Genomic DNA, 56,091 nt, shown 5'->3' on the forward strand with positions numbered 1-56,091 from the left:
GCCGAGCAAACCGAACGCTCCCCACGCGGCGCCGACATGCCGACTTCGTTCCGCTCCTTTGCAATGGAACGTAGATTGGCTTTTCGGGCCGCCGGTCGATCGCGGTTGATTAGCCAGTAGCCGGGTGTAGGCATCACGGCTTGAAACAAAGACCTATTGTCCTCAGAGAGAATTGTCTGGCGTGAAGGCGTTCGCAGCGCACGTCCTCGTCAACACGAGGGTAAGTTCGGATAGACTCCATCACAACCTCCATCAGCACGTAAATCGTTGCACGCCGGTCTCATGGCAGCTTTCATGACCCTCAATCTGCGGGACCCGTAATTCCAGGGCTGCTCTCCGCGTCAACGCCGGCACAACACACGAACGGTCTTGTACACCGCGGCCATCGCCTGCGGCTTCGTGCTCAAAGTACTCTGAAAATTTCGCGCCGAGACGGAACGTCAGCAAAAAATGGCATCTGTAAGGAGCCCGGGTTGCCTCGGCCGGGAGAAGGTCTTCGACCCAATCTGCAATGTTATTGCTGGTCGGCGGCGCCTGACCGTGGGATAATTGGGCTTTCAGATGGTGTTGGCGTGGCGCCTTCGGGCGCTGGGCGATATGGATTTATCGATGACCGGGCTGTCCCAAGACGCCGATCTTGCGTGCAGGATCGCCATGCTCGAGCAGAAGCTGCAATCGAGCGCCATTGAGGCCGAACGGCTGCAACGCGAGCTGGCACAATCGCGAGATTGCCAGACGGCCAGCGCGGACATCCTCGCCACCATTGCAGGCGCCTCCGGCGACGCCGACCGAGCGCTGGAACAGATCGCCGAGACCACCGCCCGGCTGATCGGCGCCTCCAGCGTCTCGATCCAGCTCGCCGAGAACGGCGAATGGGGAAAGGCCTACCGGTACGGAGCGAGCGCCCAGCTTATCCGTGCGGCAGTGCCGCTGACCGCCATCAAAGTCGGCGGCCACAACATGCCCGGCGCGGTGGTCGGACGAAACCAGCAGATTCACGTGCCGAATCTCGATAATCTCGATCCCGATCTAGCTGAGTTTCCCGGCCTGCCGCACGCCAGGGCCGCTGGCACGCGAACCATGTGTGGCACGCCGCTTCGCAACCGGGGTAAGGCGATCGGCTCCCTAATCGTCCATCGCGACCGGCTCGAACCGTTTTCGGATGATGAGCTCTTGCTATTGCAGAGCTTTGCCGACCAGGCGGCGATCGCGCTCGAGAATGCGCGCCTGTTCAACGAGACCAGGGAAACGCTGGAGCGGCAGACCGCCACTGCCGACATTCTGAAGGTCATTGCGTCGTCACCGTCCGACGTACAGCCGGTGTTCGATGCCATCGCGAGCAGCGCCAAGCGGCTTATCGGCGGCTTTTCGACGGCGGTATTCCGCTTCGTTGACGACATTGCGCACCTCGCGGCCTTCACGCCGACAAGCTCGGCCGCTGACGAGGTGCTGAAGGCCGGATTTCCGACCTCCGTCGCTCGCTTCGAGCCGTTCGGGCTCGCACAGGCTGGCAAACCGGTCCAGATCGGCGATATCGAGGCACTTCCAGACTCGCAGATCAAGCAGATCGCTCGGGCGCGTGGCTTCCACAGCATGCTGCTCGCGCCATTGATGAGCAACAGTGTGCCGATCGGTCTGATCAGCGTGACGCGAGTCGAAGCGGGATCGTTCGTGGATCACCACGTGCAGTTATTGCAAACCTTCGCCGACCAGGCAGTGATCGCTATCGAGAACGCACGCCTGTTCGAGCAGGTTCGGGCGAGAACGCATGAGCTGAGCGAGGCATTGCAGCGGCAGACCGCCACCGCCGATGTACTTAAGGTGATCAGTCGCTCGGCGTTCGATCTGCGGACCGTGCTGGATGCCTTGCTCTCCTCAGCCTGTCGGCTGTGCGACGCCGACATTGGAACAATCCGTTACGAGGACGAGGGCAACTACCGGCTTGCCGCCACCTATGGCTGCAAACCCGAATGGGTCGATCACTTCCAGACCTACACGACAAAAGCAGACCGCAGCTCGATTTTCGGCCGGACTATTCTCGATGGGCGTCCCGTTCGCGTCCCGGACGTGCTCGCTGATCCACACTTCAATCGCCCTCGAGCACAAGAACTCATAGGGTTTCGGGCCGCGCTCGGCGTCCCGCTCGTTCGGGAGGGACACGCCTTTGGTGTCATCAACCTGTTTCGCTTCGCCGTCGGGTCTTTTGAGGACAAGCAGATCGAGCTGGTAGCGACGTTCGCCGACCAAGCGGTGATCGCGATCGAGAACGTCAAACTGTTTGAACAAGTGCAGGCGAAGACGCGCAGCCTTACCGAAGCCTTGAATCAGCAAACCGCGACCGCCGACGTGCTTAAGGTCATCAGCCGCTCGGCATTCGATCTGCAAACCGTACTCGACACCCTGACCGAATCGGCCGCGCAGCTCTGCAACGCCGACATGGCGGCGATGACCCGGCAAGATGAAACGGGCGGCTACCACCACGTAACCAACTACAAGTTCTCGATCGATTGGGTGAAGATCGCAGACGCCGTTCGTCTCCATCCGGGACGCGGTAGTCTCGTCGGAAGGGTGCTTCTGGCGCGCAAGGCGGTCCAGATCGCCGACGTCCTCGCCGATGCCGATTACTCCTATCCGGAGATGCAGCAAGCGGCCGGATATCGCACTCTACTCGGCGTTCCACTTCTTCGCTCGGGAGAGCCCATCGGTGTCCTGTTTTTGGCGCGCAAGGTGGTTGAGCCCTTTACCGACAAGCAGGTCGAACTCGTCTCGACCTTCGCCGACCAGGCCGTTATTGCCATCGAAAACGTCCGCTTGTTCGAAGAAGTGCAATCAAAGACGCGCGACCTCTCCGAGGCTCTGACCTATCAAACCGGAAGTGCCAATATTCTCAAGGTGATCGCCTCCTCGCCGACCGACGTTGAGCCGGTCCTGCGCACCATCGTCGAGAGCGCCTGTGAGCTCTGCGAGGCCTATGATTCGGTGCTGGTCCTGAAGGAGGGGCAGGATCTCGTCGTTCGCGCCCATTACGGATCGATCGGAATGGGCACTCAGACGTGGATCGACGACCGCACCTCCGTGTCGGGGCTCGCAATTGCCGAGCGGATGCCGATCCACTTGCACGACGTCCTCTCCGATGAAGGCCGCGACGTTCCTATTGCGCAAGCGATGTCGCGACAGGATGGTTGCCGTACCATTCTAGCCGTGCCGATGCTAAGCGAAGGTGGGAGCATTGGCGCGATCGTACTTCGCCGCGCCGAGGTGCAGCCCTTCAGTAACAAGCAGGTCACGCTCCTTCAGACCTTCGCCGATCAGGCGGTGATCGCGCTCGGCAACGTCCGCCTGTTCGAGGAGGTTCAAGCTCGCACCCGCGAACTGGCCAAATCTTTCGATGAATTGCGCGCCGCCCAAGACCGCCTGGTGCAGACCGAGAAGCTTGCATCCCTCGGCCAGCTCACTGCCGGCATCGCGCACGAGATCAAGAACCCACTCAATTTTGTCAACAATTTCTCTGCGCTGTCCGCCGAATTGATCGGCGAGCTCAACGAGCTGCTTGGAAATGCGGAACTCGATGACAAGATCCGCACCGACGTGGACGAGCTTGCGCAGATGCTGAAGGGCAATCTCGACAAGGTCGTGCAGCACGGCAAACGTGCCGATTCCATCGTCAAGAACATGTTGCTGCATTCGCGTGAGGGGACGGGCGAACGTCGTCCGACCGACATTAATACAATTGTCGAGGAAAGCCTTAACCTTGCTTATCACGGCGCACGCGCGGAGAAATCCGGCTTTAACGTCATGCTCAAACGCGACCTCGATCCGAATGCCGGGACGGCGGAGCTTTACCCGCAGGAGATCACGCGGGTGTTGCTCAACCTGATCTCCAATGGCTTCTATGCGGCTCACAAGCGCAAGGAAGCTGCCGGCGATGCCTTTGAGCCGACATTGAGCGCAACCACGCGGGCTCTGGCAAATGAAGTGGAGATTAGAATCCGCGACAATGGCGTCGGGATTGCGGAGGAGATCAAAGCGAAGATCTTCAATCCTTTCTTTACGACCAAGCCCGCCGGCGAAGGCACCGGGCTCGGCCTTTCGATGAGCCACGACATCATCGTGAAACAGCACGGCGGCAGGATCGCCGTCGAGACTGAGCCGGGAGAATTTACGGAGTTCGTCATTACCCTGCCGCGGATGGTGGCAGTACAAGGCAATAGCGGAGGCACGAGTTGAGCGTTTACATTCTCGTCGTCGACGACGAGCCCGACGTCGAGGTATTGTATCGACAGCATTTTCGGCGCGAGCTGCGTGCCGGCCGGTTTTTCATGGAGTTCGCCGCTTCCGCGCCGGCGGCACTTCAGCGGGCCGCTGACGTTCGCGATCCCTCGCTGATCCTGATTCTATCGGACATCAACATGCCCGGAATGAGCGGGCTGGAAATGCTGCCAGAGGTACGAGCCAGACGGCCCGACGTTCCCGTGATCATGATTACGGCCTATGGTGACGCGGAAACCCGCAGGACAGCATTGGAGCGTGGCGCCGACGCTCTATTGACCAAGCCGATCGACTTCGGGCAGCTTCGCCAGGAGATCGACGCAAGGCTCGGACAGGTCGCATGACCGCCACCATCCTGGTAGTCGACGACGAGCCGGATCTGGAGGCTCTCGTCCTGCAAAAATTCCGCCGTCAGATTCGCGACGGGCAGGTCAGTTTCGTCTTCGCCCATGACGGCCTTGAAGCCCTGCAGTCGATCGAGGCGCATCCCGACGTTGACTTGGTCGTCTCCGACATCAACATGCCGCGCATGGACGGCTTATCGCTGCTGGCGAAACTACAGGAGGCCGAGGAAAAGAAGTCGACCATTATTGTTTCCGCCTACGGCGACATGAGCAACATCCGCACGGCGATGAACCGGGGCGCGTTTGATTTCCTTACCAAGCCGATCGATTTTGCCGACCTGGAAACGACTATTCAGAAAACGATACGTCACATCGACATGCTGCGCGAGGCGCGCCGCCGCCAGGTCGAAGCCGAGCGCGCCCACGCCTCGCTGTCCCGCTATTTCTCGCCTGAGCTTGCCAAGCGTCTTGCTACAGGCGGCGACGGTAACGACATGCAGGTGCACTGGCGTGATGTCGCCGTCATTTTCACCGACATTACGGGCTTCACCTCGCTGGTCGAAACCGCCGCGCCCGAAGTGCTGGCGGAGCTGCTTAATGAATATGTCGGCGGCCTGACCGACGTCGTCTTCGCTCATGAGGGCACGGTGGCGAAGGTGATCGGCGATGCGATCCAGGTGCTGTTCAACGCGCCCGGCGAGCAGGCCGACTACGCTAACCGCGCTATAGCCTGCGCGCAGGCGATCGATCGATGGGCGGAGGTGTTCCGCGGACGCTGGAAGGAAAAGGGTGTCGATTTCGGGGCCACACGGATCGGCGTGCACGCTGGCCCCGCCCTGGTTGGCAATTTCGGCGGCAGTCGCTTCTTCGATTACACAGCCTATGGCGATACCATCAATACCGCTGCACGGCTCGAGACAGCGAACAAGACGTTGGGAACACGGGTCTGCGTTAGTGCTGCGGTTGCGGGTGCAGCGGCAGACTTCAAGGGACGGCCGGTCGGCGACCTCCTGCTGCGCGGGCGCAGCGAACCGTTGCGCGCCTATGAACCGCTCGCCCCGGCGGAATTCGAGGCGCCAGCGACCGCACGATACGCCCAAGCCTTCGCCAAGCTCGAGGCCGAGGACGCTTCGGCCATGCCGGCCTTTGCCGCGCTGGTGGGAGTGCATGCCGACGACCCACTCGCTGGCTTTCATCTCAAGCGGCTACTCAACGGAGCGAAAGGCTCCCGTATGCAACTCGGCTAGGGCCATGGGCTCTTGGCCGGCTGCAGGGCAATGCAGAGCTCGCCCTGCTTGCTGGTGGGCCTGCACCGGGAAGCTACGGGAGATCATCCCGTTGCAGGAATAGGCCCATACTCTCTCGGCCCAGCAATCGTCCGGAATTCAATCCTAGATGAGCCCAAGCGTCGGTCTATGGACGGAATTCGTTCCGCAGCCCTACGGTTCCACAATGATCCGGAACGCGTTTCTTTGTTCGGCGGTCGCGCGGGCGCGCGCCAGCGCCGTCGGGTAGATCATCTGCTGACGGAGCTTGATCTCGTAGAGCAGTGCTCCGGTCTCGGAAACCAGGGTGAATTGCCATAAGCGGCGTCCGGACGGCGTGTGGCCATGTTCGCGTTCGTAGCGGCCTGTATAGACTTCGATCTCAGACATCGGCTTGATCCGCCTTGGGATATAGCTCGAGAGATAATAGAAGATGACGGTTTGCCGCTCTAATCGGCGTCGGCTTTTCTATGTTCAGTGGAAAGCAAGCGCGGAAGCGGCGCCATCTGCTGCCGCGAGGTTCTTCCCGGATCCGCTTCGTCCAGCTGCGCCTGCAATTGCTTTCGGCGCGATCTAGCTATCAGGCTGGCCACCACCAACACCAAACCTGTGGCGATCATCGTGTAGGGGACCAGGTCCTTCAACCAGGCCGAAACCAATTCGTTCACTCTAAACTCCGCGACATCGCCGGATGCGTCCGGTTCTTGACCTTGATCCAGTTCTTCGAGCGGCCGGCGTATGTTTCGAAACCAGGCCCTCGAGGTCCACTAGCCCGCTTTGCGGCGCGGCTTGGAGGGCGCCTTCTTTGCCTTGGTGGATTTCGCGGGCGCAGCCTTGCCTTCGCTCTGGATGCTCTGCTTCAGGGCGTCCATCAGGTTGAACAGGTTGCTCGGCGCGGGCTTACGTGTCGCTGCGATCGCTACAGGAGCTGCTCGACCAGAAGCCCAAGGGCCAACCCGCCTGCTCATAATGGTCTTCGAACTTGTCCGGCTCGAAGTGGCCCGACTTCTGCTCGACGATATGCTTGGCAGATCCAGCAGGCGCGCGACAACGGCCTGATGGGCATGCTGCTGCGCTATCCCCATGAGGTGCGCGATTCAGCCGGTATTTCGAGGACATCCAGGACGTGAAGATCATGAAGGATAAGCGCAAGGGCAATCTTTAGCGACCGCGCCGGCTGAACATGCTCCGAAAGCCTCGCGGCAGCCGCGGAAGTTCATCATCCGGTTTCGGCCTGTTGCACTTCGGGCAGGGCGCGCGAGCGACCTGCAGGCGTGATTGCCAGTCCACGGCTGGTCCGGGTGGTTCTCGCAGACCCAGCCGGTGTCGTCGCAGAGAATGCATGCCGGCTCAGTCATCGCATCAGCTCGAATAGGTCGAGAACGTCCGCAAGCCGTAGCTTCGATCCCTTCGGCATGTGCTCTAGCAGTAGGTGTCGGGTATTGGCCGCGATCTCGTCGCGCTTCATGGGATCGTACTCAGCGTGGAACGCCCGCATATCGGCGGCAAACTGCCTCGCGACTTCGGCTGGAATCTCGACGAACTTTCGGGCAACGTGCATACTCAGCGAGATAAGTAGCCCGCGTCGATTTGGCGAATCCGGCGAAGACATTTTGATTGGGCGATAGCCGTGGTTCTACGGGGGGCGGATGTGAACTAGTTCACAAATGTGCGGCGCAATGGGTGCTAGGAGCGTACGCGCTGGGGGATTTCAGGGGCCCAGTGATTATGGCGCTGCCGGGACACGATATTTCTAGCCCGGTGGCGTAGCTTTTTCAGCCATTGGCGGATGCGCAGTTAGTTCACAAGAGTATCGCAATCAAGGTGCTACACTCCCCACGATTTTTCTTGATTATTTTAGATATGAGTTCATGGCGAAACCTTTGGCAGTTGCCGCAATTGTGCTTGCCATTCTGGCGACGGTCAGAAACCAACCCAACACGCTTGTTCCGTTGCCGACGAAGCCCGTGCCTGCGGTTCTCATTCCGTGATGCAGAGCGCCGTAAGATGCCTCGATTGGGCATGTATGTCTTCCTAGAATGGGAGAGACTTACATGGAAGAACAGAAGATTGCACAATTGCGGTCGCATGAGCGAAATATCGAGCGCTACCAGGGACTGCTGCGTACCAAGCTGAGCGACATCGAGATCCGCTTCGTCGAACGGCGTCTGTCGGAGGAGCGCTCGGCCGTCGAGGCGCTCAAGTTGATGGGCCGCGAGGCGCGGTTGGAGAGGCTGATGACTTCTACCTCGCACTAGCCTGCATCGGTTGGCAATCAGGATTTCCAGTCAGTGCCCGACCAGGGCATCAACGCCGCCCGCTTAAATGCCCACGCCATCCGCAGCAGAGGCCCCGATTTAGCGCGTCTCCGGGCCTCTTCTTGTGCGGGAGAGACCGAGCCCTGGAGACAAACCCTCTTCAACAATATCGTTAAGAGGAGGAAAAAGCGGCAATTTGTCTCGCCAGGATTCACACGGGTTATTTCCGGAACCAGCCTCGGTTTGAATAGTCTGAGCAACAGGGCAGGTAATTTTCATTTCGTATTTTTTCAGCCCTCGAACGACGAGCGCTGCTTCCTGGCGGACAGCGGCTCGGCGATCCTTTGGCCCCAGCATGATCCGGATGCTGGGGTCTCTTTTATGGGCAGGAACGAAGCGCAAGTATTGGCATTGGCCACCCTGTTCGGTGCCACCGCATCAGGCACTGAGACGCCCAGCTACACACTGGCCCCAGCTTCGCCGCAGGGGCCCTTTCTCATTTGCCGCCACAAACGACAAACTGGGACACCCAACCGCATCGGGAAGGAGTAGCAATTTCTGACACCGCTGTTAGTTTTAAAGCCTCGGGTCACGTCCCGATTCATCATAGGACGACTGGCCCCGGCACCAGCCTCTAGGCCCCCAAAGGTGCTGGGGCCGTTTTCTGTTATGAGGCCGCCACCTGCGGAGGCCTACACAGGTCTAATTTTCGTCTTCAGCTTGCGATCAATCAGCATCTCGGCCCGGCGCTTTGCTAGCTCTGCCAATCGCGTGCGCACCGTATGGCGGGTCGTTTCTCCGTCGATCTCAATGATGATCTCGAATTGATCGTCATATAGGCGCTTCACGTCGAAAGTGACGCCCCTGTGGGTGAAGGTGCTTGGCATGCACAGGAGATAGCAATTGGTCTGTGGCCCTTGCACCGGAATGCCACGGGAAATTGTCCCCACTGCAGGAATGGAGCCATGCAAGGCACTCACTGAAACGGCTTTACTCTCCCGCGTCGCCTTGGGATCGGTCGGGTTCGGGCTTCTTCAATAGTTGGTACGATTCAGCAGCGCGTAAGACTTAGCCAGTTGTCGATCGATGAGATCGTCGCCGGCTTCAATTCGTCGCTTCATGGCCTCGAACTTGGCGAGCCGAAACCAGTAGTCGTCCAACATGCTTTCTTCTCCGCCAAAAAGCACTGACGGCAACTTAACCCAGGTTAGGATTTTGGGTTCCCGTACTGGCTCTCTCCTCTTGCGGGAAAGGCTCCTGCGTCTTGCGGCCGAGGAAGGTGTCAGGCCGCGGCAGTTTTAGTAGTTCGGCCGCCACTTCGATGAGTTTGCGGACGAATGCTATCTGCTTGACGATTTGGGCGGCTTCATCGTGAACCCGATGAACAGGCTGGACCAATGGCCGTGCTCCCTGGCTTGCAGGCGGGAGCGCGCTCGGTCTCTCAGCCACCAACGCCTACGGACAAAGCCTCGGTCGGTGATGATTGATTAACGCATTGCTAGCGGGTTTGTTCCCGAATGCGGAACTCCATTCAGCCACGGACAACGTCGGAAATTTCGAACTGGGACGTCTCCCTCGGCCGCGATTAGCAAGCGGGGCCAATAGCTGGTTTGAATTCAGCGATGAAGCGGGAACCTTCCCATAGCTCGATCGCCGCTTCATCGACAAGCGCCTTTGCCTGCTCCTTCGCCGTTTCGTCGTCGAGGCAGGTCAGGTCTATACGTCGGGTGACGTGGCCGGTTCTATCGAGGACATAGGCCGAATAGGAGCGCATGGGCTCACCCGTTCCATTCGACGGAACAAGCTTACATACATCCTGTAGGCGTGCGGGGGAACCTATCTTGTGGCGCGGTGCCGGAAATTCCCGGCCAGAGCCTGACAGACTCACCGGGCGCTCAAAACTTACTACCAAGAAGAGGTAATCCTTTCGACGGCTCAGGACATGTCGGCGCACTTCGACCTGGGATGGGACACTACCGCTGACTGATATACGGCAAAGCACCCGGCCGATCCGAGGTGTATTCTGTATTCTGCAGGACCGATTTAGATGTGAGTTCAGCTTTATAGCGTAGCGGGGATATCGCTTGTCGCGCTCATCGCCAGCTAGGCTGGCTTCTGATCGGCTGAACTTCGCATCTCAGGGACGACGCAGCCTTGGCTCCAGTGTAGATCCACGCGCTGGAGCCGTTTCTTTGGGCTAATGAGGGGCGGCATGGAACTGGTGGAAGGGATCGTCGCAATCGTCGGGGTGCTCAGCGCGGCTGCCGCGGTGGGGACCGGATATTGGTACGTCATGTCAGAACGGCAGAGGCGATAGGCCCAGTGGCTCTCGGTCAGGCGATCAAGTCTTTGCCCGGCTGCAGCATCCTCACAAACGTCCCGCTCTCGTGGTACTCGAGCCAGCCTTGGCCGATCGCGTGCTGCAGGCCGGCCGAGTATTCGGCGGGCTCGCTTTGTCCTGGTAGTCATCGGATAGTTGATCTTCTCGATGTAGATCCGGCCGTCCTGGATCGGTTCGAACGCGCGGGCATGCTCCATGGGCCTGCGGGCGGCTTTCTCGGGGGCGGAGTAGGGGCGCGATCGTATTTCATCGCTCAATCTACGAATTGGCGAGAGCCCCGGCAACTTTTGGGGGCCAAGGAGGCAGTCGCCGGGGCCCTCTATGCGGCCAGTCCAACGCCAGCCGACTCGCAATGAAAAGCTGCCAGCTTTAGAGGAACATCGCAATCGCGGCGATCGCGACAGGACAGATACCTAAAAGGACGATGCCTACGCGGACCAATATTTCGGCCATGGCACACCTCGTCGTGCGGCATTTATTGCAGACTAAGCTAGGTCGCCTCTCGCTGAAAGCGCAATTTGTGCGGGATGCACGTAGCCCGATAGGCTATCAAACCGGGCCTCCAAAGCGCCCTGCGCCCTAGCATTACCCTCCAAGAGTGCTGGGGCCGTTTCTCTGCGTCGATTAGGACACCACTCCTGACCCGCCTAAGTGAATGCGGAAACGATTATTCGGCCGCACCCTCGCGCAATGTGAGGTTCAGTCACCACGACGGCGTCGAGTACACCTTCATGGCGTTGACGGCGATATCGTTCGTAGCGCTCATCGCAGGCGTCGGCGCTCTGTTGATCTGAGCCTGTCATCTCATGGATCGGTCAAACCGCCTTGGCCTCAGCGTGCACCCCCTCGCTGGGGTCATTCTTTTGGTCAGATTCCGGTTTTTTGAGCCGCCAAGCGCTCCGCTATAATCACGGCTTGTTCTTTTGTCAGCTTCTCGGCAAACGCGCCGTTCTTTTCTATCTGGGCTGGTCCTTTGAGTTGGCTATCGTAGACCATTCAACCGTTGCCACCCTGCCGAACGAGGAAGCGTCCCCTCATCGGGTGTCCAATAAACTCCATCTGCAACCACCATCTGCGAATTACAATCGAGCAGTAGGCTCGTAGGTTAGCATTGCCGGATGTTGAGCTGTGTGATCGGCTCTATCGACTTTAGGCGAACCGGCCTTTCTCAGCTGTTTCTATTCGGTGCCGCGCTTTGAATCCCGCTGATCCAAGAGCCGCTTCAGGTCGCTATCGAATAATGCCAGCGCCCGCTCAAATTTATCGAGCAACTCCCGGGCCTCCGCCTCATTGTAAGTCTTGCCGCTCGCAATGCGCTCGCGCTGGTTCGCCACAATGCGGCGCCCATCCTCAACGTGCTGTCTGGTGACTGCTATCTGTTCATCCAAGGTAGGCATGAGCTCTGGCCTGCAAAGCTGCTGCTCGCCTACATTATCACGCGAAAAGGTGGCTTCCAGCCGGTAGCATCCTCACGAACGTCCCGCTTTCGTGGTACTCGAGCCTGCCCTGATCGTTGGCGGACTGCAAGCCGGCCCAGTACTTGGCTAATCTGGAAAAATTACAACCTTTGATCTGCGCAGCGGCCTCAGCAATCCTTGGAGGCCTAGGCGTCGGGCAGTACCGCACGTCCGGCATCCGCGGAGTATCTCATTCGCATAGCGACGCTCGCTCCCAGGTGGCGAAAACGGTGCAGTCCTTACCTTTCACCAGCCTTCTATATTGGAACCAGCCAGCGCAACAAAAGGTTCATCAAAATGCAATGACGAAAGAACTTGATGCCAGGCTCAAGACCGCCCTCGATGAATCCCGCCTCCTCATCCTGGGTGCGCAGGTTCTATTCGGCTTTGCCTTTCAAGGGGGCATTTCCGCGATGTGTCGCCGGCGGGGCATTCACTTCAATGCGTGGCGTTGGTGCTGCTCTGCAGCAGTGTTGGTCTCGTCATTGCTCCCTCCATGTATCACTGCATTGCCTGCCATGGCCAAAGCCGACACCGGGCTCTCCATGTCACGACAAACCTGACTGGCTGGAGCCTTCTGCCGCTGACGCTTGGCCTTGGCGCATCCGCTTTCGTCATCTTCGATTTCCTTGTTGGGCAGGAAGTCGGCGTAGCCGTCGGGGTAGGGTTGGCCGTGATCGGACTTGGCCTGCTCTTTGGGCTGGGAATGGCTTTGCGCCGGAAAGCTAAGCCGCTACCCCCGGAGAGTGAGACGGCGCTCAAAACAAAGATCGAGCAGCTTCTGACCGAAGCACGCGTCATCATACCCGGCGGGCAGGCGCTGCTCGGCTTTCAATTGGTGGCGGCGCTGACAAGATCCTTCCAGGCCTTACCCGGCTGGATGCAGGCCGTCCATGCGGCAGGGCTACTCGCCGTGGCATTTTCGATCATTCTCCTGATGACGCCCGCATCGTTGCATCGCCTGGCCTATCATGGCGAGGACGACCCGCAATTCTTTCGCATCGGGTCCGCGCTTGTGATTGCAGCCGTGCTTCCTCTCGCGCTCGGGATCGCGGCCGTGTTTTACATCGTAAGCGAAGACCCACCTACCGCCATTGCGATCAGCGCTTCCGCGTTCGTTTGCCTCCTGGCGGCATGGTACGGTTTTCCGCTTTGGCATCGGAGAGCCCGCCATGGGGCAGCTTAAAGCCTCACCCGGCGATCGCACAGTGCATCTCTGCATCGACATGCAGCGTCTCTTAGCCGCGGGCGGCCCGTGGCCCACGCCGTGGATGCCCGTCGTCGTATACCGCCCATGAGGCCTCTCTCCACCTCTACGCTCAGCGCTTCGATGTCCAGATCGAGCGTACGCACACGACGAGGGCCGCCCGATCGAAGCATGCGCGCGGGTCTCGAGAGCGCTATGATGGCGTTGGGTGAAGATCAGGCGGCCCGCTGATCGGAGGGCTCTGCAGCCTGGCGCACAAGCTTCCATTCCCAGGGCAGCAGTTCGTGCAGACGCGAAGTGGGAAGATCGGCGATACGGGTGAGGACGTCGGCAAGCCAGGCCTTTGGATCGACGTCATTGAGCCGACACGTCGTGATCATCGTCAGCATGATGGCGGCACGGTTGGCCCCACGCTGGCTGCCGGCGAAGGTCCAGTTGCGCCGTCCCAAGGCGATGCCTCTCAATGCGCGTTCAGCGCAATTGTTGGTCAAGCAGATCCTGCCGTCGTCGAGGAAGCGGGCGAAGCCCTCCCAGCGCCTGAGCATGTAGTTGATCGGCTTCAGGACCTCGGACGAGCGCGAGAGGGTTTCGCGCTCGCGCAGCAGCCAGGCGTGCATGTCGTCGAGAAGCGGCTTGCTCTGTTCCTGGCGGACGGCGCGCCGGTCGTCAGCGTCACAGCCGTTGATGGCGCGCTCGATCTCGAACAACGCGTCCAGCCGCTTGACCGCCTCCAGTGCGATCGGGGAGACCGGTTTACCCTTCTTGCCCTCCCGAGCATTTTTCTCGATGTCAGCCAGCTCGAAGAAGCCTCGCCGGGCATGGGCAAAGCAATACGCCGGCGTAATTGGTAGTGTCTTCTTCTGCGGATCGAACAGCGGCTCGAAGCCGTTGTAGCAATCGGCTTGCAGGATGCCGGCGAAGGCGACCAGATGCTTCTGGGGATGCTCGCCTCGTCGGTCACCCGAGGCGTAATAGACCGCCGCAGGCGGCGCAGGCCCGGCAAAGGGCCGATCATCCCGTACATACGTCCAGATCCGTCCGGTCGTGCACTTGCCCTTCGCCAGGATCCGGATGGTAGTGTCATCGCCATGAAGGCGCTCGGCAGCGAGCACATGGCGTTCGATCAGGTGGAAGAGCGGCATGACGGCGAAGGTCCCGTGGCCGACCTGGTCCGCCAGCGTCGACAACGACAGGTCGATCCTCTCGCTCTTGAAGCGCGCGCTTTGGCGGTTGAGCGGGATATGCATGCCGAACTTGTCGAACAGGATGGTCGCCAGCAATTGTGGACCGATGAAGCCGCGCGGCGTGGCATGGAACGGCGCAGGCGCCTGACTGATCGTCTCGCAATCGCGGCAGGTGAACTTCTCGCGTACCGTCTCTATGACCTTGAAGCGGCGCGGGATCTCCTCCAGCGTCTTGGTCACATCCTCGCCGACCTTCGCCAGCCGTGATCCACCGCAGCAGGCGCAGGTCGTTGGAGCTTCAACGACGACGCGCTCGTGTTCGATATCGTCCGGCCAAGGCTTGCGCACCGGCCGCTTACGCGTGAAGGGACGGACGTTCTGCGTCTTCGCCGCCGCCGCCTGAGCGGCAAGCTCATCCTCGCTCGCCGTGGTTACGAGTTCCTCGAGCTCCAACTCCAACTGCTCGAGCAGCCGTGCCGAGCGCTCGGATCGCTGCCCGTGCAGTTCGCGCTTGAGCTTCTCGATCCGCAGCTCAAGATGTGCGATCAGCGCTTCGTTGTCCGACAGCTCCGCCCGCGCACTGGCGGCATCCGCGACGGCGACATCGCGCTCAGCCTGCAACGTCTCTCGCTCGGCCAGCAGCGCAAGGTAGGCGCTCGCGAGGTCAGAAGGAAGATCGTCCGGCTTCGATGTCATGAAGCCATTGAATCAGATCGAGCAGCAGATTCAAATCGTAAAAGCGGCTATCCGACCCGCGTCGGCCGATGGGTTTCTTGAGGGTTACGCCAATCGATTCCGGACAACAGGTAGCTCATCTGAGCCGGCGAGATCGTCACAGCTTCACCCGCAACCGATGGCCAGACGAACTTTCCTCTCTCGAGTCTCTTGGTGAACAGGCATGCTCCCTGGCCATCGTGCCAGATCACCTTCACAAGATCGCTTCGGCGACCGCGGAAGACGAACAGATGACCGCTGAGCGGGTCCTTGCGCAGCACCTCCTGCACCTGGAGTGCCAACGACGGAAAGCCTCGGCGCATGTCCGTGTAGCCTGTCGCGAGCCACACTCGCGCGCCCGTGGGAACTGGGATCATCGGCGGACCAAAGCATCGAGAACACGACGTAGCGCGTCTCCATCAACGTCGCCATCGACCCGGATGCGGTGCCCGGTACCAAGATCAATCTCGATGATGCCGTGGCTCTTGCGTCGACGCGTCGTCGTCGTCAACGGCGCTTCGGCCACCTCCCGCGGTGGCGCGGACGACCCAATATCGACCGGAACAAACGGCGCTATGCTCGCTTCGCCGTGCCTGCAAAGCTCCTTGCGCCACCTGAACAGCTGGCTCACATGAAGCCCGGCCACGCGAGCCACCTCGGAAACATTGGCGCCGGGCTCCAGCGACGCTGCAACAAGCCGTTCCTTCTCATCTTGCGACCAGCGGCGCCGCCGCTCGACCGACGTGATCACCTCCGCCCTCGAAATCGTCATAGCGCTTCTCCTAGGATTACCCCTAGGACCTGCAGCGATCGCGTTCGTCAAACAAGGCGGCCCTCAACGGAGGGATACAGCTGGACAAAGCGCCGCGCTACAGCAACGACAATGACTGGAGCTGGACTCGCGACGACGACCGGCGCGTCTACGACTACTACCAGGGCCTCGCTACCGGTGAGCCAGACCATCTGCGCTCACGAAACCCCGGCGCCGTAGCGCCCCGGGCTTTTGCGTAGGAACCACTCCGGGTTGAGCGGCTTGTCGTGTCGATTTCATCTGGAGGCACGCCATGAGCAAAACCAAGACCCTGCAGGACCTTTTCCACGACACCCTCAAGGACATCTATTTCGCCGAGAAGAAGATTCTGAGCGCGCTCCCCAAAATGGCCAAGGCCGCAAAAAGCGACGAACTGCGCGCCGCGTTCGAGAAGCACCAGGAGGAGACCGAAGCCCAGATTGAACGTCTCGAATCAGTTTTCACGACGATCAAGGCTCGGCCCCAGGGCAAGACCTGCGATGCCATCATGGGCATTCTCGATGAGGGCAAGGAAATCATGTCCGAGTATAAGGGCGCGGCTGCTCTTGATGCCGGTCTTCTCGCCGCGGCCCAGGCGGTCGAGCATTACGAGATCTCCCGTTACGGCACACTGATCACATGGGCGGACGAGCTCGGCCTCTCCGATGCCGTCAAGCTTTTGAAGGAAACACTGTCGGAGGAGAAGAAAACGGATCAGACGCTGACCAACCTCGCCAAGAGCGTCGTCAATGCCGAGGCCGAAGCGGCCTGATGCGGACTGGGGATTATGAGGCCGAGGCTTTAATGATCCCTACGACTTCGTTACGGTGCTAGAGAGTCCGAAGGCCCGCAGTGCCTTGCAGGAGGAAGCGCCAATGGCGAAGAGTGCCAAGAAAACGAAGAAGTCGAAAAAGCGCCGCTACTCGAAAAGCTCGGAGCAGCGACGTCGAAAATGAAATGCGCCGCTACTAGAAGGGCACCGCCAAGAGTGGACGCGGCGGCAAGGGCGGGAAAGTGAAGAGCCGAAAACAGGCCATCGCCATCGGCCTCTCTAAAGCCCGCAAAAAGGCCAAGAAGGTACCCAAGAAAAAGTCACGCTCGTGACCTTCATCCGCCGGACGCGGACAACTTGATGGAGCGGCAGTGCAGTCCGGCGTCACTGGGATACCGCGCCGGATGAGCGTGCTTTTTCTGTCCAATGCGCCTCAAGCCATCTCGCGCGCTTGCGTCTTCTTCAGCCGCGTACGCAGCGCCTCCATCGCCTCATTCAAAACCACATCCTGTACAACCGACGGCGCTTTGGCGAATTTCTTGAAGGCAAGGCGGGTCTCCTCAAGTTTCTTCATGGCGTGCTCAAGCACAGCCGCGTCGTCCTGGTGAACACTTCGGATGGGTAGCGTCATCGCTTTCTCGAGGCTTTTTGCTTTTTCTCAGAAAACAATCGACCGGAAGCCCCGGCGTTCCTACCAGATCCTGCAGACTCGATCGGCATTCATTGCATCCAGATCATTGCGGCAGCGAGATGGATGAAGCCGGTAAAGTTGTCAGGTCCCCTGTCATAACAGGTTGCTAAGCGTCGGAAGTGTTTGAGCTGGCAAAGCAGCGCTCGATGCGGTTGCGCTGTTTGTGGGCGTCGGCGTCGTGCGGAATGATGATACTGCGGGTGCGGTGGGACGGGATCACCGCCGTTGCGCCGATTTCCGCGATGATCGCATTCAAGGCGTTGCTTGCAATTGGTGAGGCCGCGATGGCCCGTCCCTCGTTACGAGAGTGCCTGAAAGACCGCGATCTTGCGCGCCCCGTCCCATAGCTCAACTGCCTGTCCGATAGCGAGCTTCCGCGCCTTGTCCTTCGCGGTCTCGTCGTCGCCGCATACCAAGTCCACGCGGTCGATGATGTGGCCATCATCGCCGAGGATATACGCCTTGTAATTCCGGATTGCCCAGAGCGCTCCCGAAACGCCCCGACCTCACGCTCGGAACGTAGATGGTTCTAGGTACTTGGTCTACGGAAATTAGGGACGCCGACTGAGGCGGCTATTCTCCTCGCTTCGAATCCAGATAGGGAAACTGTCATTAGGAGGGGAGTTAGTTTTTTAGGCCGTTTGAGTATTTCATTTACAATGAAAGCAATTATTTACGAGATTAAAGTGCGATATGGAAACCCGTTACCGCCCGGCGTATTTAATCGTCATCCCGAGCGAACGTATTTCAATCAATATCTCCGCCATGACGTCTGGCAAACGCCTTTGCCTTCTCTAGCGCCTAGTGGCTGTCGTCAACGCTGCGGACGGCACCGGCGGCGGCCGTTGTCGTCCCAGTAGAAATAGTAGCTCTTGTCAGGAAGCCTCACCTCGAAGCTGCCGCTATCGGGAATGTGCTCTGGCCCGACATCATCGCCAGGCATTGACTGTGAGAGCCGCTACCTACGTGCATCCACGTCTTTGATCGAGGGCGTCATACCAACAAGCAGCGGCGCGCAGCAACATCCATCGCCTACCGGCATCGTTAGTTCCCAGTAAGGACTTTCGCATCTTATCGACAGGCTGGATGGGTGGGGCAAATAGCCTACGAAATTTCAATTCGTGCGTTTGTTTCAAGTTTTGATGACGGAACCTTATCTGAAGATCACGCCATACCGGCGACTGAGCCCCAATTCCGTTGTCTTCCGCGCTGCCAAGATTTCTCCTTTGGGAGAGCGGCTGATCGAAGTCAAAGTGCCCGTGGATCTGCCCGTGGGGCGGTATGCATGGCCGCCACCGGACGGGTCAAAAGAGCCCGCGATTCCTGAAGCTGTGCTGCTCTCTGTTGTCGCCGCCGCAAAACGTGCAGCACAGCAATTCTCGGCAAGTGTTGAGCTGCCCTCCACACCTGATTCACATGGGTTATTTTTATGAACTCGTAGTTTGGGACCGTTGTCAGCGAGGAACGTACGTTTCGGCAAGCCATTTACGGACATGCGTTATCGAAGGTGGACCCCCGAAGAAATCGAACGACTTAAAGCCATGATCGCTGCTCGGGCTAGTGCGAACCGCATCGCAGTCGCGCTGAGACGACCAGTTAACTCCGTTCTTGAACGCGCGCGCATCCTTGGCATGCCTCTTCCAACAATCACAGAAGAGCGGCGGCGGGTGAGGAATTTGCTCAAGCAAGACAATCCTCGCGATCGCTGAGGAGCTATGGATTCGTTCAATTCCCTCATCGCCGGGTCGGACCGGTCGCGGTTCATCTTCATCTTCATCGTCGAATTCTATCGCGCCTTTGCGCAGCGTAGATATGAGGGATGTGGACCTGGCTTTCGGCCGGTCGGTGGCCGCAGGGGCAGCGCATCAGCGACGACGGCTGTTGAGAAGCCGGCTTTTCGCCGCGGTCCCACATGGCCTGTTTGCGCGCGATCCAGTCGCGGTGATCGCGCCAGGCCTGGAAGTTCGCCTCGGTCAAGGTCGGGGGATCAGCGCCTCGCCGGCGGCGCGCTTCTCGGCCGATCGAGTGGCGAGGATCGTCGTCACTGCCCGTGCGCGCCGCAGCTCTTTCGTCAGCGCCTTGCGGTCGCCGCCGGAAAGCGGGGTAGGGTGGTGTTTGGGGGCCATCGCATATGATCGCGCTGAATCGGGCGCGCGGGAAGCCGCTAGACGTTGGGTGTGGCGGACCGTCCGAAACCAAGACGTTGGTCAATTGGTCCTGTGGCGGGTGGATGGCCCTCTGGCCCATCAATTTCGGTGATGCGCCATTTGTTCGCGCGTGATCTAGATTGCGTGGGAGAGCGGAGCGCTTTGAGTAGATTGACACCTGTGTCGGGCGCGTTGCGCCTTGATCACCGCTGCAGCAAAAGCCAGGCATGGCCGCTACGCCGCTTGGCCGGCCGGGCACGGCCACTAGTTCCACCGGCGCCACGAATTCTCCGAGCGCGGAGAATTCAGGAACCGGCATTAGTGGTGCCTCCGGAAACAAGAACGGCCCCGCGCCGGGCCAAGGCACAGTCGGTTCAAACCCTCAGAATCAGCACGTGCAACAGCAGGATCCCTCCAACATCAAAGGCCTGCCAGCGAATAAGAGCGGCCCGCCCGCGAAGCGCTAAGGATCGATGTATCGGTGCACCGACGGGCTTATTCGGATGTCAGGCCCGCGGCCGTGCGGAAGGCGCGGCGATCGCATTGAGATCGTGACGTGAGAGATGTTTGTGCGCATTTGAGTTGCATCGCAATTCAGGTGTGAATGGCGGTTTCGCAAAACGAATCATCGCGCGTCGCCGCGTCGAGGTGGTCACGTTCCAGCGCGGCGACTAAATTCAGCAAGCAAATTCTGTATTCATGCTGCCTTCATCGAGTTTCGTAACTGGAACGCCGCTTCCGGCTATCGGTTAACCGCCGTTCGCCGGGTTCTCCTGTGTCCGGCGCCGCCCCAAGCAACGACGAGGCTGACCATGGCAAGTTCGGGAGACCGCGAAGCCCGGCACCATACGCAGAAGATGCAGAAGGCGCTCCAAGACCTCCGGAAACACCTGCGCGACGACATCCAGAAGGTCGACGATCCGCAGTTGAAGGCGATGTTCGAGACGTCCGCCGAGGTCCTAGGCGAGCTTGAGAAGGGCTTCAATGATTACGAGAAGAAGAACGAGAAGGCTTGGCGCTGAGCACCTCCGCGGCGAGTTGACTTTCAGTGAAGCAAGAGCCCGCGTCGAAGGCGAGGCCGGTGGTCTAGGGCCGTGTACCCATAAAACCGTCGGCGTGGCTTTACGTCCGCTTTGTCCCGATAGCGACCAAGTTCGTGCGGCAACGCAAGATGTCGCGATGGGCCATAGGTGGACGTTCGGTCGGAAGGCATCAACCTGTACGGCCTAGTTTGAAAGCTTCAGCCAGGCTCCATGCCGTGTGCCTTAATGACAGCTGCGGCGTTCGGAGCCGTCAGTGCCTTGACCAGAGCCTTCGCAGCCTCCGGTTCCCTTGTGCCAGTGTGGACGCCGGCTGAAAACACCGTAATCTTCTGAAGCTCTGAGGGCAGCGGACCAAGATAATCGATGCCTTTTTCATGGATCAGTTCACTGATCTGCTGAAAACCGACTTCCGCTTCACCACTCTCGATCATTGTGCTGATCCGGCTGCCAGAGGGGACTTGTTTCATTTTTGACTTAACCTGATCGGCGATGCCCATACGCTCAACCAAGTTGACCACATGATCCCCGCTTGGTCCGCTTGAATAGCCGATGGACTTGGCCGCGAGCAGCGTCTTTTTCAGCGCTTCGCTGGATCCGACATCTAGTTTCGATGCGCCGGCCCGCACTGCGACACCAACACCTGATTTCATCAAATCCGTCCGGTTGCCGGACGCTATTTTTCCTTGCTGTACGAACGCATCAATCAATGGTGCCCCGACGATAACCAGATCGTACGTTTCTCCAGCCGCTATGCGCTTTTTAATATTGGCGGTGCCTGTAAATGTGATTGCAACTTTGTGATCAGAAGCTTTCTCGAAAGCGGGAAGTATTTCATTGATGATTTCCTTCGTCGCGCCGGAGGCGAGCACTTTGATTTCCGCGGCGCTCGCAGCGCCGGATACAAGTAGGCCCACTGCCGTAGCGACTATAAATCCACACTTCATGTGAGCCTCCTGTTGGATTTCGACGCGTTTAGTTTTGGCAAGGTTTACCAACAGTCCAGCAGCGGGTCAGCTTGCGTCGGAAAGCCGAGATGCGCGGACAGGAGCCTGCGCCGCATTCTGTTTGTTTGATGCGCCCGCTTGTGGGGCCAATCGGCGCCTCACAATGTCGATGTGACCTCGAAGATCATAGACCTGGTTTGCAAAGCCAAGTGGGAAACGGGTGTGGCTAACCGCTTCTTCGATCTTGTCCACCGCAATTCGTGTCGCATCCAGTTCCTTGCCAATTCGGTCATCTTCGATGGAGGCTTCTAGCGTCTTGAGCTGGCTGTACCAGTACAGCAGGCGTCTCCGGATGTGCCAGTCGTATGCCGCGGGCAGATAGCGGAACAGAGGTAGCCCGATCGCGATCGCGGTTACAAGCACCGCGATCGCTCTTTGCGCGTGGACCGTCAGCCAGAGCGGCAGATGTCTCTGAAGAAAGGAGGGCCCATTCTTGTAGAAATCCACGGCGGCCGCGGCCACTGGAAAGTCAGGGTCAGTCGGCATCGGAAACTGGTCGCCGCGTTGGAATATGCCGGGCGCTCTGTGGATCTCCTGCATGGTATTGAGAAGAAGAGCGACTATTTCCGGGTGCAGATCGTTCCGGACCAACACGCTAGTAGTTGTCGCTACAAGCTTAACGTCATGAGTCGGAATATTGCCTGCAAGGTCGATGACACCTTGCGGGAGGTCCAGCCGCACGAGGCTTGGAATGACGCGGGTGAACGCTTCCACCATCGGAAAGTTCATGAGACCGACGTTTGGATCGCGCAGCATCGACTGGACAGCCGTCGCATTCGGAGAGCCGAGGATCCACACGACGTCAACTTTGCCGTCCCGCAGCGCCTGGGCGGCTTTATCCCCAGCCACCGGAACGAATGTCGCGTCGTCGGGAGTGATACCGCCCTTGCCGAGTATCTTTTCGGCGCTGAACCGAGTGCCGCTTCCGACAGGCCCTACTGCAATGCGCTTTCCCCTGAGCTGTGATAGAGTCTCAAGGGGCTCGGCGGAGATATAGAACAACCAGATCGGCAGGTAATCGATAGTGCCGAGGGAGAGGATGCCAGAAAGCGTGTCGGACTCCGCAACGCCGCCCGTGACAAAAGCGATCTGAACTCCAGAGGCGGGATCCTCCAGGAGCCGCAGGTTCTCGAGGGCACCTTCTGTCGCGCGCAATTTCAGGTCCACGTTGGCGAACGCAAACCTCTCCCGGTATCGTCGGCCGTAATAGTCGAAGCTGGCACCTTTGAAAGCGGTGGCGATCGTCACAGTCGATGGCGGTGCTGGAAGAAAATATGTAAGCGCCCACGAGATGGCGGCGAACGCCATTAACGCAACAAGCAAAAGATACTTGAGCTTCAAACTCAGCATGCTTCGCAAGCGTCCCGGTGCGGTCGACCGATCCTAACCGATTAGTGGTGGGGGGACCAGCATCTTCCCTGACGGCGCCGCGTGTGGTTTCGACACTTGTTTTTGTGAACCTGCATGAGCAGTTCGACGCCTTGTCGATCGGCGAGGCCAGGGTCGGATGAAGCCGGGGAAAGTACCGTCCGCCCTCGGTCGTACCCTCTTGCGCTGAAACGCGACAACGCAATCCAATACGCGATCCAACGGGCGCATTGTTGTATGTGCGCTCAACCGAAAGGGTTACCCCCACGGACAGGAGCGGACATCGACCAGCCCGCAATCCTTGCCAAAACCGTCGAAAATGATCAATAGCGGACACTGTGCCTGCACGCGGAAACGGAGTCGCAGAAATCCGGCTATTTGGTCGCGTAGTCGCTTGCTTCCTTTCTAACAAAATCAATAAATTGCTTCGCGACCGCAGACCTTTCGTCACGACGTGATGCAAGTTTGAGCGACACCACCGGTCGGTTGGATCCCTTGATCCCACGGTAGGTTACGCCGTCCATGTTCATACGTTGCAGCGAGGAGGGGACAAACGTGATCCCAAGACCAGCACCGACGAGGCTCAGCGTCGAGGTGATGCGAGGAGCCAACTGGGTGGACGCCCCTAAATTGCCAATTCGCGGGCTGAAACCGGCGGCCTGACATGCGGCGATGATGGTGTCGTACATTCCCGTTCCGGGCGGGCCGTAAAGAATGAAAGTCTCGCGTGAAAGCCGATCGAGCGAAACCGGCGCCTCGGATTTGGTTTGTGCCATAGGGTGGCTGGTCGGCAGCGCTACGACCATCGACTCATAAAGGAGAGAATTGACGACAAGGCCGCTCCCATCCCCCGGCATGACCCGAATGAAAGCCACGTCCATTTGTCCGTTCCGCACGCGATCAACGGATTCATTGCTTAGACATTCCTCCAACGTTAGGGCCACCATGGGACAGGCCTCGCGAAATGAGCGAATGGCGCGCGGTACCACCGGATGAAATGGCGTTGTGGAGGTGACCCCGACACACAAGCGCCCCTGTTCGCCTCGCGTGGCGCGCCGGGTCGAATCGAAAGCCCTGTCCAGATGCATCAACGTGGCGCGGGCTTCTTCCAGAAAGGCACGCCCTGCGTCGGTCAGCTCCACGCCCCGGGCCTTGCGGAAAAAAAGCTGCGCGTCGAGCTCCTGCTCGATCGCCTTGATCTGCTGGCTCAGCGGCGGCTGCTGCATACCGAGGCGCTCAGCGGCTCGTGTGATATGTTTTTCCTCCGCCACGGCTATGAAATACCGAAGATGCCTCAGCTCCATTATCATATCCATTAGATATGGAAATTGGGGGCAACATATTATAGCTTGCATGTGTCGGGAAGCTTATCGTTTGGCGACCATTTTATGGAGTTCTTTATGCGATTAAGCCGCCGCCTCTTTCTCAAAGCCTCTTGCGCAACTCTCGCCGTAGCCGCCGCGTCCAGACCAGCCTTCACACAGCAATATCCCGCCCGACCGGTGCGCGTCATCGTGCCCTTCGCCGCCGGAGGCCCAAACGATCTGGCGGCGCGCGTCATTGCCCAGGGACTTTCCGAACAACTCGGCAAGCAGTTCTTTGTCGAAAATATCGGCGGGGCTGGAGGCAATATTGGAGCAGGGCACGCTGCCAAGGCCCAGCCTGACGGTCTCACGATTTTTGTAGCTTCACCCAGCTTTGTCGCCAATCCGTCGCTCTTCGAAACCGTTCCCTACGATGTCCAAAAGAGCTTCGACGCCGTAACGTTGGCGGCGACGGCACCGACTTTGCTAACCGTGCACCCGTCCGTCCAGGCGAAGACAGTGAACGATCTCGTTGCGCTTATCAAAAGTAGCCCGGGCAAATTCAGCTATGCTTCGCCGGGAGCCGGCACACCGCCCCATCTGTTGGGAGAACTTTTTCGGCTTTCACTCGGACTCGACATCGTGCACGTTCCTTTCAATAGCGGTGGTGCGGCCATTGGATCGACGCTCGCGGGCCACACGCCGGTATCGTTCGGGGCGCTGCCGCCCGCCATACAGCACGTCAAGGAGGGCAAGTTGCGTGCGCTCGCACTGACGAGCAAAACCCGGTCTGAGGTCTTGCCGGGTGTTCCCAACATCGCGGAGGCCGGGTATCCCGATATCGCGGCGGATATCTGGACGGCCGTCCTCGTCCCCGCCGGAACGCCCAAGGAATATGTCGGCGTACTCCAGCGCGAAATTGCGAAGTTGATGGCTCGATCTGAGGTAAAGGAGCGGCTCGCTGGTTTTGGATATCAGCCCGTAGCTGACTCTTCCGACGAATGCGCCGCATACTTGGCATCCGAATACCAGAAGTGGGGCAAGGTCATTCGCGACGCCGGGATCAAAGCCTCATGACGATTACGTCTTCGGGGGCCACCGCGGAAGATACAATTGCGCATCACTATGCGCGCGGCGGATTGATTGAAGCGATCGAAAGCGGTCTCGCTCAGCTAGGCAAGACGAAAGACACCGTCACCATCGACGACCTGTCGGTGGTTGACGAATTCCATATCGGTGGCCGCAAAGCGACCGAGGAGCTGATGGCGGCGCTCGGGATTACGGCCCCCGACCATGTCCTGGATGTTGGTTCCGGTCTGGGTGGCCCAGCGCGCTTCCTGGCGGACCGTTACAAGTGCCGGGTCAACGGCGTTGATCTGACGCTGGATTACGTTGAGACGGGAAGGCGGTTGTGCCAATGGCTGGGGCTCGACGACCGTGTCACCTTTCACCAAGTCAGTGCTCTGGCGACGCCGTTTCAAGCATCGACCTTCAGCAAGGCCTACATGCTCCACGTCGGCATGAATATCGAAGACAAGGAAAGCCTTTGTCGTGAAGTCGCGCGCATCCTAGAACCAGGAGCGCTTTTCGCAATCTATGACGTCATGCGAATGGCTGAAGGCGAATTGTTGTTTCCTGTACCTTGGGCCACAACGAGCGAGTCGAGCGCAGTGAGCCCTCCCGAGCGCTACAGGTTCGCTTTGGAGCAGGCTGGCTTCGAAATCCTTTCGGAACGTAATCGAAAGGACTGCGCGCTTGCGTATATCGCCGATCAGAAAGCGCGCTCAGTTGCGGCCGGCGTTACTTCAGCGCTGGGCTTGCAAACATTGATGGGCGAGAGACGGCAGCATCAAATACGCAACATGTCTGAGTGCATTTCAAAAGACATCATTGCCCCTTACGAGTTAATTGCCCGCAAGACCTGACTCGTGAACTATTGGCAAGACTTCTCGTTATTTCCGCTTCTGGCCTATCGCGGCATACTGCGCTGCCGCACGAACTCGGTTGCTATAGGGGAAAAGTGGACATAGCGTTCGCCGCATCACGCCGCCGGGTAATGGGTACACGACCTTCTGTAATGGGCTCGACGATGTCAAGCCTCCCGGGTGAACGTCTCGTCGCCGAGCTGATGCCTCTGTCCGTGGTCGACGCCCGGCCGCCACATCATGCTGTCAGAGCAGCGGTGAGCCTATCTGGATACGATCGGACTCTTGGTCCAGTACGAAAAGAAGCTGAATTGGAAGGCTAGCTTCGATATGTTGTGGTCTAGCTCCACTGGACGTTGCCGGCTGAAGTGCGGCGGCGATCGCCATCCCCGAAAATGCGGCCAAGAGCGGCGGGTTGCGTCCTGACCGATCGCGACAGACCCCTCCCTCCGCGCGCGCGCAATTAGCGTCGGTCAATCCGGACGAAGCTCGATCGCTTCGGGTTGGTGCCTGGTATCCATTCGGCGTAGGCCGCGGGGTTACCGCCTGAGCAGTCCAGGGTTCTCTCTTTGTAGAACCTGATCAGCTCGATGAGGTTTTCGATTCCAAAGTCGGTGAATGCCTGGATGTCGTGTTCTCCGACGCCATAGACCCAGATGACGCCGTCCTCGATCTCCATTTCGTTGGCGATGTCCCACAGCCAATCTTCGTCTTCGCCGAGGTCTTTCGCGACCTGGGTGATGGTGGTGACGTGATGGACCTTGTTGACGTGCGTGGTCATGCCGCTCGAGCGGAGAGTGCTGATGCTGGCGTCCAATTCCAGGGCAGAAGTTCGTCCAGCCGATGAGCCGGATGGGCGGCAATGCGGGCGAGGATATCGGCGAGCCAGGCCTGCGGGTCGATGCCGTTCATTTTCGCCGTGACGATGAGGCTGTACATGGCTGCGGCGCGCCGCCCTCCGCGATCAGATCCGCAGAACAGCCAGGACTTCCGTCCAAGAGCGATGCCTCGCAAGCCCCGTTCGGCGGCATTGTTGGAGAGACACACGCGTCCATCTTCCAGGAACAGCGTGAAGCTCGTCCATCGCTTCAGGATATAGCTGAACGCCTTGGCCAGGTCGTGCCCACGGGAGAGCTTGGCGAGCTGTTTCCGCATGTAGACCTGAAGATCATCGATCAAGGGACGGCTCAGCGTCTGCCGCACCTGAATACGCTCCTCCGCACTCCTGCCATTGATGGAGCGTTCGATCTCGAACAGCGCATCGATCCGGCGCACGACCTCGACCGCGATGGGCGAGAGCGGGATCTCCTTTTTGCCGGCAGCCTTGCGCCGCGCATTCTCTTCGATATCGGCCATGGCGAAGAACGGACGCCTTCCATGCGACCAGCAGGCAGCCTCCCGGATCGGTCCGGGCTGGCGTCCCGCCAGATAGAGTTGGTTGTAACCGTCATAGGCGTCGGCCTGCAGGATGCCGGCATATCGGGCCAGATGCCCCTGGGGATGCTCGCCCTTGCGGTCGCGCGAGTAGTAGAACATCGCCGCTGGCGGGCCGGCTCCACCAAATGGCTTGTCGTCCCGCACGTAGATCCAGCACCGCCCCGTATCGGTCTTACCCTTAGCCAGCACCGGCACGGTCGTATCGTCGGCATGAAGGCGCTCGGCCGCCATGACATGGGCCTCAAGGCGGCGCAGCAACGGATCTAGCGAGGCACAGACCGCCCCAACGGCATCCGTCATGGTCGACAGTGCGATCGGCACGCCTTCCAGAGCGTAGCGCTCGGCCTGGCGGTTCAACGGGAAGGCGACTGATCGACAGCGGACGGATTCCGCTCACCACCAACCGTCCCTCGCGGCACCTGGCCGCCGCGCTCGCCGGCTCCCGGATCGCGCGGGTTAAGGGCAGCGATGGCCGCTACTGGTTCGGCTATGAGCCGCCGCCGCGCCCCTGGGTAGCCGCGGCGAGCCCGGATACCGACGGCAAGATCACCCGCGAATTCGCGCATCTGCTCTGGGTGCGGCTGGTGGTGGCCCTCGCAGTCTCAGCGGTGCCGCTGCCGCGGCGCGTGATGCAGGCGAGTTTGCAGCCGGAACTCGCCGATCTCAGCCCGGTATAGCTGGACCAGGTGCTCAAGCGCGGCAAGAAGCAGGGCGCCCTCGCGGTGCGCGACGGCGGCTACGCGATCGCGCCGAGCGGCGCGGCGGCGCCGCCGCGACGACGCGCGCGGGCGCTGTCGTTGTGACGATCATGCGATCGATCGGTTGCGTCATCCGAGGTGAGGAGACAAAATCCCGCCGTTACGGAGATTCATGTCGGGCGATCCGCGCCTGTGCTGCCCGCGAGCAGTCAGTGATGAATGCGGTATATCGCGGACCAAACGGCCGCGCGATGACGCGTTATCCGCCTCGCGGGAGACGCGGCTTCGGCCCATTCAGCGGGCATTCCTGATGAGGCGTGTCCTATCAGGACTACCTATCGAAGCTCGATGACACGATCGTCTGCAACATCCTGATCGAGACAAAAGCAGCAATTAAAAATATCGAGGCGATCTGTGCCGTCGAAGGCTTCAGCCTCTTGGTCCTCTCGCCACTCGATCTTTCGGTCGAGCTAGGTTGCCCCAGCCAATTTGACAATCCTATTTTCGTGAAAGCGGTAGAGCGGTTCGAGCGCGCTACGACCGCGGCCAAGGTGCAGAGGAGTACATTCGCTTTGACCGAGCAGCAGGTCCAATCTGCCGTAGCGCGCGGCTACACGACCGTGGGGCTTGGCCTTGACGTGCTGATGCTCAAGAACGCCGCCACAGTCGCCGTCAATTGGGCAAAGCAGACTTCAAGCTAAGCGCCAGAGGCGGACGCATAGCTCGCGCACACGGTACACATGCCCAAGTCCGGTAGTGGCCTAACTTGGCCTCTGGTCAGCCCACTATTGGGCCGCGACCGAGCGGACCTCGTGAGCGCCTCGATGTGGCTGCGGACGCTGATGCGCTCTCAAGTCGCTGGCAGGGCGCTTTCTTTGGAAATGCCTGCTAACCAATTGATATTGCTACCTGCAAATTCGGCTGTTTTTTCCAAAGGCCCCTTGAAATTGTTGGATAATCAAGCTGATTTTGATTCCGCCATTCTGGATTTGCTCAGGCTGCGCGTTGGCGCTGAAACTCCAAGGGTTCGCGGCAATTTCAATTGTTCACTTGGAAGCCGGGCATTTCAAAAGGCGCCATTCCACCTGCAACGTTGAGCCGTCGCGTTCTTACGCCCAACGCCGCTGCTTCGTTGGTAACCGATTTGACGAGCAGCATTAGGCTGCCGGATCAGACGTCAACCACCGATTGACCACCGAAACCCCGTGAACAAACGGCGATAAAGGTGGTCAACCAGGATCAGTCTTCGTTGTTTTTGTTGATTATTTCGGTTGCTGCTTACGTTCGGGACGCAGGGGTCGCAGGTTCGAATCCTGCCACTCCGACCATCTTTCCAAGCATTTATAGTTTCTGTGTTTTTTGTGCGCAACGAAATGCGCAACGATTTGAGGCGCGGCAGCCATGTCAGTCGATTTCGGGACGCCGGTCCCTGATATCGGCGATTCGGGACCATTGGAGCGCGCGAGGGTAACGGCCCCTGACGTGATGTTGCGTAGCACGTCACCAATCACCACACGGTCTCCTTCGGACCTCTCGGCTGATCCTGTCCGGCATCAAAGCACGAATAGCCCGCCGCGAGTAGTGCTCAGCTTGCCGGCGCAAATACCTGTCAGGGGTTGCCGATTTCAAAGGCCAGCAGAACATTGCCGGGCAGTCCGCTCCATTGCGCGTAGCCGGAATTGACGTACAGCATGCCGTCGACGACGACCGGGCCGGGTCCGTCCATGGCGCCGCCATGGGCCGCAACGCCGTTGACCGTGGTGTAGTCGCGGGCGGTGTCGATCTCCCAGAGCAGCCTTGCGTCATCGGTCGCGTAGGCGCGCAGGAAGCCGCTCACGCCGCCCGAGAACACGACGCCGGGAATGGCGGTGACCGCCGCGGAGAGAGCGGGACTGCACTGGGGGCGGTCGCCACAGGCCACCGGCGCCACCTGCATCGCGATCTTCCCGGTCGCAAGATCGAGCCCGAACAGGCCGCCACCTTCGCTTGAATTCAGACGTCGCGTGCCGTCCCTTAGAAATCGTACGTCCGAATTGGCGACATAGATTCGGTCCTGGTCGGCGGCGGAGCCCCACTCGGTCCCGCCCAACGCGCCACCCTTGCCGATCCGCGTCTGCCACAGGATCTTGCCCTCGTGGTCGGGATCGAGCGCGTGGACCACGCCGGATTTTTGGCCGATCACCAGCACGCGCTGTCCGTTGCGCAGGCTCACCAGGATCGGCGATTGGCCGAAGTCATGGTCGGGGCCGCGGTCTTCCGGACAATTGCTCTGATCGGTGCCGAAACACGCAACGATGAAGCTGTCCTTCGGCGTGGCTTGCTGATGCCACAGCATTCGGCCGGTCGTGAGATCGAACGCGAGGATGGCATCGCTGGTGTCGGTTGCCGGATCGGCATAGCTGTTCGAGGTCGCGACATAGAGCGCCTGGCGCTGCACATCGATCGTCGGCGCGGACCAGACCGACGCGCCGGCCGGACCGAACAGCTGGGTCCCGATCGCGTTCGCCCGTGTCGGATGCGGTGCCTCAGGGATCGTGTAGGCCTTCCAGATCTGTGCGCCGGTCTCGGCCTTCAGCGCAACGACGCTGCCGCGAAACGTGCAGCACTGGTAGGTGGGACGAGACCCGATGGCCTCCTCGATCGATGAAACGCCGACATAGACGACGCCGGAATAGAACACTGGCGCACCGGTAATCCGGGCGGCCACATGATCGTCGACCTTGCTCTTCCAGATCAGCTTGCCGGTCGCAGCATTCAGGGCGTAAACGTTCGCGCGCACATCGCCAAAGAAGATGGCAGGCTGGCCGTTGTCCAGCGGGGCAAAGCTGATGGCCGTCCGCACCGGCGCCTCGGTCGGAAACGCCCAGCGCGTGCAGCCGCTTTTGGCGTCGAGGGCGTGGACCTTGCGGTCGCCGCCACCGACGAACAGCAAGCCGCCGATGACAGCCGGCTGCGCGCTGGCGTTGGACGTCTCAGGAAATCCAAACGCCCATTTCAGACGCAGTCGCGGGATCTGGTCTTGCGCGAGGCCGGCCATTGCCGCCGGCTGAAACCGGCTGTTGTTGATATCCGCGCCCCAACCGTTCCACCGCGGCCCGTCGATCGGCCGCGGAAAGCCGGTCTCGTTCTGCGTGCATTGGCCCGCGCTCTCGGTTGCCGCGAGCGAAGCGGCCTTTCCGGTGACGAGCGAGGCGATCGCCGCCCGCTCGTCGCTGCTCAGTCCTTGCGCGAAGGACGCCATCGGGCCCGTGGTGATCGCACCAAGCACCTCGTCGAACGATCTGGATTGCAGCGCGGCGCGGCTCGGCGCGCGAACACCCGTATTGCTGCTGTCGTGACATTGCGCGCAGCGTTGCGCGTAGAGGTCGGCACCGCCTTGCTGCGCTGTTGCAGGCAGGCAAGAGGAGATCAGGGCGACGGCAATCGCAACACTCAGTTTCATCGTGATTCACCGGCGTTGGCTTTGATGAAGAGAGTGATTGCAGCGTAGCACAACCTTCCGGCTGCATCGTGCCTGGCGGAGGCCGGCGGCACGTATGGCGGTGCAGGATCCGATCGTCGCCGCCTCCAATTCGAGCGCCCGCCGGCGCGATCTCCCATTGACAGGTGGGCCGATGTGATAGAATTATAACACAATAAGTTGCAAAAATAACAATATGTCACCATCGTACCAGCGCCTCGCGCGGGCGACGGGAGGAAAATTTGGAATTGTCCGGTTCGATCGCAGCCGAGCCTCGGCCGTCGACGGCGCTGTTGATGGTCGGTGGCATCAACAAGCGCTTCGGCGGCGTGCGGGCGTTGCGCGACGCCAACCTCGAGGTCCGGGCCGGCGAGGTGCACGCGTTGCTGGGCGAGAACGGGGCCGGCAAGTCCACGCTGATCAAGATCCTCAGTGGCGTCCATGCGGCCGACAGCGGCACGATCGAGATCGCCGGCAACCCGGCGACGTTCGACAGTCCGGCAAGATCGCGCGAGGCGGGCATCGCCGTCGTCTATCAGGACCTCAGTCTCGTCGAGTCGTTGAGCGTTGCCGACAACCTGTTGCTCGGCCGCGAGCCGCGTACGCGGTTCGGCTTTGTCCGCAAGCGCGAACTGATGGCCAGGGCCGAGGCGTTCCTGAGCGAACTCGGCATTCCCCTCGATACCAAGGCAACAGTCGGCTCGCTGCCGTTCGCCTACCGCCAGATGACCGAGATCGCCAAGGCACTGATGGGCGAGGTGCGCCTGTTGATCCTCGATGAGCCGACATCGTCCCTGACGTCGGATGAAGTTCGTATCCTGTTCGACGCGATCGGCAAGGCGACGCGCCGCGGCGTCGGCGTGATCTATGTGACGCATCGGCTCAACGAGGTGTTCGAGATCTCGCAGCGTGTCACGGTGCTCCGCGACGGCGCCAATGCCGGTACGTTCGTCACCGCAGAGACCGACATGAAGCGGCTGGTGAACGCCATCATCGGCACCGATCGATTGGCGCCCGCGGTGTCGCGCGCCGAGCCTGCGGCCGTGCGCTCGTTCGATCCGTCGCCGGTTCTGTCGCTGTCGGGCGTGTCCAACGACCGCCTGTCGGCCGTCGAATTGTCCGTGATGAAGGGTGAGATCCACGGCCTTGCCGGATTGATCGGCAGCGGGCGCACCGAGGTCCTGGAGACCATCTTCGGCCTTCGGCCGGTCGACAGCGGCGCACTCGCGATCGAGGGCCGGCCGTGGCTGCCGAACGGCGCGGCCGATGCGATCGACCATGGCGTCGCGCTGGTGCCGGAAGACCGGCACGTGCAGGGCCTGGTGCTCGATCATTCGATCGAGCGCAACATCACCTTGCCGCGCATTCCGCATTTCTCGCGCTGGGGCTTCATGCAGCAGCGCGCCGCCGCCCGGCGTGCCGACGCTGCGGTGGCGAGGCTGTCGGTGAAGGCGCAAGGCGCCTCGAGCCTGGTCAGGACATTGTCCGGCGGCAACCAGCAGAAGGTCGTGTTCGGAAAATGGAATGATCCGCGGCCGCGCCTGCTGCTGCTGGACGAGCCGACGGTTGGCGTCGACGTCGGCGCGCGCGAGGAGATCTACGGCGTGATCCGCAATGCTGCGCGCGAGGGCACCGGCGTCCTGGTGGTCTCGTCGGACCTCGTCGAACTGATCGAGCTCTGCGACCGCATCTCCGTGATCGTCGATGGGCGCGTGGCGCGAACGCTGGTGCGCGGGGAGATCGATGATGCCGAAGAGCTCCATCATCTGCTGCAGATCTACCAGGCTTCCGAACAAGGCGTATTGCAAGCATGACCGAACTGACCGCGTCCAATCTCGTCGCCTCGTCGACCCGATCCGATCGTCGCCGCAAGTTGCTGCAGAATCTGCTGCGGGGCGAGCGGCCCTACATGCTGTACATCGCCTTCCTGGTGCTGCTGGTCGTGTTCAGCCTGTCCTCGCCCTGGTTCCTGTCGGTCGACAATTTCCTGAACATCGGACGCCAGACCACGCTGGTCTCGATCATCGCGGTCGGCATGACCTTTGTGATCATCGCGCGCCAGATCGATCTGTCGGTCGCATCGACATTGGCGCTGTCGGGCATGACCGCGGCGCTCGCCATGAGCCAGATCAACAACAGCTGGATCGTCGGCGCTGCCGCCGGGCTCGGCACCGGCGCGCTGGTCGGGCTGCTCAACGGCATCCTGACCACGCAACTCTCGATCCCGTCCTTCCTCGTCACGCTCGGCTCCCTGAGCATGGCGCGCGGCTTGGCGATGATGGTGACCAATACCAAGCCGGTGATCATCACCAACGAGACCTATTTCGCGATCTTTGGCGAAGGCTCGTTCCTGGGCATACCCGTTCCGATCGCCTGGACGCTGGTGGCGATGATCGTCGGCATCCTGCTGCTGCACTACAACGTGTTCGGCCGCCGCATCTATGCGGTCGGCGGCAATCCGACCGCGGCGCTGTATTCCGGCATCAACACCAAGTGGGTGACGACCGCGGCCTTTGTGCTGACCGGTGCGCTGGCCGGGCTCGCGGCGCTGGTGCTGTCCGCGCGCTCGCACGCCGCGCGGCCCGACGTCGTGCAGGGCATGGAGCTCGACGTCATCGCCGCCGTGATCCTCGGTGGTTGCAGCCTGTTCGGCGGGCGCGGCTACATCCTGGGGACGCTGTTCGGCAGCCTCATCATCGGCACACTCAACAACGGCCTCGTGCTGCTCGGCGTCAGCTCGCCGCTGCAGCTCGTCATCAAGGGAGCGATCATCGTGGCCGCGGTCGCCTTCACGAAACGCTAGAGCACGATGGCGCAGCGCATGGGCCGCAAGGTCAGGCGTTGCGAGGGTAGGGGCAAGGTCGCCGGCCTCCGGTCAATCGGCGACCAAAACGGGAGGAAACAATGAAGCCAATCTTGCGACAAACCCTGCCGCTGACCGCGCTGATCGCGGCGACGGCCATTTCGATCGCCCCCTCGGCCCGCGCCGAAGTGCCTGCAACCTGCGTCAAGGGCGTCGATCTCGCGACGCTTGGACCGAAATCGATCGTCGGTCAGGGGCCGCATGGCGAGAAGGCCGCCTCGCCCGAGGTGCTGGCGCTGTCGGACGCCGACGCCGCCAAGATCAAGGAGAAGCATTTCAAGGTCGGCATCTCCATGCAGACCGTCAATCTCGACTGGGCGCAACTGCAGATCCAGGGCATCACCGATACGCTGAAGAAGTATGGCGTGACCGTCACCGGCGTCGCGTCCGCCGAATATCAGGTCGACAAGCAGATCGCCGATATCGAGAACACCATCCAGCAGCACCCGGATGGCATCATCTCGATCCCGGTCGATTTCACGGCGACCGCGCCGACCTACAAGAAGATCGCCAAGGCCGGCATCAAGCTCGTGCTGATGGACAGCATCCCGACCGGACTGAAGCATCCCGAGGAATATGCGTCCATGATCTCGGCGGATAGCCAGGGCAATGGCCAGATCGCGGCCCAGATCCTGGCGTCCTGCGTCGCGCAGGGCGGCACCATCGGCCTGGTCAATTTCGGCGTCGACTATTTCAGCACCAACGAGCGCACCAAGGGTGTCCGCGAGTGGATGCAGAAGAACCGTCCCGACATCAAGATGAAGCAGGTCGACTTTACCGACCCACCGAAGGTGTCGCAGATCGCGGGCGACTTCCTCACCGGCAATCCGGATATCAAGGGCCTGTTCGCGGTCTGGGACCAGCCGGCGCTCGATACGCTGAGTTCGATGCGCGCGCAGGGCATCGACATTCCGGTCACCACCGTCGACCTCGGCCTGCAATCGGCGATCGAGATCGCCAAGGGCGGTCCCTTGAAGGCGACCGGATCGCAGCGCCCCTATGACCAGGGTGTCGCCGAAGCGATGGCCATGATGAATGCGCTGCTCGGCAAGGAAACGCCCGGCTGGATCGGCGTGCAGTCGCTGCCGGTGACGCAGTCCAATGTGCTGGAATCCTACAAGACGGTGTTCAAGAAGGAGCCGCCGCCGGAGCTGACCGACGCCTGCAACAAGGCGAAGCCTGCCTGCAACTAAGCAGGCGGGAGTTCGATGCGTGGTCCCGCGAGCCCGCGTATCGTGAGCAGCCTGATCCGGGCGTGCCAGCCCCCGCTCGGATCAGGTTGCGCTGGTCACATACTCGACGGGGAGGCTGCGGAAGTGCTTGCGCATCTCCGCTGACGCCGAGCCGCCGACGATGATCCGCGAGAATGCGCCGATATCGGAGAAGAATGCCGATTTGAGACTGCCGAGCTTGCTCGCGTCGATCACCAGGATGCTCTCCATCGCGGTCTCGATGACGGCCTGCTTGACGGCGACCTCGTGAAAATTCGAGCAGCTCGCGCCGCGGGTCCAGTGCACGCCGCCCGCGGAGATGAAGGCCTTGTTGATGCCGAGTCGCCGCAGATAGGACAGGCCGTCGTCCGACGCAAAGGACTGCGACGACGGATGGTAGAGGCCGCCCATCAGCATCACCTGCGTGGCCGGCCGTCGCGTGACGATCGACGCCACGTTCATCGAATAGCAGATCACCGAAAGCGGCAGGTCCTCTGGCAGGCAGTCCGCCAGCGACTGCATCGTCGTGCCGCAATCGATGAAGATCGTATCGCCTTCCTTGATCGAGGCCGCGGCAGACCGGCAGGCGAGGCGCTTGTCCTGGGTGTGCTGATCGATCTCCTGCTCGAACGTGTACTTGATCCCGGTCGGCGACGCCGCATTGACGACGTAGCCGCCGAGCAGCGCCAGCGCGGCGTCCGGCCCGGCGAGATCGCGCCGGACCGTCATTTCGGAAACCTTGAGGAGCTCGGCGGCGTCCTTCAGATGCAGCGTGCCGCTCGATTCGACGGCGCGGCGCAGCCTCTGCAGGCGCTGCACGCGCGTCTCGCTTGGTCGTGCGTTCGATGTTTCAGCCATTTTAATCGCCGGGCTTGCTTATCCGATTGACAATGATCTTACAATGTTGTGAGTTTATCAACGTCGATTTGTTACAATAATAACATCCAGTCCGGCGGGCTGATCGAGGGTCGGGGACGATGTCGTCCGCAGGCCGTCGGCAAACCCCGCGGCAAGGTCAGGGGAGGATCACATGTTGCGATCGACACATTCAGTCTATCTGGCGATCTCGTCGATTCGCTAGGACCGCACGGCGCCTCCATGACGCAGAGCGTCTTCATACAGAATTCGTCCCCATTGGCCGCGCAGCCGCCTTCCCCGGGCGGCGGGCATCAGCTCCCGCGCAACAGTGGTCGCGCGCTCGAGATGGATTGGGTCGACGAGATCAGGATCAATCTGTCGGCCGCCGAACGTCGCGTTGCGAGCTTGCCGGGCCGGCGCACGGTCAAGAAGGACGCGCAGGCGGCGTGGCTTCTCAAGGCGATCACCTGCATCGACCTGACGACGCTCAATGGCGACGATACGACCGAACGGGTGAAGCGCCTCTGCGCCAAGGCCAAAGCGCCGGTGCGCGGCGATCTTCTCGAGCGGCTCGGCTTTGCCGGCCGTGAGCTGCATACCGGCGCGGTCTGTGTCTACCATCGGTTCGTGGCGACGGCCGTCGAAGCGCTCGAAGGATCCGGCATCCCGGTCGCTGCGGTCTCGACCGGATTTCCCGCAGGTCTCGTACCGCACGATCTGAAGCTGAAGGAGATCGAGGCGTCGGTCCGCGACGGCGCGGGGGAGATCGACATCGTCATCACGCGCGAGCATGTGCTGACCAGCGATTGGCGGACGCTTTACGCCGAGGTGCGGGATTTCCGCGCCGCCTGCGGCGACGCGCATCTGAAGACGATCCTCGCCACCGGCGATCTCAAGACGCTGCGCAACGTCGCCAAGGCGTCGATGGTCTGCATGATGGCCGGCGCGGACTTCATCAAGACCTCCACCGGCAAGGAAGGCGTCAACGCGACGCTGCCGGTGACGCTCGCGATGCTGCGGATGATCCGCGTCTATCAGGAGCGCACCGGCTACCAGATCGGCTTCAAGCCGGCCGGCGGAATCTCGACGGCAAAGGACGTGCTCAACTACCAGTTCCTGATGAAGGAAGAACTGGGACGCGGCTGGCTCGAGCCGGACCTGTTCCGCATCGGTGCCTCGAGCCTGCTCGCCGATATCGAGCGACAGCTCGAGCATCACGTGACCGGCCACTATTCGGCCTTCAATCGCCACCCCGTGGGATGAGACTCCAGCGATGAGCGTCGCAAGCTATTTCGAGACCATGGAGTATGGCCCCGCGCCGGAGGCTGACGGCGAGGCACGCGCCTGGCTGGCGCGGCATGACGCCATGTTCGGGCATTTCATCGCCGGCAGGTTCACAGCGCCGCATGCCGGCAAACACCTCACGACGACCGAGCCGGCCACCGGCAAGACGCTGGCGCGCATCGCGCAGGGCGCCGCCGCCGATGTCGAGGCGGCGGTTAGCGCCGCGCGCATCGCGCAGACAGCGTGGGCCAAGCTCGGCGGTCACGGCCGCGCGCGTCATCTCTATGCGTTGGCGCGCATGCTGCAGCGGCACGCCCGGCTGTTCGCGGTGCTGGAGGCGATCGACAACGGCAAGCCGGTCCGGGAAACCCGCGATCTCGACGTGCCGCTCGCTGCGCGCCATTTCCTCTATCACGCCGGCTGGGCGCAGTTGCAGGACCGCGAATTCGCCGATCAGGTGCCGGTTGGCGTGGTCGGGCAGATCATTCCGTGGAATTTTCCGCTGCTGATGCTGGCGTGGAAGATCGCACCGGCGCTCGCCGCGGGCAATACGGTGGTGCTGAAGCCGGCCGAGTTCACCTCGCTCACGGCGCTGCTGTTCGCCGAGCTTTCGGCCGAGGCCGGCCTGCCGCCGGGCGTGTTGAACGTTGTGACCGGCGACGGTGCCACCGGCGCGCTGCTGGTCGAAAGTCCCGGCGTCGACAAGATCGCGTTCACCGGGTCGACCGAGGTCGGGCGGCTGATCCGCCAGTCGACCGCGGGCACCGGCAAATCGCTGACACTCGAGCTCGGCGGCAAGTCGCCATTCATCGTGTTCGACGATGCCGATATCGATGGCGCGGTGGAAGGCGTGGTCGATGCGATCTGGTTCAACCAGGGGCAGGTCTGCTGCGCCGGTTCGCGGCTGCTGCTGCAGGAGGGGATCGCGGATACTTTCCGCAGGCGCCTGATCCGCCGCATGGAGACGCTTCGCGTCGGCATGCCGCTCGACAAGGCGATCGACATGGGCGCAGTGGTCGCGCCGGTGCAACTCGAACGGATCAAGTCGCTGGTCGAGACCGGGGTGAAGGAAGGCGCCGAGAAATATCAGGCGCCCGGTGCGATGCCGGCGGAAGGATGCTTCTATCCGCCGACCCTGCTCTGGAACGTGCATCCGTCCTCGACGGTTGCGACCGAAGAGATTTTCGGCCCGGTCCTGGTGGCGATGACGTTCCGTACGCCCGACGAGGCGGTGATGCTCGCCAACAACACGCGCTACGGCCTTGCCGCCAGCGTGTGGAGCGAGACGATCGGGCTTGCGCTCGATATCGCGCCGAAACTGCTAGCCGGTGTCGTTTGGGTCAATGCGACCAACCTGTTCGACGCCAGCGTCGGCTTCGGCGGCTATCGCGAGTCCGGCTTCGGCCGCGAGGGCGGCCGTGAAGGCATGTACGAGTATCTCAAGCCGAAGGCGTGGAGTGGGCGCAAGGCGCGGGCCGAGGCATCGCCGCTGCCGACGGCTTCCGACGCCAGTGCAGGATTCGATGTGCCGCCGATCGATCGGACGGCAAAACTGTTCGTCGGCGGCAAGCAGGTGCGCCCGGACGGCAATTATTCGCGTCCGGTGCTGTCGCCGAAGGGCCGGCGCCTGGGCGAGGCAGGCGAGGGCAATCGCAAGGATATCCGCAATGCGGTGGCCGCGGCGCGCTCCGCCGAGTCCTGGGCGCGGGCGACGGCGCACAATCGCGCCCAGATTCTCTATTACCTTGCCGAGAATCTTTCCGCGCGCGGCGACGAGTTCGCCCGGCGCATCGCCGACATGACCGGTGTGTCGGCTGCGAAGGCGCGCACGGAAGTCGATGCGAGCATCGAGCGGTTGTTCAGCTATGGCGCCTGGGCCGACAAATTCGAAGGATCCATCCACGCGCCGCCGCTGCGCGGCGTGGCGCTCGCGATGCATGAGCCGATCGGCGTGGTCGGTGTCGCCTGTCCCGACGAGGCGCCGCTGCTTGCCTTCATCAGTCTGGTGGCGCCGCTGATTGCGATGGGCAACCGGGTCGTCGCCGTGCCCAGCGAGCGGCATCCGCTCACCGCGACCGACTTCTATCAGGTGCTGGAGACCTCGGACGTGCCGGGCGGCGTGGTCAACATCGTCACCGGCGATCGCGACGAACTGGTCAAGGTGCTTGCCGAGCATGACGATGTCGACGCGCTCTGGGCGTTCGGATCGCAGGACGCCTCAGCGGCGGCTGAACGATACTCGATCGGCAATCTCAAGCGCACGCTGGTCGATCACGGCCTCGCGCTCGATTGGTACGACAAGGCCGCGAGCGAGGGCCCGATCCTGCTCCGCCATGCGGTGCAGGTGAAGAACATCTGGATTCCGTATGGGGACTAGAGAGATCAGCTTGCGGTGATACCGGGAATCCGGACCGTCAGAGTCCGGCGAATTTGAAGACGAGGGAGGGACGCAACATGCTGAAGGGCATCAATCCACTGCTCAATGCCGACGTGCTCTATGCCCTGCGGGCGATGGGACACGGTGATCGCCTGGTGGTGTGCGACACCAATTTTCCGGCCGACTCGATCGCGCGCCAGAGCGTGCTCGGCAGGCTGCTGCGCATCGACAATGTGAGTGCCGCCCAGGCGGTCGAAGCCGTTCTTTCGGTGATGCCGCTCGATACGTTTGTCGACGATGCCGCGATCCGCATGGAGATCGTCGGCCAGGCTCAGGAAGTGCCGCCCGTGCAGCGCGAGGTGCAGGCCGCGATCGATCGCGCGGAGGGACGGTCCTGGCCGCTGGTCGGCGTCGAGCGCCACGCTTTCTATGAGAAGGCCAAGACGGCCTATTGCGTGATCGCGACGGGCGAGCGGCGCTTCTACGGCTGCTTCCTGTTCAGCAAGGGCGTGATCGGGCCGGACGGGGAGTGACGAGATGAGCAAGAATGGCGTTGCCGTCCTCGGCGTCTTCGTCGTAGACCTCGCGTTCCGCGCCGGCAACATGCCGGCGATCGGCGAGACCATCGCCGGATCGGGATTCGCGATGGGGCCCGGCGGCAAGGGATCCAACCAGGCTGTCGCGGCCGCGCGGGCCGGCGCCGGCGTGAGCTTCATCTCGCGGATCGGCAGCGACGCCTTCGGCGAGCTTGCGATCAAGACCTGGGAGGCCGAGGGAATCCGGCCGCGCGTGGCCAGGACGGCGGAGGCGCCGACCGGAGCGGCGTTCATCTATGTCCACGAGACGCGCGGCGACAACGCCATCATCGTGGTGCCGGGTGCAGCGGGCGGTATCGGTCCGACCGATGTCGACGCGGTGGCGGACGCGATCCGCGACAGCCGCGTGTTTGTGACGCAGCTCGAGCAGCCGGTCGACGCGGCGCGGCGCGGGCTCGAGATCGCGCGCGCCGCCGGCAGCATCACGGTGTTCAATCCGGCGCCGGCGATCCAATTCGACGATGGCCTGTTTGCGCTGTGCGATTATGTCGTTCCCAACGAGACCGAGGCCGAAGCACTGACCGGGATCGCGGTCGGCGACCTCGCCGGAGCCCGTCGTGCCGGCGACGCCCTGTTGGCCAAAGGCGCCGGGACGGCGCTGATCACCCTCGGTGAGCGCGGCGCGCTATTCCATGCGCGGGATCGCTCGCTGCACGTGCTGCCCTTCGCGGCCGGCAAAGTCGTCGAAACCACCGGCGCGGGCGATGCATTCGTCGGCGGCTTCGCGGCGGCGCTCGCGGACGGCGTCGATCCGCTCGAGGCTGCGCGGTTCGGTTCGGCCACGGCGGGAATCTCGGTGACCCGGCCGGGCACCGCGCCCGCGATGCCGCGGCGCGCGGAGATCGAGGCGCTGCTGAGGGGATGATGCTGCGATGATGCGGAATGATCCGATCAAGCATGTCTTCATCTGGCCGGCGGTGCTCGTCGTGCTGGCGATCTCGATCTTTCCGCTGATCTATTCGCTGACCACGAGCTTCCTCAGCTACCGCCTGATTCCGCCGATCCCGCCGCGCGTGGTCTGGCTCGGCAATTATGCGACGTTGTTGCAGGAGCCGCGGTTCTGGAATGCGCTCTTCACCACGACGCTGATTGCGCTGATCGCGGTCGGACTGCAATACGCGATCGGGTTCGGCGTCGCGCTGGCGCTGAACGCGCGGGTGCCGGGTGAGCGGCTGTTCCGCGTCGCCTTGCTGCTGCCCATGCTGCTGGCGCCGGTCGCGGTCGCGCTGGTGGCGCGCATGATCTTCAATCCGACGATGGGACCGCTCAACCAATTCCTGTCGAAGTTCGGCCTGGTCAACCTGCCGTTCCTGACCAATGGACATTGGGCGCTCGCCTGCATCATCGCGGTCGAGGTCTGGCAGTGGACCCCGTTCATCATCCTGATGATGCTGGCCGGCCTGCAAACGCTTCCCGAAGATGTCTACGAGGCCGCCGAGCTCGAGAATGCCAGCGCCTGGCAGCAGTTCTGGGGTATCACCTTTCCGATGATGCTGCCGATCTCGGCCGCCGTCGTCTTCATCCGCCTGATCGAGAGCTACAAGATCATGGACACGGTGTTCGTGATGACCGGCGGCGGGCCGGGCGTGGACACCGAGACGCTGACGCTGTTCGCCTATCAGGAAGGTTTCAAGAAGTTCAATCTTGGCTACACATCGGCGCTCAGCTTCCTGTTCCTGATCGCGATCACGATCATCGGCGTGACTTATCTGGCGCTGCTGCGGCCGCATCTGGAGAAGCGCCGATGAGCGGACAGGGCTTGACGGGACTGTCGCCATGGAGCCGCCGCCTGGTCGCGGTCGGCGTTCTCATCTGGTGCCTGATCACGGTGTTTCCGCTCTATTGGGTGGTGGTCACCGCATTCAAGACGCCGCCCGGCGTCGTCGGCGGACCGACCTATCTGCCGTTCATCGACTTCACGCCGACCTTGCAGCCCTTCATCGATCTCTATCAGGGCATCCGCGGCGAGTTCTTCCGAACCTTCCTGAACTCGACCATCGTTGGCCTGTCCGCGGCGGCCATCGCCACGGCGATCGGCGCGATGGCGGCCTATGCGCTGGTGCGGTTCGAATTCAAGGTCCGCTTCGGCGCGGGCCTCGCGTTCTTCCTGCTCGCGCTCGGCGGCTATCTGCTGTTCAACACGACGTTCGGGTTCACCCGCCCGCAAGCCCTGTTGCTGGCCTTTCCGATCGCGCTGATCGTGGCCGTCGCCGCCAACCGCCTGCCGTTGCCGGGACCGATCCTCGGCAATGAGGACATCCTGTTCTGGTTCGTCAGCCAGCGCATGTTCCCGCCGATCGTCACTGCCTTCGCGTTGTATCTACTCTACAGCGAGATCGGCCGGCTCGGCTTCCAGCTGATCGACAGCTTTGTCGGCCTGACGCTGTGCTACGTCGCCTTCTCGCTGCCGATCGTCGTCTGGCTGATGCGCGACTTCTTCGAGGCTGTGCCGATCGAGGTCGAGGAAGCCGCGATGGTCGACAATGTGCCGAGCTGGCGCATCTTCTTCGGCATCGTGGTGCCGATGTCGATGAACGGGCTGCTGGCGACGTTCATGATCACGCTGGCCTTCGTCTGGAACGAGTTTCTGTTCGCGCTGTTCCTGACCAATTCCAGATGGCAGACGCTGCCGATCCTGGTGGCGGGACAGAACAGCCAGCGCGGCGACGAATGGTGGGCGATATCGGCTGCGGCGCTCGTCGCCATCGTTCCCATGATGATCATGGCGGGCCTGCTCAGCCGGATGATGCGTTCGGGCCTGCTGCTCGGGGCCATCAAATAGCAAAAAACCTTGTAGGGAGGACTAGACGATGTTGCGACGGACGTTCCTGATGCTGACCACCTCGCTCGCGATGGCCTGTGCCGCGAGCCAGGCGAATGCTGCCTGCAGTCCGGACTATACCGGCGTCACCCTGACGGTGGCGTCGCAGACCGGGCCGTATATCGCCTCCGCGCTCAAGCTCGGCGCGGACGAATGGGCCAAGAAGACCTGCGGCAAGGTCAATGTCGTCGAATTCCCGTGGTCCGAGCTCTATCCGAAGATCGCGACATCGCTGACGGCGTCGGACGCGACGTTCGACCTCGTCAGCTTCGCGCCGGCCTGGCTGCCTGATTTCGTGCCCTATCTCAGCGAGATGCCGAAGGAGATGCAGTCCGGCAAGGACTGGGACGATATCGAGCCGGCCTATCGCGAACGGCTGATGGTGTGGGAAGGCAAGATCTACTCGCAGTCGATGGATGGTGACGTCCACACCTATACCTACCGCACCGACCTGTTCAGCGATCCCAAGGAGAAGGACGCGTTCAAGGCCAAATACGGCTACGACCTCGCGCCGCCGAAGACCTGGAAGCAGTATCTCGACATTGCCGAGTTCTTCCAGCGGCCCGACAAGGGGCTGTGGGGAACGGCGGAAGCCTTCCGCCGCGGCGGTCAGCAGTTCTGGTTCTTCTTCAGCCATGCGGCGGCCTACGCCAACAATCCGAACTATCCGGGCGCGATGTTCTTCGACCCCGAGACGATGGACGCGCAGATCAACAACCCGGGCTGGGTGAAGGGGCTCGAGGAATACATCAGGGCATCGAAGCTCGGGCCGCCCAACGCGCTGAACTTCTCGTTCGGCGAGGTGAACGCGGCCGTGGCCGGCGGCCAGGTGGCGGAATCGATCGGCTGGGGCGACACCGGTGTCATCGCGGCCGATCCGAAGCAGTCGAAGATCTCGGGCAAGGTCGGCTCGGCGATGCTGCCTGGCTCGGACGAGATCTGGAACGCCAAGACCAAGAAGTGGGACAAGTTCCCGAGCGTGCTTCCGGGCCCGTTCATGGCATTCGGCGGTTGGCAGATCGCGGTGCCGAAGGCCGGCAAGAACCAGAAGGCGGCGTGGGATTTCGTCAAGACACTGACAAGTCCTGAAGTGTCGGGCCAGGCGGCGATCACCGGGGGCAGCGGCGTCAATCCCTATCGCAAATCGCACACCGCCAATCTGCAACTGTGGAGCAAGATCTTCTCGCCGGAGGAGGCCAAGGAATATCTCGGCGCGCAATCGGACTCCATCAATGCCAAGAACGTCGCGCTCGATATGCGTCTGCCCGGCTACTTCTCTTATACCGAGGTGGTGGAGATCGAGCTCGGCAAGGCGCTGGCCGGCCAGACCACGCCGCAGGCGGCGCTCGACGCGATGGCCAAGGAGTGGAATCGGCTGACCGACGAGTTCGGCCGGGCCAAGCAGCTCGCGGCCTATCGCGCGGCGATGGGCCTTCCGCCGAAGAACTAGCTTTCCAGTGAGACGTCCCGGATGATGCGCGAGCATCGTCCGGGACTTGACTTGCCGTCGACGAAGGGACGGAAAGGATTCCATGGCGCACGTCGAGATCGAGAACGTCAGCAAGGCATACGGGCCCTACAAGATCATTGAAGGGCTCGACCTCAACGTGGCCGACGAGGAGTTTGTCGTGCTTGTCGGCCCGTCCGGCTGCGGCAAGACGACGACGTTGCGCATGATCGCGGGACTGGAGGCGGTGACGAGCGGAACCATCCGCATCGGCAATCGCGACGTGACGCAATTGCGTCCCGGCTTGCGCAATTGCGCGATGGTGTTCCAGAACTACGCGCTCTACCCGCATATGACGGTCGCAGAGAACATCGGCTACGGCATGAAGGTGCGGGGCGAATCGCGCGCCAGCATCGAGAAGGCCGTCAATGACGTGGCGCGCGTGCTGGACCTCGAACAATATCTGCAGCGCCGGCCCAAGCAGCTCTCGGGCGGGCAGCGCCAGCGCGTGGCGATCGGCCGTGCCATCGTACGCAGTCCGGATGTGTTTCTGTTCGACGAGCCATTGTCCAATCTCGACGCCAAGCTCCGCATCGAGATGCGGACCGAGATCAAGGCGCTGCACCGCCGTCTCGCCAAGACGATCGTCTATGTCACGCACGACCAGGTCGAAGCCATGACCATGGCCGACCGCGTCGTGGTGATGAACCGCGGCCGCATCGAACAGGCGGCCGATCCGATCACGATCTACGAGAAGCCCAGCAATCTCTTCGTCGCCGGCTTCATGGGCGCGCCCAGCATGAACTTCATCGATGGCGAGATCGTTGCCCGCGACGGCGCGCTCACCTTCACCGAGCCGTCGGGCACGGCGTTGAGAGTGCCGAAGTCACGCGAGGCGGCCTATGCCGGCAGCGTCGGCAAGCCCGTGGTGCTCGGCGTCAGGCCCGACCATGTGTTGCGGCAAGACGCGCCGGCGGGCTCTTCCGTCCGGATCCTTGTGAAAGACGTCGAGCCGCTCGGGCCGCACACGCTGGTGATCGGGACCGTCGGCCCATTCGCGTTCACGGCGCAAATGCCGGTCGGCGTCGCCGCGGAACCGGATCATGTCATCGACGTCGCGCTCGATCTTGAGCGAACGCACTTGTTCGACAAGGCGTCTGGGACGGCTATTTGCTGATCCGCCGCAGCCTGGCTCGACAACCGCCTGCCTAGCTTAAGAAACCTCGCGCGCGCCGGACCGTATCGGACGGATACAGGCCGAAGGCCGAGCGGTACACCGCCGCGAAACGGCCCATATGCGTAAAGCCCCACTTCAGGGCAACTTCGCTAACCGGAAGCATGTTCTCCGGTCGCGACAGCTCATCGTGGATGGCCTCAAGCCGAATTTGCCGCAAATAGGCGACCGGCGTCGTGCCGTGGGTTTTGCGGAAGCCCAATTGCAGCAACCGGCTGCTGACCCCAACCGTTGCGGCAATATCCGATATCGTCAGCGGCAGATGCGGATTGGCCCGCATATACTCGACCGCACGGCGAATGTAGCGCGGCGGCGCATCCAGCGGGTGGCGGCTCAACCGGTCCGTCAACCGATGAGGAACGTTCTCAAGGATGAGCTGTATCGCTGCTTCCGATAGCAGCGCGCTGGCTTTCGGAGAGCGTACCAGGATCCCGTCATACAAACCGGTGGTGCTCGTGCGGACAAGCTGAAGAAGCGTCTGTCCAATGCCGGTCGACAAGTCGACGATCGGCGTCAGATTGAGATCTTCCAGCGCCGTGCTCCCGAACGTTGCAGACAGCACCTTGGTAACTACGCCCGTATGCAAGGTGAGCGTGACACTTGAGTATCGTCCATCGACCGCTTCGACCCGCTGCGCCTGCATCGTCGGAAGGGGCACGATGGCGATGTCGGAGGGGGTCCGCTGGATGCTCTTTCCTGCAATGAGCATTTCGGCCTGGCCGGCATTCAGCAGGCTTATTGCGAGCTCTCCGGCAGAATTCTCGTACGAATAGCGCCAATCCCAACCGGCCGACAGATCGGCCCGTACGACATCAATTTCCGCGCCGATGGCTATATCCGCATGCCAGCGAAACGATTCGTCGGGGCGCGGCGAGGAATGCGCATTGATCCCGTGGGGGTGGAGCATTTCAAGGAGTTCTTCAAACGAAGATCCCGATCGCGCGGGAGGTGCAGCGAGTACGTCTTCGACCATCAAATCCCAACCATCGGATGATTGCTGTTTCGCGGATTGCCCGATCCATCAGACCGGTTTTCCGCTGTTCAGGGGCGTCCGCCCGCACGCATGGACCGCATCACCACACTAGCACAGCTTTGGTGATTTCGGGTCGCGTGCCCTTTCTCACAATTTCTTCAATATCCGAATAGCGAACAGAATATCCAGATCGCGCAATCGAGCCGCGAAAGCTAGCATTTGATCTAATCCGCTCGCCTGCATCGAACGAACGTTCCGATTCAATCCGCCGCGCCGACATCCGAGAGCACCAGCGGATGCACAGCATTCGCGATCGACTGTCCTAGCCACAATCCGAACGCCTCCATCCGGAATGCGACGTCGTCCATGGACTCGTAGCCCATTTGGCCTAAATCGTCACGACCAACTCAAACGGGTTATGAAAGCATGCTTACAAGGATTACTTGCGTACTCGCGCTTACAGTTCTTTCGTCCATGCCTGCGCTGGCCGATGGTTGCGCAGATCACGTCCAGAGCACCGGCGTTCCGATGGTAACGGGCATGACGCACAAGACCTGGATGATCTTCCCGTCGGTCAATCCCGGTGCCGCCCTCGACAAGGTGTCCCGCGCCGTTCTGGCGGAGGGTTTTGTCGGTGTGAACGTCGACAAGAAACTCGGCACGCTGACCACCCAGCAGGAGACCACCGGATCCGGCCGTCCACAAACGTTGCAGGTCGTCGTCCGCAAGGACGGCAAGGGTAGCCGCGTCGATGCGACCTTCAGCTTGCCGCCGGGGCAGTTGGCTCCAGGCGTCGGCGATAACCTCTGCCGCGTCGTGAACGCAGCCGGCCAATGAGCCCATCTGTGAAGCAGGCTGACGCGCGAATTGTAACCGGCCGCGCGTGTCCGGGTGTCGTCCGGTCCGGGACCAGGCGAGCCCATCCATGTCGAGGGAATCGGGATGCAGGTGCCGGCCTGCGCCACAGCAATGAAGGAGGAGATCTGATGCGTAGGGCTCGCTTTGCGAAAGTTGTTTTGATGGCCGCCACCGGTGCCATGGTGTTTTCGGCCTCCGCCATTTCGGCTCCGTTGCAGCACGGCGCCGGCGTTGCGGCGGCAGTGCCGTCGTTGACCGAGAAGGTCTGGTGCCGTTACGGGCAGTGCTATGACAATGGCGGCGGCGCTGCCGTCGGCGGATTGGTCGGTGGCCTCATCGGCGGCGTCATCGCGGCCGGTGCAGCCAACGCGGCCGCGCAGCAGGAAGCTGCCGCCGCCCAGCAGCACGCGGCGTCCTGCGCCCAGCGCTATCGCTCGTACGATGCGGCGTCGAACACGTTCCAGGCAAAGGACGGCCGGCGGTATTCCTGCCAGTGAGACTGCAGCAGGCTTGCGGCACCGGAATGGCGGAGTGAAACCGCCGCTCCAGGCAATAATCCTCGGCGCCGAGCTGAGCACGAATGGAGCTCCGGCCAGTGAGCCGGAGCAGGCGTTCGAGCGCCCCAGGAGCCGCAACGTGGCTTGCGAATTGGCCAGGACCTTTGACTGAACGGGTTCCCGCGCTGCGCCCGGATGCGCGGATCGAGCGGATTTGTCGGGAATCGCAGAGCAGGCGGTCCACGGCGGCTTCTGACCCGATCGTTTTCTATGCTATCACGCGATCCGTCGAAACTGCGCTCGTGGCAAAATCTGCCCGAACCTTACGAATCCGGATCTCGATGATGTTGTCGCTTCCCAAGACCAAAATACGCGTGCTGCTGCTGGAGGGCGTGAACGAATCCGCGGCCCGGATGTTCGAGGCGAACGGCTATACCGAGCTGCAACGTCTGCCCAAGGCGCTGGGACCCGGAGAACTCAGGCAAGCGCTGTCGGGCATCCATATGCTGGGAATTCGCTCGCGAACCCAGTTGACCGCGGAGATCCTGGAGGCTGCCGACCGATTGCTCGTTGTCGGCTGCTTTTCGGTCGGCACCAATCAGGTCGATCTCGACGCCGCGCGGAAGCTCGGGATCCCCGTCTTCAACGCGCCGTACTCCAACACCCGCAGTGTGGCGGAGCTGACCATCGCCGAGATCGTGATGCTGTTCCGCCGGATCTTTCCGCGTTCGGTCTCCGCACATGCCGGCGGCTGGGACAAGTCCGCCGAAGGCAGCCGCGAGGTGCGCGGCAAGACGCTCGGCATCGTCGGCTACGGCAACATCGGCTCGCAGCTGTCGAACCTCGCCGAAGCCATGGGCATGCGCGTGATCTATTTTGATCAGACCGACAAGCTCCGCCATGGCAATACCGAGCCCGCCGAATCGCTCGACGCGTTGCTCGCAGCCAGCGACGTCGTATCGCTGCATGTGCCGGAGACGCCGGCCACCGCCAACATGATCGGCGCGGCCCAGCTCCAGCTGATGAAGCCTGAGGCCTATCTGATCAACAACTCGCGCGGCACCGTGGTCGATCTCGATGCGCTGGCGAGCGCACTGCGTGAGGGCCGGTTGGCGGGTGCCGCGGTCGACGTGTTTCCGGTTGAGCCGGTGTCGAACCAGGCGCGCTTTGTCTCGCCGCTGCAAGGTCTCCCTAACGTCATCCTCACGCCGCATGTCGGCGGTTCGACGGAAGAGGCGCAGGATCGCATCGGCGGCGAGGTTGCACGCAAGCTGATCGATTATTCCGATGTCGGATCGACCTTCGGCGCGGTCAATTTTCCGCAGGTGCAATTGCCGGCGCGCCCGACCGGCACCCGTTTCATCCATGTTCATCGCAACGTTCCCGGCGTCATGCGCCAGGTCAACGATGCGGTCTCCCGGCACGGGATCAACATCCTGGCGCAATATCTGCAGACCGATCCGGAAGTCGGCTATGTCGTGCTCGAGACCGACGTGGTCGGCGGCGAGGGCGAGGGACTCCTGGCCGATTTAAAGGCCATTGACGGCACGATCCGCGTGCGGGTGCTGTACGACCAGAACCGGCCGCAGGGGTGATCGACTTCGTCAATCAGCCGAGAACCCGAACGGAACGCTCGAGGTCCTGAAATCGTCGGGAAGAATCTCGCGTCCGATCGGCGGCGCCGACCGCGCCGCGCATCTTGGGCGATGGCAGACCCGGCATGCGACGCCGATCGGCGTCGGCTCGTCGGCGTTCGGCCCCTGTCCGTCGCGCGTGTAGATCAACTGGCCGGCATGTTCGGCGGCGCAGCCGATCGCGATCGCCCGCTCCACACGGATGGCGCCGAACGCGCCGCCGCCGGCGGTCACGGTGCGGGCGATCGAAAAGAACCGCTGCCCGTCGGGCAATTCCAGCCATTGCGTGACGATCTGGCGCGGCGTCTTGAAGATATCGTGCACTGACCAAAGCGGACATGCGCCGCCGTGCTTTGCAAACGGGAAGCCGGCGCCGTCAAGCAGCTTGGAAATGTTGCCGGCCGGATCGACCCGGATCAGGAAGAACGGGACCTTCTCCAGGCCCGGCCGTTGCAAGGTCGTGACGCGGTGCGCGATCTGCTCGAAGCTGGTGCCGAATTGCCGCGCCAGCGCCTCCAGATCGTAGCGGCGCGCCTCGGCCGCTTTCGCGAACACGGAATACGGCATGATGAGTGCTGCGGCGGCATAGGCCGCAAGCGCACGGCGGGCCAGCAGCTCGGCGCTTTTGGTCGTGAACTTGCCGGCTTCGACGGCGGCGCCGATCTCGTTTTCCAGTTCCAGATAGGCAAGTTGCTTGGCCAGCTGAAAATTCAGGCCCGCGGTATCGAGCGAGTCCTCCAGCAGCAATTGTCTGCGATGAAGGTCCAGTCGCCTGATCGAACCCAGCATGACGTTCGGCGGCAGATAGCGGACCTGGAGTTTATGCCGCTCCCGAAGCCGCTCGATAAACCCGGCCGGCCCGGCAGGTTCGTGGACGAGCCGCTCGGCGGCATCGTCGAGGCTGGCAAAATTGTTGCGGCGCGCGGCGAGAAAGCGCCGGACTTCCGCGACGGGATCGTTGGCGTCAAAGTTCTCCTGACCCGGTGAAGCGATCGCCAGGTCCGGAGCTCGTCGCTCTGCAAGCGCCAGCTGCTCTTCGCGGTAGGCGGTGTAGAGGCGCAGGAACGCCTCGGTCATTCCGGGATAACTGACCGCGAGGTCGCTGACCTCGAGCGCGGGGATGTCGATGTCGGCAAACATCGGCTCCTTCAGGACGGACTGCATGCGGGCGGTATGATCGGCGCCGCCGTCACCGGCGAGGTCGGCCAGATCGATCTTGTAGGTGCGGGCGAGCCGCAGCAGCATGTCGGCCGTCACCGGACGCTGATTGCGTTCCAGCAGCGCCACATAAGGGGCCGAGATTTCGAGATCGGCGGCCATGTCGGCCTGGGTCAGCCCGAGGTCGCGCCGCAGCCGGCGCAGTCGTGGACCCATGAAAACGGAACGGGCGCTTGAGGTTACCATCGCCTTATCCAAGGTTTGTAAGATTCTTACAACAATACATCGGTTTCTTGTAAGTTATGACAAGTTTTCCGCGCCAGGTCTAGCTCCCGATGACGCCGCGCGTCACAAACGGTGCAGTTATTTCGTCACCGAAGGGATCACGGACATGAACTTCCAACCGCGCGGGATCAGCGACCGGGCCATCCAGGGACCGGCTTCGTATCAGAGCGAGATCGAGGCGGCCGAAGCGCTGCTCAAGAACAAGGACACCTGGAACGGCGTCACCGCCGAAGCCGTGGCGCGGATGCGCCTGCAGAACCGCTTCAAGACCGGTCTGGATGTCGCCCGTTACACGGCTGCGCTGATGCGCGCCGACATGGCGGCCTATGACGCCGACAGCACCAAGTACACCCAGTCGCTCGGCTGCTGGCACGGCTTCATCGCCCAGCAGAAGCTGATCTCGGTCAAGAAGCACTTCGGCAATACCGACCGCCGCTATCTGTATCTGTCCGGCTGGATGATCGCGGCGCTGCGCTCCGAGTTCGGCCCGCTGCCGGACCAGTCGATGCATGAGAAGACCTCGGTGCCGGCCCTGATCGAGGAACTCTACACCTTCCTGCGTCAGGCGGATTCGCGTGAGCTCAACGACATCTTCCGTGCGCTCGATGCGGCTCGCAAGGAAGGCGACAAGGCCAAGGAAAAGGCGCTGATCGAGAAGATCGACAACTTCCAGACCCACGTCGTGCCCGTCATCGCCGACATCGACGCCGGCTTCGGCAATGCCGAGGCGACCTATCTGCTTGCCAAGAAGATGATCGAGGCGGGTGCCTGCGCCCTGCAGATCGAGAACCAGGTCTCCGACGAGAAGCAGTGCGGCCACCAGGACGGCAAGGTCACCGTGCCGCACGAGGTGTTCATCGCGAAGATCCGCGCCTGCCGCCATGCGTTCCTCGAGCTCGGCGTCGAAGACGGCATCATCGTGACTCGCACCGACTCGCTCGGTGCCGGCCTGACCCAGCAGATCGCCGTGAGCCACAAGCCCGGCGACCTCGGCGATCAGTACAACAGCTTCCTCGACTGCGAGGAAGTGACGGCGGCCAACGCGCGCAACGGCGACGTCATCATCAACCAGAACGGCAAGATGATGCGTCCGAAGCGTCTGCCCAGCAACCTCTACCAGTTCCGTCCCGGCACCGGTGCGGATCGCTGCGTGCTCGACTGCATCACCTCGCTGCAGAACGGCGCCGACCTCTTGTGGATCGAGACCGAGAAGCCGCATATCGAGCAGATCGCTTCGATGGTCGATCGCATCCGCAAGGTCATTCCGAACGCGAAGCTGGCCTACAACAACTCGCCGTCGTTCAACTGGACGATCAACTTCCGTTGGCAGGTCTATGACGCGATGAAGGAAGCCGGCCAGGATGTCAGCAAGTACAACCGTGCCGAGCTGATGAAGCCGGAATACGACGAGACGCCGCTGGCGATCGAAGCCGACGAGCGCATCCGTACCTTCCAAGCGGATTCGGCCAAGCGCGCCGGCATCTTCCACCATCTGATCACGTTGCCGACCTATCACACGGCGGCGCTGTCGACCGACAATCTCGCGAAGGAGTATTTCGGCGAGCAGGGCATGCTTGGCTACGTCAAGAACGTGCAGCGCGCGGAGATCCGCCAGGGCATCGCCTGCGCCAAGCATCAGAACATGGCGGGCTCCGACATCGGCGACGATCACAAGGAGTACTTCGCCGGTGAGGCTGCCCTCAAGGCGGGCGGCGCCCACAACACGATGAACCAGTTCGGCTAATCGATCGAACGGATCATTCGACTATCGGCTGGGCGGTCTGGCGCGCGAGCAGCCTGGCCTGTCCGCCGGCGGCGGGGCGATTTTCGACCACGGTGACGCGGTCGAGATCGCCCCGTAACGTTTTTGGGCCCGCTTCCCCTCAAGCCCGTCCATTTGCAGAGGTTCGCGCGTTGCACGCGTGTGTGGTAATGCGTCGCTGCGATCTCGAGGGCATGCCGCGCGATGAGTGTCGGGCACTACGCATCCGCCGTCACTAGCTCCGCCGTGATGGAACTGCTGAAGCCGTTCGATCCCCGTATCGTCGGAACGCTGCCGCTCGGCCTTGCTGTGCCCGGCAGCGACATCGATATCGTCTGCCATGCGTCCGACCCGAACGCATTCGCGGACATCGTTTGGGCTCACTATCAAGCGTGCGATGATTTCGTCCTCTTCCGGTGGACCTCGGGGACGCGGCCGGTAATTGCCCGCTTTGTGTGCGACGGCTGGCCGTTCGAACTGTTCGGTGATCAATATCCGGTGGAGCAGCAGCGAGGCTGGATCCACTTCGAGGTCGAACGGCGGCTCCTTGCCCTTGATGATGGACGGCTGCGGCGAGCCGTCAGCGAATTGAGGGCAGGCGGTCTCAAGACCGAGCCTGCGTTCGCTGCCGTGCTCGGGATATCGGGCGATCCCTACCGTGGATTGCTTGAGCTCGCGGCCGAAACCGACGCCGAGTTACGTGCGCGGCTCGCGGCGTGCGATTTCGGCCGATCGACAATTTGCTGAAACGGCTTCATTCACCGGGAACGAGGTGGCCGACCGGCGGCGGCGCCAAGCGCCGGTGCCTGCGGCGCGACAGATAAAGCAGGAGGCCGGTCACGGCAAACAGCGGCATCATGGCGGCGGCCAGCATGAAGGCGAGCTTGCCGGGCCATCCCAGGATGGCGCCGCGGTGGATGTCGAGCACGCTGGCGAGGACGCGTTCACCAAACGTCTTGTCGGCGTAGCGATCCGATGAGATGACGCGGCCGGTGAGGGCATCGATACGGAATTCGTCACGCACGGCCTCGCGCGACGAGTCCCGCGGGCATGACCGCACGCGCACCGTCGTGCCCGCGCCGGCCGGCAGGGTCAGGAGGGCCCTTCCGTAACTGTTGTTCTCCTGCTGCAGGAACGCCGACCAGACGCGATCGAAGGCAAGCGGCTTTGCCTCGGCCTTCGTTTCAGACTTCGCTTCAGTCTTGGCTTCACTCTTGCTTTCGGCAGCCGCCGTGCCGCGCGGCGGCTTGGACTGCATCGCGTTTGCCGTGGCCTGAGGCCGCGCGAACAGCCAGTTGGCGCCGGCCTTGTACCATTCGAACGAATACCACAGGCCGGTCAGCGTCATTACCAGATAGACCGGCAGCACCCAGGTCCCGATCACGGCGTGCAGCGAGCGATGCAGGCCGCGGCCGCGCAGTCCCAGATTCGGCTTCAGCCACATCTTCACGCTACGCGCACGACGCGGCCAGCGCAGCACGAGGCCGGTGATCAGCATCACGATCAGGCAGATCGCGGCTGACCCGGTGATCTTGCGCCCGATGCCGTTGCCGTCGCCCGGCAACAGCAGCCAGCGATGCAGCTTGCGGACGGTTGCGAAAAAGTCCTCGCCGCGCGGCGAGCCGAGCACGTGTCCATCGTAGGGGTCGACATAGACCGAGGACGGCCGCGTGCCGCCTTCGCTGCGAGCGAAACGGATGCGGGCCGCGGCCGATGGATCGCTGACCATCGTCACGGCCGTGACCTTGCCGAAATCGCCCGCCGCCGCTAGCCGCGCGATCAACTCATCCGGCGTGAGCCGCCGGGCCGCGCTGGCCTCGACGCGCATGATGTGGCTGTTCAGGCTGGCCTCGATCTCATCCTCAAAGGCCATCGTCGCGCCGGTGAGGCCGACCACGGCCCACAGCAGCGCCAGCACAAGACCAACCAGGGAATGGACCTGAAGCAGTGCGGCCTTGATCGGGCGCCGAACGTCACTCATCAGAATTTCACCGTCGCCGAGAGCGAGAAACGCTGCGCGTCGCCCATCGCGACCGTCAGGATGCTGTTGGCTGAAGGGTAGTAGACCGTGTCGAACAAGTTCTTGACGTTGAGCTGGTAGATGACCGGGAACGACTGGACCTTGGTCTCGTAGGTCGCAAACACGTCCGCGACCGTGTAGGCCGGCAGCACGAAGCTGTTCGCGGCATCGCCGGGCCGGTCGCCGACATAGCGCGCGCCGCCGCCGAGGCGAAGCCGGCCAGGCAGGGTGGTGCCGAAATCATAGACCAAATAGAGCGAGGCGGTGTTCAGCGCGACGTTCTGCAGGGCGTTGCCGGCGAGCGTCGGATCCTCGGTTACGCGTGCGTCGGTATAGCCATAGCTGCCGATCATGCTCCAGCTGTCAGTCAGCCTGCCGGTGACGTCGAGTTCGACGCCGCGCGAGCGAACCTTGCCTGCCGTACGGTACTCGACGATGCCAGTCGTGGAGTTAAGCTGCGAAACCAGCACGTTCTTCTTGTCGATGTCGTAGAGCGCAAGCGTGCCGGAGATCCGTTTGTTGAAGTCGAACTTGA

At 61.8% G+C, this 56,091-nt stretch carries 55 protein-coding genes and 3 pseudogenes (1 of these 58 only partly in view); 32 read left to right on the top strand and 26 right to left on the bottom strand.

Annotated elements, in window-relative coordinates; genetic code table 11:
- Positions 1-609 precede the first annotated feature (609 nt).
- Genes AC1VNY_RS20785 through AC1VNY_RS20795 form a run of 3 tightly spaced genes read left to right on the top strand, consistent with a single transcriptional unit; the run spans position 610 to position 5,860 of the window.
- Complete coding sequence (locus AC1VNY_RS20785) at positions 610-4,227, top strand: GAF domain-containing protein (protein WP_482406590.1); 3,618 nt, start codon at positions 610-612, stop codon at positions 4,225-4,227.
- Complete coding sequence (locus AC1VNY_RS20790) at positions 4,224-4,613, top strand: response regulator (protein ID WP_482406591.1); 390 nt, start codon at positions 4,224-4,226, stop codon at positions 4,611-4,613. Before AC1VNY_RS20785 ends, AC1VNY_RS20790 begins: the two co-directional genes overlap by 4 nt.
- A complete protein-coding gene (locus AC1VNY_RS20795) occupies positions 4,610-5,860 on the top strand; it encodes an adenylate/guanylate cyclase domain-containing protein (protein WP_482406592.1) in 1,251 nt (416 codons plus the stop codon). The genes AC1VNY_RS20790 and AC1VNY_RS20795 overlap by 4 nt, the downstream gene beginning before the upstream one ends.
- Positions 5,861-6,052: 192 nt before the next feature.
- Here AC1VNY_RS20795 and AC1VNY_RS20800 read toward each other — a convergent pair whose 3' ends face one another.
- Together AC1VNY_RS20800 and AC1VNY_RS20805 are read right to left on the bottom strand one after the other, a co-directional pair.
- Positions 6,053-6,268 (bottom strand): hypothetical protein, encoded by a 216-nt coding sequence (locus tag AC1VNY_RS20800; protein WP_482406593.1) that lies wholly within the window; start codon positions 6,266-6,268, stop codon positions 6,053-6,055.
- Positions 6,269-6,327: 59 nt separating this feature from the next.
- The gene (locus tag AC1VNY_RS20805; protein ID WP_482406594.1) at positions 6,328-6,546 is read right to left on the bottom strand and encodes a hypothetical protein; all 219 of its coding nucleotides are present in this window, start codon (positions 6,544-6,546) and stop codon (positions 6,328-6,330) included.
- Positions 6,547-6,915: 369 nt separating this feature from the next.
- Here AC1VNY_RS20805 and AC1VNY_RS20810 point away from each other — a divergent pair.
- The 3 genes and pseudogenes from AC1VNY_RS20810 to AC1VNY_RS20820 all read left to right on the top strand — a co-directional run.
- Positions 6,916-7,022, top strand: a pseudogene (locus AC1VNY_RS20810) (non-homologous end joining protein Ku); the annotation flags it as partial.
- Between the two features lie 910 nt (positions 7,023-7,932).
- Complete coding sequence (locus tag AC1VNY_RS20815) at positions 7,933-8,136, top strand: hypothetical protein (RefSeq protein WP_482406595.1); 204 nt, start codon at positions 7,933-7,935, stop codon at positions 8,134-8,136.
- A gap of 33 nt (positions 8,137-8,169) precedes the next feature.
- Positions 8,170-8,688 carry a hypothetical protein gene (locus tag AC1VNY_RS20820; RefSeq protein ID WP_482406596.1) on the top strand — a complete coding sequence of 173 codons (519 nt, stop codon included), beginning with the start codon at positions 8,170-8,172 and terminating at the stop codon, positions 8,686-8,688.
- A 140-nt stretch (positions 8,689-8,828) separates the two neighbouring features.
- Here AC1VNY_RS20820 and AC1VNY_RS20825 read toward each other — a convergent pair whose 3' ends face one another.
- From AC1VNY_RS20825 to AC1VNY_RS20850, 6 genes are all read right to left on the bottom strand, one after another.
- A complete protein-coding gene (locus tag AC1VNY_RS20825; RefSeq protein ID WP_482406597.1) occupies positions 8,829-9,116 on the bottom strand; it encodes a hypothetical protein in 288 nt (95 codons plus the stop codon).
- Between the two features lie 54 nt (positions 9,117-9,170).
- Entirely contained in the window at positions 9,171-9,299 is a 129-nt protein-coding gene (locus AC1VNY_RS20830) for a hypothetical protein (protein WP_482406598.1), read from the bottom strand.
- 34 nt (positions 9,300-9,333) lie between these two features.
- A complete protein-coding gene (locus AC1VNY_RS20835) occupies positions 9,334-9,534 on the bottom strand; it encodes a hypothetical protein (protein ID WP_482406599.1) in 201 nt (66 codons plus the stop codon).
- A gap of 187 nt (positions 9,535-9,721) precedes the next feature.
- Positions 9,722-9,910: a hypothetical protein gene (locus tag AC1VNY_RS20840; RefSeq protein ID WP_482406600.1), complete on the bottom strand. Its 189-nt coding sequence runs from the start codon at positions 9,908-9,910 to the stop codon at positions 9,722-9,724.
- Positions 9,911-11,344: 1,434 nt separating this feature from the next.
- The gene (locus tag AC1VNY_RS20845) at positions 11,345-11,473 is read right to left on the bottom strand and encodes a hypothetical protein (RefSeq protein ID WP_482406601.1); all 129 of its coding nucleotides are present in this window, start codon (positions 11,471-11,473) and stop codon (positions 11,345-11,347) included.
- A gap of 182 nt (positions 11,474-11,655) precedes the next feature.
- Positions 11,656-11,874 carry a hypothetical protein gene (locus AC1VNY_RS20850; protein ID WP_482406602.1) on the bottom strand — a complete coding sequence of 73 codons (219 nt, stop codon included), beginning with the start codon at positions 11,872-11,874 and terminating at the stop codon, positions 11,656-11,658.
- Positions 11,875-12,349: 475 nt separating this feature from the next.
- Between AC1VNY_RS20850 and AC1VNY_RS20855 the strand changes: the two genes are divergently transcribed.
- Positions 12,350-13,120, top strand: a complete 771-nt coding sequence (locus tag AC1VNY_RS20855; RefSeq protein WP_482406603.1) for a DUF6328 family protein — start codon at positions 12,350-12,352, stop codon at positions 13,118-13,120.
- Positions 13,121-13,356: 236 nt separating this feature from the next.
- Here the strand turns inward: AC1VNY_RS20855 and tnpC (AC1VNY_RS20860) are convergent, their stop codons facing one another.
- From tnpC (AC1VNY_RS20860) to tnpA, 3 genes are read right to left on the bottom strand one after another with little or no spacing between them, the layout of a single operon-like run.
- Entirely contained in the window at positions 13,357-15,021 is a 1,665-nt protein-coding gene (gene tnpC, locus AC1VNY_RS20860; protein WP_482406604.1) for an IS66 family transposase, read from the bottom strand.
- 47 nt (positions 15,022-15,068) lie between these two features.
- Entirely contained in the window at positions 15,069-15,416 is a 348-nt protein-coding gene (gene tnpB, locus AC1VNY_RS20865) for an IS66 family insertion sequence element accessory protein TnpB (protein ID WP_057016787.1), read from the bottom strand.
- Entirely contained in the window at positions 15,413-15,811 is a 399-nt protein-coding gene (gene tnpA, locus AC1VNY_RS20870; protein ID WP_482406605.1) for an IS66-like element accessory protein TnpA, read from the bottom strand. The genes tnpB and tnpA overlap by 4 nt, the downstream gene beginning before the upstream one ends.
- A gap of 292 nt (positions 15,812-16,103) precedes the next feature.
- Between tnpA and AC1VNY_RS20875 the strand changes: the two genes are divergently transcribed.
- Together AC1VNY_RS20875 and AC1VNY_RS20880 are read left to right on the top strand one after the other, a co-directional pair.
- Positions 16,104-16,601 carry a YciE/YciF ferroxidase family protein gene (locus tag AC1VNY_RS20875; protein WP_482406606.1) on the top strand — a complete coding sequence of 166 codons (498 nt, stop codon included), beginning with the start codon at positions 16,104-16,106 and terminating at the stop codon, positions 16,599-16,601.
- 103 nt (positions 16,602-16,704) lie between these two features.
- Positions 16,705-16,927: pseudogene (locus tag AC1VNY_RS20880) on the top strand (DUF6496 domain-containing protein); the annotation flags it as partial.
- Positions 16,928-17,034: 107 nt separating this feature from the next.
- Here the strand turns inward: AC1VNY_RS20880 and AC1VNY_RS20885 are convergent.
- On the bottom strand, positions 17,035-17,232 hold the full coding sequence (locus AC1VNY_RS20885; protein WP_482406607.1) for a hypothetical protein: 198 nt from the start codon (positions 17,230-17,232) through the stop codon (positions 17,035-17,037).
- Positions 17,233-17,398: 166 nt separating this feature from the next.
- Positions 17,399-17,548 carry a hypothetical protein gene (locus AC1VNY_RS20890; protein WP_482406608.1) on the bottom strand — a complete coding sequence of 50 codons (150 nt, stop codon included), beginning with the start codon at positions 17,546-17,548 and terminating at the stop codon, positions 17,399-17,401.
- An 865-nt stretch (positions 17,549-18,413) separates the two neighbouring features.
- Here AC1VNY_RS20890 and AC1VNY_RS20895 point away from each other — a divergent pair.
- A complete protein-coding gene (locus AC1VNY_RS20895) occupies positions 18,414-18,725 on the top strand; it encodes a hypothetical protein (protein WP_482406609.1) in 312 nt (103 codons plus the stop codon).
- 540 nt (positions 18,726-19,265) lie between these two features.
- On the opposite strand, the gene AC1VNY_RS20900 is transcribed toward AC1VNY_RS20895, so the two are convergent.
- Positions 19,266-19,418, bottom strand: coding sequence for a hypothetical protein (locus tag AC1VNY_RS20900; RefSeq protein ID WP_482406670.1), 153 nt, complete (start codon positions 19,416-19,418; stop codon positions 19,266-19,268).
- 833 nt (positions 19,419-20,251) lie between these two features.
- Here AC1VNY_RS20900 and AC1VNY_RS20905 point away from each other — a divergent pair.
- Complete coding sequence (locus AC1VNY_RS20905; protein ID WP_482406610.1) at positions 20,252-20,461, top strand: hypothetical protein; 210 nt, start codon at positions 20,252-20,254, stop codon at positions 20,459-20,461.
- A gap of 218 nt (positions 20,462-20,679) precedes the next feature.
- Here AC1VNY_RS20905 and AC1VNY_RS20910 read toward each other — a convergent pair whose 3' ends face one another.
- The 3 genes from AC1VNY_RS20910 to AC1VNY_RS20920 form a co-directional block, all read right to left on the bottom strand.
- The gene (locus AC1VNY_RS20910; RefSeq protein ID WP_482406611.1) at positions 20,680-21,426 is read right to left on the bottom strand and encodes a molybdate ABC transporter substrate-binding protein; all 747 of its coding nucleotides are present in this window, start codon (positions 21,424-21,426) and stop codon (positions 20,680-20,682) included.
- Between the two features lie 66 nt (positions 21,427-21,492).
- Entirely contained in the window at positions 21,493-22,836 is a 1,344-nt protein-coding gene (locus AC1VNY_RS20915; protein WP_482406612.1) for a TAXI family TRAP transporter solute-binding subunit, read from the bottom strand.
- 392 nt (positions 22,837-23,228) lie between these two features.
- On the bottom strand, positions 23,229-24,158 hold the full coding sequence (locus tag AC1VNY_RS20920; RefSeq protein WP_482406613.1) for a LysR family transcriptional regulator: 930 nt from the start codon (positions 24,156-24,158) through the stop codon (positions 23,229-23,231).
- Between the two features lie 96 nt (positions 24,159-24,254).
- On the opposite strand from AC1VNY_RS20920, the gene AC1VNY_RS20925 reads away from it, so the two are divergent.
- Positions 24,255-25,235 (top strand): Bug family tripartite tricarboxylate transporter substrate binding protein, encoded by a 981-nt coding sequence (locus tag AC1VNY_RS20925; protein WP_482406614.1) that lies wholly within the window; start codon positions 24,255-24,257, stop codon positions 25,233-25,235.
- On the top strand, positions 25,232-26,083 hold the full coding sequence (locus AC1VNY_RS20930) for a class I SAM-dependent methyltransferase (protein WP_482406615.1): 852 nt from the start codon (positions 25,232-25,234) through the stop codon (positions 26,081-26,083). Before AC1VNY_RS20925 ends, AC1VNY_RS20930 begins: the two co-directional genes overlap by 4 nt.
- 463 nt (positions 26,084-26,546) lie before the next feature.
- Here the strand turns inward: AC1VNY_RS20930 and AC1VNY_RS20935 are convergent, their stop codons facing one another.
- Both AC1VNY_RS20935 and tnpC (AC1VNY_RS20940) read right to left on the bottom strand, forming a co-directional pair.
- A complete protein-coding gene (locus AC1VNY_RS20935; RefSeq protein ID WP_482406616.1) occupies positions 26,547-26,864 on the bottom strand; it encodes a hypothetical protein in 318 nt (105 codons plus the stop codon).
- Positions 26,861-27,880, bottom strand: a pseudogene (gene tnpC, locus AC1VNY_RS20940) (IS66 family transposase); the annotation flags it as partial. The gene AC1VNY_RS20935 and the pseudogene tnpC (AC1VNY_RS20940), both read right to left, overlap by 4 nt.
- Between tnpC (AC1VNY_RS20940) and AC1VNY_RS20945 the strand changes: the two are divergent.
- The 3 genes from AC1VNY_RS20945 to AC1VNY_RS20955 all read left to right on the top strand — a co-directional run bounded on the left by AC1VNY_RS20945 (position 27,829) and on the right by AC1VNY_RS20955 (position 29,315).
- A complete protein-coding gene (locus AC1VNY_RS20945; RefSeq protein ID WP_482406617.1) occupies positions 27,829-28,197 on the top strand; it encodes a hypothetical protein in 369 nt (122 codons plus the stop codon). The pseudogene tnpC (AC1VNY_RS20940) and the gene AC1VNY_RS20945 sit on opposite strands and share 52 nt — an antisense overlap.
- A 338-nt stretch (positions 28,198-28,535) precedes the next feature.
- Positions 28,536-28,919, top strand: a complete 384-nt coding sequence (locus AC1VNY_RS20950; RefSeq protein ID WP_482406618.1) for an aldolase/citrate lyase family protein — start codon at positions 28,536-28,538, stop codon at positions 28,917-28,919.
- A 111-nt stretch (positions 28,920-29,030) separates the two neighbouring features.
- Entirely contained in the window at positions 29,031-29,315 is a 285-nt protein-coding gene (locus tag AC1VNY_RS20955) for a hypothetical protein (RefSeq protein ID WP_482406619.1), read from the top strand.
- Between the two features lie 512 nt (positions 29,316-29,827).
- Here AC1VNY_RS20955 and AC1VNY_RS20960 read toward each other — a convergent pair.
- Entirely contained in the window at positions 29,828-31,660 is a 1,833-nt protein-coding gene (locus AC1VNY_RS20960; protein ID WP_482406620.1) for an outer membrane protein assembly factor BamB family protein, read from the bottom strand.
- A gap of 260 nt (positions 31,661-31,920) precedes the next feature.
- Here AC1VNY_RS20960 and AC1VNY_RS20965 point away from each other — a divergent pair, with 260 nt between their 5' ends.
- The 3 genes from AC1VNY_RS20965 to AC1VNY_RS20975 all read left to right on the top strand — a co-directional run bounded on the left by AC1VNY_RS20965 (position 31,921) and on the right by AC1VNY_RS20975 (position 35,734).
- Positions 31,921-33,492 (top strand): sugar ABC transporter ATP-binding protein, encoded by a 1,572-nt coding sequence (locus AC1VNY_RS20965; protein WP_482406621.1) that lies wholly within the window; start codon positions 31,921-31,923, stop codon positions 33,490-33,492.
- Positions 33,489-34,481: an ABC transporter permease gene (locus AC1VNY_RS20970; RefSeq protein WP_482406622.1), complete on the top strand. Its 993-nt coding sequence runs from the start codon at positions 33,489-33,491 to the stop codon at positions 34,479-34,481. Before AC1VNY_RS20965 ends, AC1VNY_RS20970 begins: the two co-directional genes overlap by 4 nt.
- A 101-nt stretch (positions 34,482-34,582) precedes the next feature.
- Positions 34,583-35,734, top strand: coding sequence for a substrate-binding domain-containing protein (locus AC1VNY_RS20975; RefSeq protein WP_304498982.1), 1,152 nt, complete (start codon positions 34,583-34,585; stop codon positions 35,732-35,734).
- Between the two features lie 81 nt (positions 35,735-35,815).
- Here AC1VNY_RS20975 and AC1VNY_RS20980 read toward each other — a convergent pair whose 3' ends face one another.
- On the bottom strand, positions 35,816-36,610 hold the full coding sequence (locus tag AC1VNY_RS20980; RefSeq protein WP_482406623.1) for a DeoR/GlpR family DNA-binding transcription regulator: 795 nt from the start codon (positions 36,608-36,610) through the stop codon (positions 35,816-35,818).
- 240 nt (positions 36,611-36,850) lie between these two features.
- Here AC1VNY_RS20980 and deoC point away from each other — a divergent pair, with 240 nt between their 5' ends.
- The 8 genes from deoC to AC1VNY_RS21020 all read left to right on the top strand — a co-directional run bounded on the left by deoC (position 36,851) and on the right by AC1VNY_RS21020 (position 46,312).
- Entirely contained in the window at positions 36,851-37,873 is a 1,023-nt protein-coding gene (gene deoC / locus AC1VNY_RS20985) for a deoxyribose-phosphate aldolase (RefSeq protein WP_482406624.1), read from the top strand.
- 10 nt (positions 37,874-37,883) lie between these two features.
- Positions 37,884-40,271, top strand: coding sequence for an aldehyde dehydrogenase family protein (locus AC1VNY_RS20990; protein ID WP_482406625.1), 2,388 nt, complete (start codon positions 37,884-37,886; stop codon positions 40,269-40,271).
- A 77-nt stretch (positions 40,272-40,348) separates the two neighbouring features.
- Positions 40,349-40,804, top strand: coding sequence for an RbsD/FucU family protein (locus AC1VNY_RS20995; protein ID WP_411782468.1), 456 nt, complete (start codon positions 40,349-40,351; stop codon positions 40,802-40,804).
- A 4-nt stretch (positions 40,805-40,808) separates the two neighbouring features.
- Complete coding sequence (locus AC1VNY_RS21000) at positions 40,809-41,732, top strand: ribokinase (protein ID WP_482406626.1); 924 nt, start codon at positions 40,809-40,811, stop codon at positions 41,730-41,732.
- A 7-nt stretch (positions 41,733-41,739) separates the two neighbouring features.
- Complete coding sequence (locus tag AC1VNY_RS21005; protein WP_028337040.1) at positions 41,740-42,615, top strand: carbohydrate ABC transporter permease; 876 nt, start codon at positions 41,740-41,742, stop codon at positions 42,613-42,615.
- A complete protein-coding gene (locus AC1VNY_RS21010; protein WP_482406627.1) occupies positions 42,612-43,649 on the top strand; it encodes a carbohydrate ABC transporter permease in 1,038 nt (345 codons plus the stop codon). Before AC1VNY_RS21005 ends, AC1VNY_RS21010 begins: the two co-directional genes overlap by 4 nt.
- A gap of 49 nt (positions 43,650-43,698) precedes the next feature.
- Complete coding sequence (locus AC1VNY_RS21015) at positions 43,699-45,138, top strand: extracellular solute-binding protein (protein WP_346657090.1); 1,440 nt, start codon at positions 43,699-43,701, stop codon at positions 45,136-45,138.
- Between the two features lie 82 nt (positions 45,139-45,220).
- On the top strand, positions 45,221-46,312 hold the full coding sequence (locus AC1VNY_RS21020) for an ABC transporter ATP-binding protein (protein WP_482406628.1): 1,092 nt from the start codon (positions 45,221-45,223) through the stop codon (positions 46,310-46,312).
- Between the two features lie 31 nt (positions 46,313-46,343).
- Here the strand turns inward: AC1VNY_RS21020 and AC1VNY_RS21025 are convergent, their stop codons facing one another.
- Both AC1VNY_RS21025 and AC1VNY_RS21030 read right to left on the bottom strand, forming a co-directional pair.
- Positions 46,344-47,342, bottom strand: a complete 999-nt coding sequence (locus AC1VNY_RS21025; RefSeq protein ID WP_482406629.1) for a helix-turn-helix transcriptional regulator — start codon at positions 47,340-47,342, stop codon at positions 46,344-46,346.
- A 260-nt stretch (positions 47,343-47,602) separates the two neighbouring features.
- On the bottom strand, positions 47,603-47,725 hold the full coding sequence (locus AC1VNY_RS21030; RefSeq protein ID WP_461194805.1) for a hypothetical protein: 123 nt from the start codon (positions 47,723-47,725) through the stop codon (positions 47,603-47,605).
- 157 nt (positions 47,726-47,882) lie between these two features.
- On the opposite strand from AC1VNY_RS21030, the gene AC1VNY_RS21035 reads away from it, so the two are divergent.
- From AC1VNY_RS21035 to serA, 3 genes are all read left to right on the top strand, one after another.
- Positions 47,883-48,179 carry a hypothetical protein gene (locus AC1VNY_RS21035; RefSeq protein WP_244435956.1) on the top strand — a complete coding sequence of 99 codons (297 nt, stop codon included), beginning with the start codon at positions 47,883-47,885 and terminating at the stop codon, positions 48,177-48,179.
- A 149-nt stretch (positions 48,180-48,328) separates the two neighbouring features.
- On the top strand, positions 48,329-48,697 hold the full coding sequence (locus AC1VNY_RS21040) for a BA14K family protein (RefSeq protein ID WP_482406630.1): 369 nt from the start codon (positions 48,329-48,331) through the stop codon (positions 48,695-48,697).
- A gap of 341 nt (positions 48,698-49,038) precedes the next feature.
- On the top strand, positions 49,039-50,292 hold the full coding sequence (gene serA, locus AC1VNY_RS21045) for a phosphoglycerate dehydrogenase (protein ID WP_482406631.1): 1,254 nt from the start codon (positions 49,039-49,041) through the stop codon (positions 50,290-50,292).
- Positions 50,293-50,301: 9 nt separating this feature from the next.
- On the opposite strand, the gene AC1VNY_RS21050 is transcribed toward serA, so the two are convergent.
- Positions 50,302-51,735, bottom strand: coding sequence for a helix-turn-helix domain-containing protein (locus tag AC1VNY_RS21050; RefSeq protein WP_482406632.1), 1,434 nt, complete (start codon positions 51,733-51,735; stop codon positions 50,302-50,304).
- 145 nt (positions 51,736-51,880) lie between these two features.
- Between AC1VNY_RS21050 and AC1VNY_RS21055 the strand changes: the two genes are divergently transcribed.
- Both AC1VNY_RS21055 and AC1VNY_RS21060 read left to right on the top strand, forming a co-directional pair.
- Complete coding sequence (locus AC1VNY_RS21055; RefSeq protein ID WP_482406633.1) at positions 51,881-53,518, top strand: isocitrate lyase; 1,638 nt, start codon at positions 51,881-51,883, stop codon at positions 53,516-53,518.
- A gap of 222 nt (positions 53,519-53,740) precedes the next feature.
- Positions 53,741-54,283, top strand: a complete 543-nt coding sequence (locus AC1VNY_RS21060; RefSeq protein ID WP_482406634.1) for a DUF4269 domain-containing protein — start codon at positions 53,741-53,743, stop codon at positions 54,281-54,283.
- Between the two features lie 7 nt (positions 54,284-54,290).
- Here the strand turns inward: AC1VNY_RS21060 and AC1VNY_RS21065 are convergent, their stop codons facing one another.
- Together AC1VNY_RS21065 and AC1VNY_RS21070 are read right to left on the bottom strand one after the other, a co-directional pair.
- A complete protein-coding gene (locus AC1VNY_RS21065) occupies positions 54,291-55,517 on the bottom strand; it encodes a PepSY-associated TM helix domain-containing protein (protein ID WP_482406635.1) in 1,227 nt (408 codons plus the stop codon).
- Positions 55,517-56,091: the final stretch of a TonB-dependent siderophore receptor gene (locus AC1VNY_RS21070; RefSeq protein ID WP_482406669.1), read on the bottom strand. Its footprint extends 1,759 nt past the window's final position; only the last 575 of its 2,334 coding nucleotides appear in the window; the start codon falls outside the window, past its right edge; the stop codon is at positions 55,517-55,519. The genes AC1VNY_RS21065 and AC1VNY_RS21070 overlap by 1 nt, the downstream gene beginning before the upstream one ends.

It is taken from the genome of Bradyrhizobium ferriligni, assembly GCF_056837965.1.

Bases quoted from the DNA above. Each gene is read 5' to 3' on its own strand.
- deoC (WP_482406624.1), top strand. From the start codon at position 36,851: ATGACGCAGAGCGTCTTCATACAGAATTCGTCCCCATTGGCCGCGCAG.
- AC1VNY_RS20875 (WP_482406606.1), top strand. From the start codon at position 16,104: ATGAGCAAAACCAAGACCCTGCAGGACCTTTTCCACGACACCCTCAAG.
- AC1VNY_RS20900 (WP_482406670.1), bottom strand. From the start codon at position 19,418: ATGGCCCCCAAACACCACCCTACCCCGCTTTCCGGCGGCGACCGCAAG.
- AC1VNY_RS20925 (WP_482406614.1), top strand. From the start codon at position 24,255: ATGCGATTAAGCCGCCGCCTCTTTCTCAAAGCCTCTTGCGCAACTCTC.
- AC1VNY_RS20990 (WP_482406625.1), top strand. From the start codon at position 37,884: ATGAGCGTCGCAAGCTATTTCGAGACCATGGAGTATGGCCCCGCGCCG.
- AC1VNY_RS20970 (WP_482406622.1), top strand. From the start codon at position 33,489: ATGACCGAACTGACCGCGTCCAATCTCGTCGCCTCGTCGACCCGATCC.
- AC1VNY_RS21025 (WP_482406629.1), bottom strand. From the start codon at position 47,342: ATGGTCGAAGACGTACTCGCTGCACCTCCCGCGCGATCGGGATCTTCG.
- AC1VNY_RS21055 (WP_482406633.1), top strand. From the start codon at position 51,881: ATGAACTTCCAACCGCGCGGGATCAGCGACCGGGCCATCCAGGGACCG.
- AC1VNY_RS21065 (WP_482406635.1), bottom strand. From the start codon at position 55,517: ATGAGTGACGTTCGGCGCCCGATCAAGGCCGCACTGCTTCAGGTCCAT.
- AC1VNY_RS21030 (WP_461194805.1), bottom strand. From the start codon at position 47,725: ATGGGCTACGAGTCCATGGACGACGTCGCATTCCGGATGGAGGCGTTC.
- AC1VNY_RS20935 (WP_482406616.1), bottom strand. From the start codon at position 26,864: ATGACCACGCACGTCAACAAGGTCCATCACGTCACCACCATCACCCAG.
- AC1VNY_RS20980 (WP_482406623.1), bottom strand. From the start codon at position 36,610: ATGGCTGAAACATCGAACGCACGACCAAGCGAGACGCGCGTGCAGCGC.
- AC1VNY_RS20910 (WP_482406611.1), bottom strand. From the start codon at position 21,426: ATGAAGTGTGGATTTATAGTCGCTACGGCAGTGGGCCTACTTGTATCC.
- AC1VNY_RS21050 (WP_482406632.1), bottom strand. From the start codon at position 51,735: ATGGTAACCTCAAGCGCCCGTTCCGTTTTCATGGGTCCACGACTGCGC.
- AC1VNY_RS20995 (WP_411782468.1), top strand. From the start codon at position 40,349: ATGCTGAAGGGCATCAATCCACTGCTCAATGCCGACGTGCTCTATGCC.
- tnpC (WP_482406604.1), bottom strand. From the start codon at position 15,021: ATGACATCGAAGCCGGACGATCTTCCTTCTGACCTCGCGAGCGCCTAC.
- AC1VNY_RS21010 (WP_482406627.1), top strand. From the start codon at position 42,612: ATGAGCGGACAGGGCTTGACGGGACTGTCGCCATGGAGCCGCCGCCTG.
- AC1VNY_RS20975 (WP_304498982.1), top strand. From the start codon at position 34,583: ATGAAGCCAATCTTGCGACAAACCCTGCCGCTGACCGCGCTGATCGCG.
- AC1VNY_RS20785 (WP_482406590.1), top strand. From the start codon at position 610: ATGACCGGGCTGTCCCAAGACGCCGATCTTGCGTGCAGGATCGCCATG.
- AC1VNY_RS20800 (WP_482406593.1), bottom strand. From the start codon at position 6,268: ATGTCTGAGATCGAAGTCTATACAGGCCGCTACGAACGCGAACATGGC.
- tnpA (WP_482406605.1), bottom strand. From the start codon at position 15,811: ATGACGATTTCGAGGGCGGAGGTGATCACGTCGGTCGAGCGGCGGCGC.
- AC1VNY_RS20795 (WP_482406592.1), top strand. From the start codon at position 4,610: ATGACCGCCACCATCCTGGTAGTCGACGACGAGCCGGATCTGGAGGCT.
- serA (WP_482406631.1), top strand. From the start codon at position 49,039: ATGATGTTGTCGCTTCCCAAGACCAAAATACGCGTGCTGCTGCTGGAG.
- AC1VNY_RS20930 (WP_482406615.1), top strand. From the start codon at position 25,232: ATGACGATTACGTCTTCGGGGGCCACCGCGGAAGATACAATTGCGCAT.
- AC1VNY_RS21060 (WP_482406634.1), top strand. From the start codon at position 53,741: ATGAGTGTCGGGCACTACGCATCCGCCGTCACTAGCTCCGCCGTGATG.
- AC1VNY_RS20905 (WP_482406610.1), top strand. From the start codon at position 20,252: ATGGCAAGTTCGGGAGACCGCGAAGCCCGGCACCATACGCAGAAGATG.
- tnpB (WP_057016787.1), bottom strand. From the start codon at position 15,416: ATGATCCCAGTTCCCACGGGCGCGCGAGTGTGGCTCGCGACAGGCTAC.
- AC1VNY_RS21020 (WP_482406628.1), top strand. From the start codon at position 45,221: ATGGCGCACGTCGAGATCGAGAACGTCAGCAAGGCATACGGGCCCTAC.
- AC1VNY_RS21015 (WP_346657090.1), top strand. From the start codon at position 43,699: ATGCTGACCACCTCGCTCGCGATGGCCTGTGCCGCGAGCCAGGCGAAT.
- AC1VNY_RS20920 (WP_482406613.1), bottom strand. From the start codon at position 24,158: ATGGAGCTGAGGCATCTTCGGTATTTCATAGCCGTGGCGGAGGAAAAA.
- AC1VNY_RS20850 (WP_482406602.1), bottom strand. From the start codon at position 11,874: ATGCCTACCTTGGATGAACAGATAGCAGTCACCAGACAGCACGTTGAG.
- AC1VNY_RS20845 (WP_482406601.1), bottom strand. From the start codon at position 11,473: ATGGTCTACGATAGCCAACTCAAAGGACCAGCCCAGATAGAAAAGAAC.
- AC1VNY_RS21040 (WP_482406630.1), top strand. From the start codon at position 48,329: ATGCGTAGGGCTCGCTTTGCGAAAGTTGTTTTGATGGCCGCCACCGGT.
- AC1VNY_RS20840 (WP_482406600.1), bottom strand. From the start codon at position 9,910: ATGCGCTCCTATTCGGCCTATGTCCTCGATAGAACCGGCCACGTCACC.
- AC1VNY_RS20815 (WP_482406595.1), top strand. From the start codon at position 7,933: ATGGAAGAACAGAAGATTGCACAATTGCGGTCGCATGAGCGAAATATC.
- AC1VNY_RS20960 (WP_482406620.1), bottom strand. From the start codon at position 31,660: ATGAAACTGAGTGTTGCGATTGCCGTCGCCCTGATCTCCTCTTGCCTG.
- AC1VNY_RS20830 (WP_482406598.1), bottom strand. From the start codon at position 9,299: ATGTTGGACGACTACTGGTTTCGGCTCGCCAAGTTCGAGGCCATGAAG.
- AC1VNY_RS21035 (WP_244435956.1), top strand. From the start codon at position 47,883: ATGACGCACAAGACCTGGATGATCTTCCCGTCGGTCAATCCCGGTGCC.
- AC1VNY_RS21005 (WP_028337040.1), top strand. From the start codon at position 41,740: ATGATGCGGAATGATCCGATCAAGCATGTCTTCATCTGGCCGGCGGTG.
- AC1VNY_RS21000 (WP_482406626.1), top strand. From the start codon at position 40,809: ATGAGCAAGAATGGCGTTGCCGTCCTCGGCGTCTTCGTCGTAGACCTC.
- AC1VNY_RS20915 (WP_482406612.1), bottom strand. From the start codon at position 22,836: ATGCTGAGTTTGAAGCTCAAGTATCTTTTGCTTGTTGCGTTAATGGCG.
- AC1VNY_RS20885 (WP_482406607.1), bottom strand. From the start codon at position 17,232: ATGACGCTACCCATCCGAAGTGTTCACCAGGACGACGCGGCTGTGCTT.